General features: G+C 33.3%; 52 protein-coding genes (1 of these 52 cut by a window edge). 19 read left to right on the forward strand and 33 right to left on the reverse strand.

The features are described 5' to 3' along the window. From OZP09_RS22285 to OZP09_RS22300, 4 genes are all read left to right on the forward strand, one after another. On the forward strand, window positions 1–298 hold the 3' end of the coding sequence (locus OZP09_RS22285; protein WP_269235802.1) for a hypothetical protein. The gene continues 1,730 nt to the left of window position 1, outside the view; 298 of the gene's 2,028 nt are visible here — the last part of the coding sequence; the start codon falls outside the window, past its left edge; its stop codon occupies window positions 296–298. Between the two features lie 35 nt (window positions 299–333). Beyond that, a complete protein-coding gene (locus tag OZP09_RS22290; RefSeq protein ID WP_281310023.1) occupies window positions 334–672 on the forward strand; it encodes a hypothetical protein in 339 nt (112 codons plus the stop codon). A gap of 24 nt (window positions 673–696) precedes the next feature. Beyond that, the gene (locus OZP09_RS22295) at window positions 697–1,590 is read left to right on the forward strand and encodes a LysR family transcriptional regulator (protein ID WP_269235803.1); all 894 of its coding nucleotides are present in this window, start codon (window positions 697–699) and stop codon (window positions 1,588–1,590) included. A 74-nt stretch (window positions 1,591–1,664) separates the two neighbouring features. Then, on the forward strand, window positions 1,665–2,630 hold the full coding sequence (locus OZP09_RS22300; protein ID WP_269235804.1) for a YeiH family protein: 966 nt from the start codon (window positions 1,665–1,667) through the stop codon (window positions 2,628–2,630). 189 nt (window positions 2,631–2,819) lie between these two features. Here the strand turns inward: OZP09_RS22300 and OZP09_RS22305 are convergent, their stop codons facing one another. Continuing rightward, window positions 2,820–3,779: a hypothetical protein gene (locus OZP09_RS22305; RefSeq protein WP_269235805.1), complete on the reverse strand. Its 960-nt coding sequence runs from the start codon at window positions 3,777–3,779 to the stop codon at window positions 2,820–2,822. Window positions 3,780–3,961: 182 nt separating this feature from the next. Between OZP09_RS22305 and OZP09_RS22310 the strand changes: the two genes are divergently transcribed. After that, window positions 3,962–4,963, forward strand: coding sequence for a zinc dependent phospholipase C family protein (locus tag OZP09_RS22310; RefSeq protein ID WP_269235806.1), 1,002 nt, complete (start codon window positions 3,962–3,964; stop codon window positions 4,961–4,963). Between the two features lie 74 nt (window positions 4,964–5,037). On the opposite strand, the gene OZP09_RS22315 is transcribed toward OZP09_RS22310, so the two are convergent. From OZP09_RS22315 to glyA, 9 genes are all read right to left on the reverse strand, one after another. After that, window positions 5,038–5,940, reverse strand: a complete 903-nt coding sequence (locus OZP09_RS22315) for a right-handed parallel beta-helix repeat-containing protein (protein WP_281310024.1) — start codon at window positions 5,938–5,940, stop codon at window positions 5,038–5,040. Between the two features lie 397 nt (window positions 5,941–6,337). Next, window positions 6,338–6,970, reverse strand: a complete 633-nt coding sequence (locus OZP09_RS22320) for an MCP four helix bundle domain-containing protein (protein WP_269235807.1) — start codon at window positions 6,968–6,970, stop codon at window positions 6,338–6,340. A gap of 333 nt (window positions 6,971–7,303) precedes the next feature. Next, the gene (locus OZP09_RS22325; protein WP_269235808.1) at window positions 7,304–7,678 is read right to left on the reverse strand and encodes a DUF4258 domain-containing protein; all 375 of its coding nucleotides are present in this window, start codon (window positions 7,676–7,678) and stop codon (window positions 7,304–7,306) included. Window positions 7,679–7,713: 35 nt separating this feature from the next. Then, entirely contained in the window at window positions 7,714–8,913 is a 1,200-nt protein-coding gene (locus OZP09_RS22330; RefSeq protein WP_223683410.1) for an alanine dehydrogenase, read from the reverse strand. A gap of 81 nt (window positions 8,914–8,994) precedes the next feature. After that, a complete protein-coding gene (locus tag OZP09_RS22335) occupies window positions 8,995–9,468 on the reverse strand; it encodes a GNAT family N-acetyltransferase (RefSeq protein WP_269235809.1) in 474 nt (157 codons plus the stop codon). 22 nt (window positions 9,469–9,490) lie between these two features. Continuing rightward, the gene (tsaE, locus tag OZP09_RS22340; RefSeq protein ID WP_269235810.1) at window positions 9,491–9,898 is read right to left on the reverse strand and encodes a tRNA (adenosine(37)-N6)-threonylcarbamoyltransferase complex ATPase subunit type 1 TsaE; all 408 of its coding nucleotides are present in this window, start codon (window positions 9,896–9,898) and stop codon (window positions 9,491–9,493) included. 71 nt (window positions 9,899–9,969) lie between these two features. Further along, on the reverse strand, window positions 9,970–11,523 hold the full coding sequence (porX, locus tag OZP09_RS22345; RefSeq protein WP_281310025.1) for a T9SS response regulator signal transducer PorX: 1,554 nt from the start codon (window positions 11,521–11,523) through the stop codon (window positions 9,970–9,972). 106 nt (window positions 11,524–11,629) lie between these two features. After that, window positions 11,630–12,223, reverse strand: coding sequence for a MiaE family protein (locus OZP09_RS22350; protein WP_269235811.1), 594 nt, complete (start codon window positions 12,221–12,223; stop codon window positions 11,630–11,632). Window positions 12,224–12,355: 132 nt separating this feature from the next. Beyond that, entirely contained in the window at window positions 12,356–13,630 is a 1,275-nt protein-coding gene (gene glyA / locus OZP09_RS22355; protein ID WP_269235812.1) for a serine hydroxymethyltransferase, read from the reverse strand. 108 nt (window positions 13,631–13,738) lie between these two features. On the opposite strand from glyA, the gene fahA reads away from it, so the two are divergent. Then, the gene (fahA, locus tag OZP09_RS22360) at window positions 13,739–15,022 is read left to right on the forward strand and encodes a fumarylacetoacetase (protein ID WP_281310026.1); all 1,284 of its coding nucleotides are present in this window, start codon (window positions 13,739–13,741) and stop codon (window positions 15,020–15,022) included. Window positions 15,023–15,133: 111 nt separating this feature from the next. Here fahA and OZP09_RS22365 read toward each other — a convergent pair whose 3' ends face one another. Continuing rightward, the gene (locus OZP09_RS22365; protein ID WP_281310027.1) at window positions 15,134–16,174 is read right to left on the reverse strand and encodes an agmatine deiminase family protein; all 1,041 of its coding nucleotides are present in this window, start codon (window positions 16,172–16,174) and stop codon (window positions 15,134–15,136) included. Between the two features lie 588 nt (window positions 16,175–16,762). Between OZP09_RS22365 and OZP09_RS22370 the strand changes: the two genes are divergently transcribed. Beyond that, complete coding sequence (locus OZP09_RS22370) at window positions 16,763–18,034, forward strand: OmpA family protein (RefSeq protein WP_269235815.1); 1,272 nt, start codon at window positions 16,763–16,765, stop codon at window positions 18,032–18,034. Between the two features lie 78 nt (window positions 18,035–18,112). Here the strand turns inward: OZP09_RS22370 and OZP09_RS22375 are convergent, their stop codons facing one another. The 4 genes from OZP09_RS22375 to OZP09_RS22390 all read right to left on the reverse strand — a co-directional run bounded on the left by OZP09_RS22375 (window position 18,113) and on the right by OZP09_RS22390 (window position 21,375). Further along, complete coding sequence (locus tag OZP09_RS22375) at window positions 18,113–19,000, reverse strand: carbon-nitrogen hydrolase (RefSeq protein ID WP_223683401.1); 888 nt, start codon at window positions 18,998–19,000, stop codon at window positions 18,113–18,115. Window positions 19,001–19,159: 159 nt separating this feature from the next. Next, window positions 19,160–20,221: a DUF4097 family beta strand repeat-containing protein gene (locus OZP09_RS22380; protein WP_269235817.1), complete on the reverse strand. Its 1,062-nt coding sequence runs from the start codon at window positions 20,219–20,221 to the stop codon at window positions 19,160–19,162. Next, window positions 20,205–20,741: an anti-sigma factor gene (locus OZP09_RS22385; RefSeq protein ID WP_269235818.1), complete on the reverse strand. Its 537-nt coding sequence runs from the start codon at window positions 20,739–20,741 to the stop codon at window positions 20,205–20,207. Before OZP09_RS22385 ends, OZP09_RS22380 begins: the two co-directional genes overlap by 17 nt. 76 nt (window positions 20,742–20,817) lie before the next feature. Then, window positions 20,818–21,375, reverse strand: coding sequence for an RNA polymerase sigma factor (locus tag OZP09_RS22390; RefSeq protein ID WP_281310028.1), 558 nt, complete (start codon window positions 21,373–21,375; stop codon window positions 20,818–20,820). A 289-nt stretch (window positions 21,376–21,664) separates the two neighbouring features. Here OZP09_RS22390 and lon point away from each other — a divergent pair, with 289 nt between their 5' ends. Further along, entirely contained in the window at window positions 21,665–24,118 is a 2,454-nt protein-coding gene (gene lon / locus OZP09_RS22395) for an endopeptidase La (RefSeq protein WP_269235820.1), read from the forward strand. 94 nt (window positions 24,119–24,212) lie between these two features. On the opposite strand, the gene recQ is transcribed toward lon, so the two are convergent. From recQ to aroB, 6 genes are all read right to left on the reverse strand, one after another. After that, the gene (gene recQ, locus OZP09_RS22400; RefSeq protein WP_281310029.1) at window positions 24,213–26,330 is read right to left on the reverse strand and encodes a DNA helicase RecQ; all 2,118 of its coding nucleotides are present in this window, start codon (window positions 26,328–26,330) and stop codon (window positions 24,213–24,215) included. 134 nt (window positions 26,331–26,464) lie between these two features. Further along, window positions 26,465–26,875: a DNA primase gene (locus OZP09_RS22405; RefSeq protein WP_269235821.1), complete on the reverse strand. Its 411-nt coding sequence runs from the start codon at window positions 26,873–26,875 to the stop codon at window positions 26,465–26,467. Between the two features lie 7 nt (window positions 26,876–26,882). After that, window positions 26,883–27,851: a deoxyhypusine synthase family protein gene (locus OZP09_RS22410; protein ID WP_269235822.1), complete on the reverse strand. Its 969-nt coding sequence runs from the start codon at window positions 27,849–27,851 to the stop codon at window positions 26,883–26,885. A 108-nt stretch (window positions 27,852–27,959) separates the two neighbouring features. Next, window positions 27,960–29,363, reverse strand: a complete 1,404-nt coding sequence (locus OZP09_RS22415) for a type III PLP-dependent enzyme domain-containing protein (RefSeq protein ID WP_223682891.1) — start codon at window positions 29,361–29,363, stop codon at window positions 27,960–27,962. Between the two features lie 54 nt (window positions 29,364–29,417). Then, window positions 29,418–29,597: a hypothetical protein gene (locus OZP09_RS22420; RefSeq protein WP_223682890.1), complete on the reverse strand. Its 180-nt coding sequence runs from the start codon at window positions 29,595–29,597 to the stop codon at window positions 29,418–29,420. A 57-nt stretch (window positions 29,598–29,654) separates the two neighbouring features. Next, window positions 29,655–30,722 (reverse strand): 3-dehydroquinate synthase, encoded by a 1,068-nt coding sequence (aroB, locus tag OZP09_RS22425; RefSeq protein ID WP_269235823.1) that lies wholly within the window; start codon window positions 30,720–30,722, stop codon window positions 29,655–29,657. A gap of 288 nt (window positions 30,723–31,010) precedes the next feature. Between aroB and OZP09_RS22430 the strand changes: the two genes are divergently transcribed. Then, complete coding sequence (locus OZP09_RS22430) at window positions 31,011–32,180, forward strand: proline dehydrogenase family protein (RefSeq protein ID WP_269235824.1); 1,170 nt, start codon at window positions 31,011–31,013, stop codon at window positions 32,178–32,180. 70 nt (window positions 32,181–32,250) lie between these two features. Here the strand turns inward: OZP09_RS22430 and purU are convergent, their stop codons facing one another. The 4 genes from purU to OZP09_RS22450 all read right to left on the reverse strand — a co-directional run bounded on the left by purU (window position 32,251) and on the right by OZP09_RS22450 (window position 35,973). Then, window positions 32,251–33,105 (reverse strand): formyltetrahydrofolate deformylase, encoded by an 855-nt coding sequence (gene purU, locus OZP09_RS22435; RefSeq protein ID WP_281310030.1) that lies wholly within the window; start codon window positions 33,103–33,105, stop codon window positions 32,251–32,253. 29 nt (window positions 33,106–33,134) lie between these two features. Beyond that, window positions 33,135–33,854 (reverse strand): DUF4197 domain-containing protein, encoded by a 720-nt coding sequence (locus OZP09_RS22440; RefSeq protein ID WP_281310031.1) that lies wholly within the window; start codon window positions 33,852–33,854, stop codon window positions 33,135–33,137. 229 nt (window positions 33,855–34,083) lie between these two features. Beyond that, entirely contained in the window at window positions 34,084–34,707 is a 624-nt protein-coding gene (locus tag OZP09_RS22445; protein ID WP_281310032.1) for a hypothetical protein, read from the reverse strand. 162 nt (window positions 34,708–34,869) lie between these two features. Continuing rightward, the gene (locus OZP09_RS22450) at window positions 34,870–35,973 is read right to left on the reverse strand and encodes a pectate lyase family protein (protein ID WP_269235827.1); all 1,104 of its coding nucleotides are present in this window, start codon (window positions 35,971–35,973) and stop codon (window positions 34,870–34,872) included. A 238-nt stretch (window positions 35,974–36,211) separates the two neighbouring features. Between OZP09_RS22450 and OZP09_RS22455 the strand changes: the two genes are divergently transcribed. From OZP09_RS22455 to OZP09_RS22470, 4 genes are all read left to right on the forward strand, one after another. Beyond that, window positions 36,212–36,781 (forward strand): Crp/Fnr family transcriptional regulator, encoded by a 570-nt coding sequence (locus OZP09_RS22455; protein WP_269235828.1) that lies wholly within the window; start codon window positions 36,212–36,214, stop codon window positions 36,779–36,781. A 211-nt stretch (window positions 36,782–36,992) separates the two neighbouring features. Further along, window positions 36,993–40,433 (forward strand): methylmalonyl-CoA mutase family protein, encoded by a 3,441-nt coding sequence (locus OZP09_RS22460; RefSeq protein ID WP_269235829.1) that lies wholly within the window; start codon window positions 36,993–36,995, stop codon window positions 40,431–40,433. Between the two features lie 132 nt (window positions 40,434–40,565). After that, window positions 40,566–41,189, forward strand: a complete 624-nt coding sequence (locus OZP09_RS22465) for a hypothetical protein (protein WP_281310033.1) — start codon at window positions 40,566–40,568, stop codon at window positions 41,187–41,189. A 263-nt stretch (window positions 41,190–41,452) separates the two neighbouring features. Beyond that, window positions 41,453–42,196, forward strand: coding sequence for a hypothetical protein (locus OZP09_RS22470; RefSeq protein ID WP_269235831.1), 744 nt, complete (start codon window positions 41,453–41,455; stop codon window positions 42,194–42,196). Window positions 42,197–42,261: 65 nt separating this feature from the next. Here OZP09_RS22470 and OZP09_RS22475 read toward each other — a convergent pair whose 3' ends face one another. Further along, window positions 42,262–42,642: a flagellar motor protein MotB gene (locus tag OZP09_RS22475; protein WP_269235832.1), complete on the reverse strand. Its 381-nt coding sequence runs from the start codon at window positions 42,640–42,642 to the stop codon at window positions 42,262–42,264. Between the two features lie 166 nt (window positions 42,643–42,808). On the opposite strand from OZP09_RS22475, the gene OZP09_RS22480 reads away from it, so the two are divergent. After that, entirely contained in the window at window positions 42,809–43,285 is a 477-nt protein-coding gene (locus OZP09_RS22480; protein WP_269235833.1) for a hypothetical protein, read from the forward strand. Between the two features lie 53 nt (window positions 43,286–43,338). On the opposite strand, the gene OZP09_RS22485 is transcribed toward OZP09_RS22480, so the two are convergent. The 5 genes from OZP09_RS22485 to OZP09_RS22505 form a co-directional block, all read right to left on the reverse strand. After that, on the reverse strand, window positions 43,339–43,725 hold the full coding sequence (locus tag OZP09_RS22485; protein WP_269235834.1) for a secretion protein: 387 nt from the start codon (window positions 43,723–43,725) through the stop codon (window positions 43,339–43,341). 390 nt (window positions 43,726–44,115) lie between these two features. After that, complete coding sequence (locus OZP09_RS22490) at window positions 44,116–44,523, reverse strand: T9SS type A sorting domain-containing protein (RefSeq protein WP_269235835.1); 408 nt, start codon at window positions 44,521–44,523, stop codon at window positions 44,116–44,118. Between the two features lie 340 nt (window positions 44,524–44,863). Continuing rightward, complete coding sequence (locus OZP09_RS22495; protein ID WP_269235836.1) at window positions 44,864–45,265, reverse strand: T9SS type A sorting domain-containing protein; 402 nt, start codon at window positions 45,263–45,265, stop codon at window positions 44,864–44,866. Window positions 45,266–45,616: 351 nt separating this feature from the next. Further along, window positions 45,617–46,021, reverse strand: coding sequence for a T9SS type A sorting domain-containing protein (locus OZP09_RS22500; protein WP_269235837.1), 405 nt, complete (start codon window positions 46,019–46,021; stop codon window positions 45,617–45,619). Window positions 46,022–46,369: 348 nt separating this feature from the next. Next, window positions 46,370–46,774 (reverse strand): T9SS type A sorting domain-containing protein, encoded by a 405-nt coding sequence (locus OZP09_RS22505; protein WP_269235838.1) that lies wholly within the window; start codon window positions 46,772–46,774, stop codon window positions 46,370–46,372. Between the two features lie 776 nt (window positions 46,775–47,550). Between OZP09_RS22505 and OZP09_RS22510 the strand changes: the two genes are divergently transcribed. The 3 genes from OZP09_RS22510 to OZP09_RS22520 all read left to right on the forward strand — a co-directional run bounded on the left by OZP09_RS22510 (window position 47,551) and on the right by OZP09_RS22520 (window position 50,037). Further along, entirely contained in the window at window positions 47,551–48,423 is an 873-nt protein-coding gene (locus tag OZP09_RS22510; protein ID WP_269235839.1) for an AraC family transcriptional regulator, read from the forward strand. 121 nt (window positions 48,424–48,544) lie between these two features. Then, window positions 48,545–49,411 (forward strand): alpha/beta hydrolase, encoded by an 867-nt coding sequence (locus OZP09_RS22515; RefSeq protein WP_269235840.1) that lies wholly within the window; start codon window positions 48,545–48,547, stop codon window positions 49,409–49,411. Window positions 49,412–49,500: 89 nt separating this feature from the next. Beyond that, entirely contained in the window at window positions 49,501–50,037 is a 537-nt protein-coding gene (locus OZP09_RS22520; RefSeq protein WP_269235841.1) for a hypothetical protein, read from the forward strand. 68 nt (window positions 50,038–50,105) lie between these two features. Here the strand turns inward: OZP09_RS22520 and OZP09_RS22525 are convergent, their stop codons facing one another. After that, window positions 50,106–51,074, reverse strand: coding sequence for a TerC family protein (locus tag OZP09_RS22525; protein WP_269235842.1), 969 nt, complete (start codon window positions 51,072–51,074; stop codon window positions 50,106–50,108). A gap of 215 nt (window positions 51,075–51,289) precedes the next feature. Then, a complete protein-coding gene (locus OZP09_RS22530; RefSeq protein ID WP_071636940.1) occupies window positions 51,290–52,306 on the reverse strand; it encodes a glutamine synthetase beta-grasp domain-containing protein in 1,017 nt (338 codons plus the stop codon). 426 nt (window positions 52,307–52,732) lie between these two features. Here OZP09_RS22530 and OZP09_RS22535 point away from each other — a divergent pair, with 426 nt between their 5' ends. Then, window positions 52,733–54,922, forward strand: a complete 2,190-nt coding sequence (locus OZP09_RS22535) for a glutamine synthetase III family protein (RefSeq protein WP_281310034.1) — start codon at window positions 52,733–52,735, stop codon at window positions 54,920–54,922. A 145-nt stretch (window positions 54,923–55,067) separates the two neighbouring features. Then, window positions 55,068–57,665 (forward strand): T9SS type A sorting domain-containing protein, encoded by a 2,598-nt coding sequence (locus tag OZP09_RS22540; RefSeq protein WP_281310035.1) that lies wholly within the window; start codon window positions 55,068–55,070, stop codon window positions 57,663–57,665. Window positions 57,666–57,671: the final 6 nt, after the last annotated feature.

Raw genomic sequence — 57,671 nt, forward strand, 5'->3', positions numbered from 1 at the left:
CAGCAATACGGTTTATTCCAGCCGTTTTGAGATTTTGGATTTTGATATCGAAAAGCAATTTGTAAATCCGGATGTTCAAAAACTGAAACAACTGGCTTTGCAAACCAATGGAAAAGCTTTTTTCGAAAACCAGGCAGATGATTTAATTCACACTCTTTTAGAAAATAAGGAATATAAATCGATAGAAAAGAATATTGCTACTAAAACTCCATTAATTGATTGGGTTTGGTTGCTGGTTTTAATTGCCGCTTTATTGACTACTGAATGGTTTGTTAGGAAGTATAATGGGATGCTTTAAAAGACATAGGACTTAAAAGAAAAATAATTTTAACTATGGAAGCAAAAAAAATCATTATATTCTTTAGTCTTTTTTTTATAACTGTTTTTTCTTTTATTTACATTAATGCCATAAAGGAAAACAGAAAGAATTATCAGTTTGTAATTACCCGATTTAATGAAAGGCCAAATAGTATTACTTTCATTAATAATGATAATGAATTTACTCTTAGTAGATTCGATCCTCATGTGAAAGATATTGAAAAAGAGGATAGTTTAGTAAAGAAGTCTTTTTCAAAAAAGATTTATATTTATAGGAAGAATAAAAAGGATGGTAAATATTTTTTAATGTTTACACTAAATTATTTAGGGACGTTTCCAATAGATTGGCTATAATTTGTTAAAAAAAATTAGTAAACAATGGATTTCAGGCTAAAAGTATTTTATACCGTTGCACTCCGCCTTAATTTTACTAAAGCGGCAACGGAATTATACATTACCCAGCCGGCCGTTTCCAAACACATTCAGGAGCTCGAAGAAACCTATAAAACCAAGCTTTTTGAAAGAAACGGATCCAAAATTGCCTTAACTGCGGCAGGTGAAATTCTACTGAAGCATACCAAAAACATCTTCGAAGTCTATCGCGAAATAGACTTTGATATGAGTTCTTTCATCAATCAGCGTCAGGGATTATTGCGATTGGGTTCAAGTACCACCATTTCCCAATATATCATTTCACCGGTTTTAGCACGATTTCACCAAAAACAGCAGGATATCAAAGTCAACTTACTGAATGGAAACACGGAACAGATTGAAAATGCCCTGATCAATAAAGAAATCGAAATCGGAATTGTAGAAGGACAATCTAAAAATCAGTCGATTAAGTATGTTCCGTTTATTAAGGACGAACTGGTTTTGGTCTGCAACCGAAATCCTTTGGTAAAACAAAATGAAATTTCGCTGGAAGATTTAAAATCCATGAAATTCATTACGCGCGAACGTGGTTCCGGAACACTTGAAGTTATAGAATATGCGTTAAAACAAGTCGGTGTAAAATTAAGCGATTTACAAATCGAAATGCAGCTAGGAAATACAGAAAGTATCAAATCGTACCTGCTAAACTCAGACTGTTTTGCTTTTATGTCAATACACGCAGTAGGAAAGGAGCTTAAAAATAACGAATTAATCGTTTTAGATGTGGAAGGTTTATCTATCGAAAGATATTTTTACATTATTACATTACTAGGGAAATCCGATCCATTATCGGAGTTGTTTATTCAAAATATTTCATCTTATTATAATCTGAAGTTATAGTCGATTGTATTTTACGATTGGCGTTTTCGATATAAACGGCAGAACTTTGCAGGGTAATTATTAAGTACTCTATTTTGAAAACACAACAACATTCAGCGTCTCATTTAGTAGAAGTTAATCTTTTTCTTCAGCAGCTTATTTTTGGAGCAGTAATCGTTTTGTGTCTGCTTTCAGTTATTTCCCCGCCAATTGCTTTATTATTAGGTGTTCTGATCGTAAATGTTTTTGGGAATCCGTTTATAGCATTCAATCATAGAGCTATTACTTTTTTATTACAGTTTTCCGTAGTTGGTCTAGGTTTCGGAATGAACGCTTCATCAGCTATTTCAGCCGGTAAAGAAGGTTTTTTACTCACTATTTTGTCCATTTTCAGCACATTAATTTTTGGTACACTTTTAGGAAAATGGCTGAAAACCGATAGAAAAACATCGCACTTAATTTCGTGTGGAACGGCAATCTGCGGAGGAAGTGCCATTGCAGCCATTTCGCCAACAATCAAATCAAACGAAAATCAGACTTCAATAGCTTTGGGCGTGATTTTTATTTTGAATTCAGTTGCCTTGTTTGTGTTTCCTTTTATTGGGCATCAGCTTGATTTATCTCAGAAAGATTTTGGACTGTGGTGTGCTATTGCAATTCACGACACCAGTTCTGTAGTAGGTGCGGCTAATAAATACGGAGCCGAAGCTTTGCAGACTGCGACAACCGTAAAACTCGCAAGAGCATTATGGATTATTCCGATTTCAATTCTGACCGCTATTATTTTTAAAAATAAAAACTCAAAAATCAAGATTCCGTATTTTATAGGATTGTTTATTGTGGCCATGTTGTTGAATTCTTATGTACCTCAAATAGCTGTTTTTAGCCCAAATGTTGTAGAAATTGCCAAAATCGGTTTAACCATTACTTTGTTTCTAATTGGGGCAACTTTAAATAGTGATGCTTTAAAATCAGTAGGAGTGAAGCCTTTATTGCAGGGTGTTTTTCTTTGGGTATTTATTGCGGGGTTAGGTTTGCTATCGATTTTATATCTTAAATAATTTATTGCGTATAATTTTAAACACATAGATGAGATAGTTTTTATAAGCGTATAAAAAAGCATTTCACTTATTTAAAAACTCATAACTATGTGTGGAGAAACTTGTTTCTCTTTAATACCCTTTTGAAAATAAAAAACTATGTGATCTATGTGTTTATATTAATTTTTTTAAAACAACATTCACTAAACCTTATTTAATATTAGAGAATTTTACAACAGGTTTTCCAACGATATTATACCATTTTCCATCAAATGAAAATCGTTTTTCAATTGTAAAATTAAATTGTTTTTTCGTTTTAACCATTTCGCTTAACTCCTTTGGTATTTCTACTTCAAAGTCATCCTCAGTTCCTTTCGCTTTTTTATAGAATCCGGTCGTAGTGATGACAAAATCCCTAAAAAACTTTTTCTTACCATCATTTACAACTTTGTATGTACTGGACCATTCGGTACTGCCTTCGGCATTATTAGAAAGTCTATAATCGGCTACTTCCATTAAGGTCTGGTATTTTCCATTAAAACCAACAACAAGATAGAGGAATGCGTTATAAGGACCACCGGCACCTCCGTTGGCATGTATCAGCGAAAAAGCGAATTGATCTTCGCCAATTTCAACCAGTTTTAAAGCAGGAATGTGTGAGAAAGCACCAAATGCAGCAATTGCAGGTTGATACGACTTCATCTCCCATATATTTCCATTTTTTGCAAATTTAGCTAATCCTAAAAGTCCTCCGCTAAAACGTCCTGTTTGTGATCCATCGGCATCATAAACGGAATGATTAAAAACTAACATTTTGAATTGATTTCCTTTAGAGTCTGTATAATTAATGGTAGTGTCAAGTCGTGTTGCAACACCATCTCTATAAGGGAATAACGGGTCTTCTTCAACGCCATTAACATCGGTATAGGATGTAGGTCTACAAGTACTGCATTTCCAGCTTATAAAAGTGTTGTATGGAGATTTCTTATATAGTTTTCCGGGAAATAACTGCTGCATAGTTTTTATTCCATCTAAAGGATCAGCAACTTTTAATATTCTTTTAGGATTTAGAATCGTATCACTAATGTTTTTTAATTGAACAACATCATCTTGTGCAGTACAAACAAAAGTAAATACTAAGAACAGAAATCCGGAACAAATAAGGCGCATATATTTAAATTTTAAGGTAAAAGTAGTACAAACTTTTTGAAAATCTTTAAAAGATAAATTTTATGCATACTTGGTGCTGAATTTTATCTAAAACTGAATATAATTAAATTAACACAATATTAATTAGTATTCTTTTGAATTATCTTTAAATGAAATAAATTTGCAGTTCAAATAAACTTCAAATGAAAAACTTTAAAATGAAACCAAGACTCATTGCTTTTTTTGCAGTTATAATTGGATTTTTGACCTTATCATGGGGTATTGTAGGGCATGAACGCATCAATAAAGCTGCAGTTATGGCATTACCTCAGCCACTACAAGTCTTTTTTTACAATCATATCGATTTTATTACACAGGAAGCTTCTGTGCCGGATATTCGTAAATATGCTTTAAAGTATAAAGATGAAAACCCAAGACATTATATTGATTTGGAAAATTTCAAAACGTCTGTAGACAGTTTGCCTAAAACTTTAGAAGAAGCCAATAAAAAATACGATGCAAAATTCCTGAATGATAACGGAATTTTGCCTTGGTATATCGAAGACATGATGACCAAATTGACAAAAGCATTTAAAGAAAAAAACAGGGCCGAAATCTTATTTCTGGCAGCCGATTTAGGACATTATATTGGAGACGCCCATATGCCGTTGCATACTTCTGCTAATCATGATGGACAATTAACCGATCAAAAAGGAATCCATTCACTTTGGGAGAGCAGATTGCCTGAACTGTTCGTGAAAAATTACAAATTAAATGTTCCCGAAGCCAAATATTACGAAGATGTTCACAAAGCAACCTGGGACATGATCAGGGATACACATAGTCTGGTGCAGCCATTGCTGGCAGTTGACAAAAAATTAAGAACTTCAACTCCCGAAAATCAGGTTTTTGTTGTCGATGCTGAAGGTAAAATTGTGAAGAGTAAATACAATTCGGCTAAATTCTCAGACGAATATGCTGCCAAACTGCATACAGAATTAAACGGAATGGTAGAAAACCAGATGAAAAAAGCCATTACAGTAACAGCAAGTTTTTGGTACACGGCCTGGGTAAATGCAGGAAAGCCGGACTTAAGCGACTTAGATTCAAAGGAACTTACAAAACGCAACAGCAAAGCGTTAAAACAAGATTTGAAATTATTTCAGAAAGGACAACTTTTCGGAATGCAGAATCAAAACGATTAAGAATTTTGTATTAACAACAATAAAGGCAGCTTTTATAGAGCTGCCTTTTGTTTTTACCTAATTTACTGAATATATTAATACAGTCTTGTAAATAATCCTTTTTTGTTTCCTGATCCTCCACTTCCGGTAATTGTAATATGTCCGGTATTTCCGTTACCATCATAACCCCAGGCTAAATTATTTGTTGCCGTATTATTTGTCACTGTATGAGGTACGTTTTGCCCTGCGCTTCCTAATTTAAAGCCATTTCCATCTCCATTACTTCCAAAACCATTGTTGCTTGCTGTACAGTTTTTTATTGTAACAGTATATGGTTGGCCGTATAAATCCCATCCATCATCAGAATTATGGTTTGCAGTACATTTTTCAAACACATTATTTTTTCCTGCAGATAATTTACAGGCAAAGCCATCTGCATTTTCTCCGGCATTTGCAGCATCGTAATTATCGTTTGATTTACAGGAAAGAATATAGTTATCATGTCCGCCATTGTAAATTTGCAAGCCTGAATCGCCGTTTGATAATGTAGATACATTATAAGCATAATTATATCCGCCATTTTGAAAAACCAGTCCGCAGTCCGGGGCATTTCTAATTGTCATATTCGTGATGTTCCAATAGCTCCCATTTACTTTTACACCCCAGCTGCCAGAAGGTAGCCCGGAACAATTCAGGGTACCACCTGTAATACTGATTTTTGAATTTGCAGTACCGCTTTTAGCTAGTTCTAAAGTCTTTGTAAGGTTTATTGTTCCGCTAATTGTAATAACGTCTCCTGCAACCGCAGCAGCTACAGCAGATCGTAATGCACTTTCGTTTGTAACTGTACTGTTTTTTGCTGTCAGGGATTTGGTTTGTGTTACAGTTTCCTGAGAATCTGTCGCCGCTTCGTTTTCTTTTACAGGAGTATCATTTGTATCACAAGAAGCGAAAAGAATGATAGAACACATGATCAGTAACTTAAAATTTGTTTTCATAAAATAATTTGGTTTGGTTAAAATGAGGTTAAAACTGGATTTGTCCAGATAAGTTAAATCATTGATTTTCAATTGTTGTTTATTTTGTAAACTTAAATAAAATTTTAATACAAAATTAAATTATATTTAAAAAATATTCTATTTAATTACGAATAATAAAATATTTTGTAAAAAAAGTTGAATTAGTTCAATGTTTTGCTTTTTTTTTGAATATTGAGTAAAATATTTTGAAGTTTAAGTTTAGAAAAATGCATGCACATCATTCTAATACCATTTTGAGATGGTATGTATTTAGAGTAGATAAATAATGTTTGAATTGTAAAACAGAATATCTTAAGATATTAAATAGCCGGTTTAAAATTTAGACCTTATAAAAAAAGGTGTAAAATAGAAGTAGTTAATTAAGGCTTGGCGATCCCGGAATTTTAATATTTCTTTTATGCTTTTTTATAATAAGTAAATAGAAAGTAATACCGCCCAGAACAATCAGCAAACCTATCTCCAATTGCCCAAGACTATTGTTACCGCTATGCATCGCATTAGCGCTTGCCAGTTTTGCTTTTCCTTCTTTTACCTGAATTTCAGAAAGCTGATCCAGTGTCTTCAAAGCCTTGTCACACAACGGGACAATATGTTTCCAGTTTTTATTCTGTACATCTTTATTAATCGCAGAGCAGGAAGCCAGAAAACTGTCAAAATGTATCTTTTCCTTTGGTGTCAGCACTGTTTTAAAATACAAATCATCAATGGTGTGTATTATTTTCAAAGCATTTTTAATTTCGTCATTTTTGGTGACATCATTCAGGTTCTCTTTCTGAGCTTCTGCTTTTATATAATGAAGTTCATTTGCATACTGAAAAATATAATAGGCCACAACCAGCCTGTCATTATAAATCGTATTAATGTTTTCGTTGACATTTTTAGAATTTCGAAGCGTATTAAAGTTGCTAAGCAGGATGATCAGCATAACAATCAGTAAAATAAAAGCGGCTTTTGTTTTGTTACTGTATTTTTTTAAAATGTCTTTCATCCTGTAGATTTATAATTGGCTTCTTCTCAAAGATACATAAATCTAACGTTTTAGAATAGAGTGATTTAAAATGTGAAGTAGAATTTTTTTAAGGAGCATTTTCGCGCTGTCCGCTATATCTTTACTGCCGAACCCCGGCAGCAAAGGATGCCGCTTCCATCACGGCTAGGACTTCAGGTTTCATAATATTATGCCTTGGTGGAAATGAAAATATTTGTCAGCTTAAGTCCATAGGTTTTTATTAGGAGTTTTATCAAAAAGGTTAAATCTATATTTACATATAAAAAAAGGATAGCATAAAGCTATCCTTCTAAACTATAATAAAGTAATTATTTATTTTTTCATAATTTCCTCTAAAACGGCTTTGTTTTCGTAATTGGTTACTTTAAGGATAATTTCCTGATTTTTTATTGTTTTTCCTTCTATAACATATAATTTTCCTTTTTTATAAGGAATATTGCTCTGGTCAAAATCAACATCACCAAATTGCAGTGTGTTCTTTATATCAGCTGTATCAATCCATTTTTCATTCAGGGTCTGAATAGCTTTTTGTGAATATTGAAATGGTTTGGTTCTCAGACTATTTAAAACCCTGGCATTCGGAAAATAATTGCAGCGGGTATCTTTTCCACTGAAAACGAGCGCTACAAAAAAGCATCCCATAACTAAACCAACCAAATAATAAGCAAAACGATGTACGAACTTCATGAATTATTTTTTTGCAAAGGTACGTTAAAGTTGCTTTAGAAAACAAGTAAATTGATATCGTTATCAGGTAAATCAAACCATTCCCCAATAGCTTTATTAGTCAGTATTCCGTGGTATAAATAGATTCCGTTTTTTAACCCTTTATTGCATCTGATAGCACTTTCCAAACCACCATCTTCAGCTATCTGAAGAAGATAAGGAGTAATTATATTGCTTATAGAAAGAGAAGCAGTTTTAGAATATCTTGAAGGAATATTAGGTACGCAATAATGTAAAACATTACTTTTTATAAAAGTTGGCTTTTCGTGGGTTGTTACTTCAGAGGTTTCGAAACAGCCTCCCATATCAATACTTACATCCACAATTACGGCACCCTTTTTCATGTGTTCGACCATAGTTTCAGTAACTATAATCGGACAGCGTTCTTTTCCCCGCATGGCACCAATAGCTACATCACAACGTCTCAAGGCTTTTAATAATGCTTTCTGTTGGATAGTAGAGGTGAAAATTCGCTGGTTCAGATTATTTTGTAAACGACGTAATTTGGTAATCGAATTATCAAATACTTTTACATTGGCACCTAACCCAATAGCTGTTTTTGCAGCAAATTCGCCTACTGTTCCGGCACCTAAAATAACAACATCAGTAGGAGGAACACCTGTGATGTTTCCAAATAAAAGTCCTTTTCCGAATTCATTTGTAATCATCAGTTCGGCAGCAACCAGAATAGAAGCTGTACCGGCAATTTCGCTTAATGATTTTACGGCAGGATAGGAACCGTCTTCATCTTTAATATATTCAAAAGCAAGTGCAGTGATTTTTTTTTGAGCTAAAGCTTCAAAATAAGCTTTCTTTTTAGTTTTTAACTGGATAGCAGATATGATTGTCGTTTCAGGATTAATCATTTTGATTTCTGCCAAAGTAGGTGGTTCAACTTTCAGTAATAACGGACAACCAAAAACTTTTTTAGTATCATTAGTAACTTCTGCACCCGCATCACTGTATTCTTTATCCGAATAGCTGGAACTCTCACCTGCACCTGATTCAATCATAACACGATGTCCTGCATATGTCAATGAATTTACAGCATCGGGTGTTAAGCAAATACGACGTTCCTGATAACTTGTTTCTTTTGGTATACCTATAAAAAGTTCTCTTTTTTGGCGGCCAATTTCAAGTTTTTCTTCTTGTGGCAACAATTGCTGTTTGGTAAACGGGGTTAAGGTTATCGACATGTGTAATGCAAGAATTAAGAGTACAAATTACGTAAAAAGTTTTAAAATTAGTAAAATATTCTGCGAATACTGAATTAGCAGTTAAAGTATCATTTTTTCCATTTTAATATTGGCTCTTTCGTAAAGTCCTTCTTCAAGGACAACTTCAACAAAACCAAACTTTTTATATAAGTGAATTGCGGGTGTTAAAATTAGATTTGAATATAAAATTAACTTTTTGATGTTATTTTCTTTTGCTATGGCAAATGCATAAAGAAGCAATTTATTACCAATTCCAAGTCCCTGGGCTTTATCTGAAACCGCCATTTTGCTCAACTCAAAAGTTTCAGCATCAATTTTCATTAAGGAAACCGTGCCAAGGATTTTATTATTAAGTTTAGCATAAAAAATCATTCCGCCTTTGTCTATAATTTCTTCATGCGGATTGGAAAGTACTAATTCGTCTTTTTCTTCTACTCTGAAATATTTTGTCAGCCATTCAAGATTCAACGTTTTAATGTGATTTTTCAATTCAGGTGAAAAAGGAATTATTTCTACGGTATTTTGGTGATTCATTGTTAAAATAGCATTTGTTGGATTAAATTAACTCTAAGTTTCTTCTACCATCTGCCTGTAATTGAATATTAACTATAGAATGCTCCTCCGGAATCAAACTAGCAATTTTTTCAGACCATTCGATAAAACACCAGTTTCCGGAATATAAATAATCATCCACACCCATATCAAGTGCTTCAGTTTCTTTATTAAGCCGGTAAAAATCAAAATGATAAACAATTTGATTGTTAGAAGTGTAATACTCATTAACTAAAGAAAAAGTGGGACTGCTGGTTGCGTCTTTAACTCCCAAAGTTTTGCATAATTCTTTAATCAAAGTAGTTTTTCCAACACCCATTTCTCCATTAAAAAGAATGATTTTTTTGGGATTTTGGGCAATAATTTTTTCGGCTACTTCCTGAATCTGATCTAATGAAAAAACGATATTCATTGGTTTGTATTTCTTTAATTTAAATCAGTCCCGGAATTATGTAATTATAAAACCGGGACTGAAATTGTTTTTTATTTTGGATTAAAAACCAAAAACGGAATAATCATTTCTTCAAGCGAAATTCCGCCATGCTGGTAGGTGTTTTTATAATAACTCACATAATGGTTGTAATTGTTTACATAGGCCAAAAACAGATCATTTTTTGCAAAAATAAAAGAACTGCTCATGTTTATAGCTGGCAAGCCGATAGTTTTTGGTTCTTTTACTACATAAACATCTTTTTGTTCGTAAGTTAAACTGCGCCCGGTTTTGTAACGTAAATTAAGACTGGTATTTTTGTCTCCAACTACTTTTGAAGGGTTTTTTACGTTTATGGTTCCGTGATCTGTTGTCAGGATTAATTTAAAACCTAAAAGTTGTGCCTGTTGAATAATTTCAAGTAAAGGTGAGTTTTTAAACCAGCTTAAAGTGAGGGAACGATAGGCCTTATCGTCTGAAGCAAGCTCTTTTACAACTTCCATTTCAGTTTTGGCATGCGACAACATGTCTACAAAATTGTAAACAACAGTTACCAAATCATTTCCTTTTAAAGCTTTGAAGTTCTCAGCCAGCTTTTTACCGCCTGAATAATTGGTGATTTTGAAATAATCTTCCTTTATATTGAGTCCCAAACGTTTTAACTGAGCGCTAAGAAACTCGGCTTCATAAAGATTTTTTCCGCCTTCTTCTACATCATTTTTCCAATATTCCGGAAATTGTTTTTCCATTTCAACTGGCAGTAAACCTGAGAAAATGGCATTTCTGGCATATTGTGTAGCGGTTGGAAGTATAGAGAAATAAGGAACTTCTTTTTCTAACTTGTAATAATTGGATATTACGGTTTCAAAAGATTTCCACTGATCGTAACGCAGATTATCAATAACAACAAACAAGACAGGTTTGTCTTTCTTTTTTAGTTCCGGAACCACTAATTCCTTAAATAAGTTGTGTGACTGAATTGGTTTGTCTGCTTTGGGAGCAAACCAGTCTTCGTAATTTCGTTCGATATATTTGCCAAATTGCGAATTGGCTTCAACTTTTTGCGATTCCAGGATTTCAATCATCGCCTGATCGTTGATGTTTTCAAGCTCTAATTCCCAGAACAGCAATTTTTTATATAATTCAACCCAGTCTTCATAAGAATTTACCATCGCCAATTCCATAGAAATTTTTCTGAATTCTTTTTGGTAATCCAAAGTCGTTTTTTCAGAAATTAATCTGGAATGATCCAGGTTTTTCTTTAAGCTTAGAAGAATCTGATTCGGATTTACTGGTTTTATCAGGTAATCGGCAATTTTAGATCCAATTGCTTCTTCCATGATGTACTCTTCCTCACTTTTGGTAATCATAATCATAGGAATAGCAGACTTTTTTTCTTTCATTTCAGAAAGCGTTTCCAACCCACTCATTCCGGGCATATTTTCATCCAAAAAGACAATGTCAAAATTTTCTTCTTCGAAAAGACCTATAGCATCGAGTCCGTTATTACAGGTAGTGACTGCATAGTTTTTTTTCTCCAGAAATAATATATGAGGCTTTAAAAGATCGATTTCATCATCGACCCAAAGTATTTTTATTTTATCCATAACCATAATTGACTTTAATTTTACTGCAATTTAAAAGTCTAGAACTTAAAAAGTATTAAAAATAGTATAAAATTAAAGGATCAGTTGTAATTATTTATGTAAAGTATCATCCGTGAATGGTTTCACCTTTGCCATAATTTGTAATGATGGATTCTTCAAAAGCAAGCCATTCCCTCCAGCGTTTTTCAACGTCAATTCCGGTGCCATATTTACGCGCATAAGTAATAAAAGTGGTGTAATGTCCAGCTTCACTTTCCATTAATTCTCTGTAAAAAACGGCCAGTTCTTCGTCCTGAATATTTTCAGAAAGCACTTTAAAGCGTTCACAGCTTCTGGCTTCAATCATTGCTGAAAACAATAATCTTTCAACAAGACCCGAAACACGGCTTCCGTCTCCGCTTTTCTTCATATACTGATACAATTCATTTACATAATCGTCTTTACGTTCACGTCCTAATTTTAATCCTCTTTTAATAATAATGTTGTGAACCTGTTCGAAATGGTCAATTTCTTCTTTGGCTAAAGCCAATAAATCCTGTACTAAATCCTGGTGTTCAGAATTATTAGTAATAATTGTAATTGCATTTGTAGCTGCTTTTTGCTCGCACCAGGCGTGATCCGTCAGAATTTCTTCTATGTTTTTCTTAACAATATTAACCCATCTTGGGTCGGTTGGCAATTGTAATCTAAGTACGCCCATGTGTTTTTTGTTTTATTTGTTTCAGGTTTGAGGTTTCAGGTTCTTTTAGGAACGAAAAAAGTTTAAAGTTTTGTTTTACGTTTTCTTACGCGTTACAAAACTTTAAACTTTAAACTTTAAACCTGAAACTGATTAGTATACGAAAATTGGTCTTTCGCTCATCATTTCATTTACTTCATTAGCTACTTCTTCGATAAGTGCTTCGTTTGTATGATCTGCAAGTACTTTATCTATTAAAGCTACAATAGTTTCCATGTCTTTTTCTACTAAGCCACGAGTAGTGATTGCAGCTGTTCCAACACGTATTCCGGAAGTTACAAATGGTGATTTATCATCAAATGGAACCATGTTTTTATTTACTGTAATTTCAGCTTTTACCAATGCGTTTTCAGCATCTTTTCCTGAAATATTTTTATTTCTTAGGTCAATCAGCATCATATGGTTGTCGGTTCCGCCAGAGATAATGTTGTAGCCTCTTTTCACAAAAGCATCTGCCATAGCATTCGCATTTTTTTGCAATTGCATAGCATAAGTAAAGAACTCATCTTTTAAAGCTTCACCAAAAGCAACAGCTTTAGCAGCGATAATGTGCATTAAAGGTCCACCTTGGTTTCCTGGGAAAACAGCTAAATCCAATAAAGCAGACATCATTCTGATTTCACCTTTTGGAGTTTTTAATCCCCAAGGATTTTCAAAATCTTTCCCCATTAAAATCAAACCACCTCTTGGTCCGCGCAATGTTTTGTGGGTTGTAGTAGTTACAATATGGCAATGTGGAATAGGGTCATTCAATAATCCTTTTGCAATTAAACCTGCAGGATGAGAAATATCAGCCATCAAAATTGCGCCAACGCTGTCAGCGATTACTCTGAAACGTTCAAAATCCATATCACGAGAGTAAGCAGAAGCTCCAGCTATGATTAACTTTGGCTGTTCTTTAGTCGCAATTTCCTGAATTTTATCATAATCTAATCTTCCTGTTTCTTTGTCTACTCCATAAAATACAGGATTGTAAACACGGCCTGAAAAATTTACAGGAGAACCGTGGGTAAGGTGACCACCATGTGATAAGTCGAATCCTAAAATTTTATCTCCGGGCTGCAAACAAGCGTGAAAAACAGAAGCATTTGCCTGAGAACCAGAGTGAGGCTGAACGTTGGCATATTCAGTACCAAATAATTCTTTAGCTCTGTCAATAGCAATCTGCTCAATAACGTCAACTACTTCGCAACCGCCGTAGTATCTTTTGCCAGGATATCCTTCAGCATATTTATTTGTTAAAACTGAACCAGCAGCTTCCATTACTTCATCACTTACGAAGTTTTCAGAAGCAATAAGTTCTAATCCGTGAATTTGTCTGTCTTGTTCCTCTAGTATAAGGTCAAAAATTTGTTCGTCGCGTTGCATTTTTTCGTTTTTCGTTAATTTCCTGCAAAAATACAAAAAAACGTTTGTGAAACTGTTAGATTATGATATATTTGACATAGATTTTTTCAACAAATAATTAACATTCACATGCCAATAACCGCCAACGATACCAAAAGAAAATCATGGTTGGATGTACCAGAGAATAGTGATTTTCCTATTCAGAATATTCCATTCGGTGTATTTCTTACCAAAGAAAATGTCGTTACTGTAGGAACGAGAATTGGCGATTACGCTATAGATTTAGGTGCTTTACAACAATTAAACTATTTTGAAGGAATAGATTTAACAGATGATATGTTCATGCAGGATACGCTAAATGATTTTATTTCTGACGGAAAAAAAACATGGCGACTAGTCCGAAACCGTATTGCAGATATTTTTGATGAAACAAATCCTCAGCTTAGAGATTCAGAAAAAGACCGTGATGTTGTTATTTTTAAGATTGAAGATGTAGAGATGCAATTGCCAGTTTTAATTGGCGATTACACTGATTTTTATTCCAGTAAGGAGCATGCTACAAATGTAGGCAAAATGTTTCGCGATCCTGAAAATGCTTTATTGCCAAACTGGCTGCATATTCCGGTTGGATACCACGGAAGAAGTTCTACTATTGTTCCGTCCGGAATTCCTGTTCACAGGCCAATGGGGCAGATTTTGCCAGCGGGAGAAAAATACCCGGTTTTTGGTCCGTCGCGTCTGGTCGATTTTGAATTAGAAACTGCTTTTATTACTACTGATGTAAATGTAATGGGTGAAAATATTTCGACTTATGAAGCAGAAGATTATATTTTCGGAATGGTTTTATTGAATGACTGGAGTGCGCGAGATATACAAAAATGGGAGTATGTACCACTTGGTCCTTTTCTGGCAAAGAGTTTCGCAACATCAATTTCTCCGTGGATTGTAACTATGGATGCCTTAGAACCTTTCAGGACTAAAGGGCCTAAACAGGATCCGACACCACTTCCTTATTTACAAACAAAAGGAAAGAAAGCGTTTGATATTCATCTGGAAGTTTTACTTAAACCGGAACATCAGGAAGAAACAGTCGTTTCCAAATCCAACTTTAAATATTTATACTGGTCTATGAGTCAGCAGTTGGCACATCATACTTCTAATGGATGTCGCGTAAACTCTGGTGATATGATGGGATCAGGAACCATTTCGGGACCAACGCCTGATAGTTTTGGTTCAATGTTAGAATTAACATGGGGAGGTAAAAATCCAATCAAATTAAAAGATGGAAGCGAACGTAAATTTATCGAAGATAATGATACAGTAATAATAAGAGGTTTCTGTGAAAATGCAGAAGTTAGAATTGGTTTTGGAGAAGTTTGCAGCCAGTTGTTACCACCTTTTGTAAGGCCATGAAGAGAAATAAAAAATTATCTTAAATAGGGATAATACTAAAAAAATTGCCTCAAAGAAGTTATTCTTCTTTAGAGGCAATTTTTTTAATAAATTAAAAATATATATTATATGTTAAGCAGGAATCTGTTGGCTCAAACAATGTAAAGTCCCAAATCCCCAGATAAAATCGATACAGCTTATTCCAATTACTTCGCGATCAGGAAAGCATTCTGCTAAAATATTCAAAGCGATACGATCGTTACTGTCATTAAATGTTGGTACTAAAACACAATTATTCAAAATTAGGAAATTAGCATAACTTGCCGGTAAACGCAAATCTTCAAAATCTACTCGTTTTGGCATTGGAAGAGCAACAATAGTTGGTGATTTTCCATCTTCTAATTTTGCATTCTGAAGTCTTTTCAAATTATCCTGTAAAGGCTTATAATTTGAATCGTTTTTGTCAGTCTCTACAATCGTTACAATAGTATCTTCATTTACAAATCGGCATAAATCGTCAATGTGACCGTGTGTGTCATCACCTTCAATTCCGTCTCCAAGCCATATAACATTTGTAACGCCAAGATATTCTTTAAAAACGGCTTCGTAATCTTGTTTGGTAAAACCTGGATTTCGAACCTGAACTGTAGGGTGCATCAGGCATTCTTCAGAAGTTAGTAAGGTTCCTTTTCCATTTACATCAATTGCGCCTCCTTCAACAATTACTGGTTTCCCTTTATAAATTACCTGAGTCAACGGAACATCAATAAAATTAGCTACTTTCCCCGGGACAAATTTGTCTAACTGATAATTTTTATATTTTGCCCATCCATTAAAATTGAAATTTAAAGCTTCTCTTTTAGAACCATTTTTTACAATAATCGGTCCTGAATCACGCATCCAGCTTCTGTTTGTTTTATGAATAATAAAAGAAATATTTACAATATTAACCCGTGCTCTTTCTAGCATTTCGATCACTTTTCCTTTTAATTTTTCATCAGCTACAACTAAAAATACAGTTTCAAAAATTGCCACTTTTTTAATAAATTCAACAAATGCCCATTGAACTGCTTCATATTTCCCAGGCCAATCGTTTCCATTATGAGGAAAACATAGTAAAATGCCCTGTTGCTTCTCCCATTCTGCCGGAAATCGTCTATTATCTAATTTCATAAAAGTTTTCTAAATTAAAAGAGTACAAAGATAAGCATTCATTAGGATTATGAAGCATTATAGAATTTTGAATTTAGATTTACACGTAAGTTTCTGTAATTCAATGAATAATTCAAAAAAAAGTGTTTTAGAAAACAAATTTTTGTAAATAATAATCAATTATGCTTTTTTTATTAATCTTTTTTTAAAGATACATAGTTGATAATTTTTACTAAAAAAACATTTTATTTAAAAAAAAATATTAATTTTACCCTTGATAATTTAACAAATTTCGATTTAATTTTAATGATTTTTATGTTAAAGTTGTGCCGAAATAGATATTTTTAGAGAATTTATTACTTTTCTTGTATCTATAAGCTAAAAAGCCGAAATGAGTTTGTTATTTGAAATATCCCGCCCCAAGTTGTTTTAAAAAAAGCTAAACCTTCAATAATTCCCCGCATAGCCTAATGTATGGGAATTATATAAAAATTCTGAAAAGGAATAGAAAGCTTTTTTATATGGTTAACATAATTTTGCTTTGAGTTTTTAACAACTCATAAGTTAAAATTCACCGTTAGAATGTAAAATTTAAAACACTTAAATATCATGAAAAAAAAATTAGCTTCCTTAACTTTTTTGTTTCTTTCATTCTTTGCAAATGCACAAAATGAAACTACAGCAACTTCAATTGAACCTTCCTCTATTGGTAATTCCGAATATAATAAATGGTCTATAGAATTAAATGGCGGAGTGAATAAACCAACCAGAGCAATGACACCTGGTTATTATACTGCGGGTATTAATCCATTTCATGTTGATCTTGGAGTAAGATATATGTTTAGTCCAAAGTTTGGTCTGAAATTGGATTTTGGATATGATCAATTTAGAGAGAAAAATGATTCTCCAGAATTCGAAAGCAGATATTTGAGAACTAGTTTACAAGGTGTTGTGAATCTTGGTAGAGCCTTAAATTTTGAGACTTGGACAAATACTGTTGGTTTATTAGTTCACGGTGGATTTGGTGCGTCTCAGATCACCAGCAAAAATGGTTTAGACGGTGAAGATTACATGGCAAATGCAATTCTTGGTTTGACAGGGCAAATAAAATTAAGTGACCGTGTAGCATTAACAGGAGATCTTACTGGTATAATCAATGCCCAACAAAACTTTGCTTTTGATGGAATGAGTGCATCAGGAACAGGAGGCGCTTTTGATGGTATTTTGATTAATGCTTCTGTAGGATTAACTTTTTATTTAGGTAAAAATCAAAAACATGCTGACTGGGTTGGAGAAGAAGACAGATATGATGATTTAGAAAAAAGAGTAGCATTACTGGAAACAGGTGTATTAGATACAGATAAAGACGGAGTGGCTGATTTGTATGATTTAGAACCAAATTCAATTGCAGGTGTTGCTGTCAATACAAAAGGACAATCTATTGATAATAATCAAAACGGTGTTCCTGACGAATTAGAAAGTTACTTAGAAAAAACTTATGGTCAAAAAAGTGGTGGTGTTCAGACAAACAGCACAGTAGAACAATTGATCAACGATGGATATGTAAATGTATATTTTGACTTCAATTCTACTAAACCAACTACAGCATCTTTATCCGGTATTGATTTCTTAGTAAAATATTTGAAAAATAATCCAAATAAAACAGCAGACGTAGTAGGTTATGCTGATGAAATTGGAAGTTCAAGTTATAATGTTGAATTGTCAAGAAAAAGAGCAGAGGCAGTTAAGCAAATTGCTATAAATGCAGGAATTGATGCTTCAAGGCTAAATGTAATTGCTAATGGTGAAGACACTTCTGTAAATAAAAAATCAAAAGAGGCTCGTCAAATCGTAAGAAGAGTTTCTTTCCAAGTGAAATAAATAAGATACTATTAATAACAAAAGGCTGTTTCAAATATTTTGAAACAGCCTTTTGTATTTTAAAAAATATAGAGTTGATTAATCAATCGCTCTTTTAGTGATATCCCCAAAAGCATCAATTCTTCTGTCTCTGAAAAACGGCCAGTTTTGACGAACGTTTTCCTGTAGATCCAAGTCAACTTCAGCAATTAAAATTTCTTCCTGATCGTGGGATGCCTGTGCTAAAATTTCCCCTTGAGGACCAGCAATGAATGAAGCACCCCAAAACTGAATTCCATCAGTTCCATCAATATATTGTTCAAGACCAATTCGGTTAGCGGCAGCAACAAAAACCCCATTTGCAACAGCATGACCTTTCATAACATTCATCCATGCACCATATTGGTTTTCTCCGTATTGCTCTTTTTCTTTTGGATGCCATCCAATTGCAGTAGGATAAAATAAAACTTCGGCACCTTTTAAGGCTGTTATACGTGCTGCCTCAGGATACCATTGGTCCCAGCAAATTAATGTGCCCACAGTTCCCTTTTTAGTTTCGATAGCCTGAAAACCTAAATCACCAGGAGTGAAATAAAATTTTTCATAAAAATGCGGATCATCCGGGATATGCATTTTACGGTATAAACCAGCTTCGGTTCCGTCAGTATCAATAATATAGGCACTATTATGGTAAATTCCTGCCATTCTTTTTTCGAAGAAAGGAACTATAATAACAACTCCTAGTTCTTTTGCTAATTCGCTAAACGCGATAAATGAAGTGCTGTAAAGAGGCTCTGCTAATGCAAAATTATCAACATCTTCACTCTGGCAGAAATAATGGCTACTGTATAGCTCAGGCAGAAGTATAACTTCGGCACCTTTATTAGCGGCATCTTTTACCCAGCTTATACATTTTTTCAGATTATTTTCGGCTACGTCGTTAAGGTTTAACTGAACGACGGCTATTTTATATTTTCTTTTCGGCATGACATAAAATTTAGAGTGCAAAAATAGTAATTTTTTAAGCGAATGGCAAAGGCTGTCCTGAGTTCCTAAAAACTCAATTTTACTATCCTGCATATAATAGAAAAAACACCAGCACTTATATACTGGTGTTTTATTGATTGAAAAACTGTTCTGAAAATATTATTGTTTTTTGATTAAGCTTACATTTCCGTAATTCGAATTAACATTGACTTTATTTTGACCTTTTCTTTTGTTATAGCCACTTATTTTTTTTGAAGCAGATTTGTTTTCCGTTGATGAAATATCTAAAGAATTATCCTTTTTAATATTTCCATATTTGGTATTTATATTAAAATCAAATGTATAATTGGTGTCGTATCCCAGAGAAACATCAGAATAGCCCGAATTGATATTGACATTATTAGCTTTTTCTGTAATTATTCCAACGTTTATTTTGCTGTAATTGGCATCGATATTTATAGTATTTGAAATTTCTGCCACATTGATTGTGAGGTAATTACCAGATCCTGAAAGCGAATTTATTTTTTGAAATTTAAAATTTCCGTAATTGCAGTCGTATTTAATGGTTTGACCATCAGAAATAACTAAATCTGTATAATTTGTATCTAAAATTAAATTTCCGGAATCACTTATTTTTAAACCTGAATAACGTGCTTCGATTGTTCCGTTTTTGATATAATCAATAGCAGAGTTTTGACAATATTCAATCTGAACACGATTGTTTGGGCCGTTTAACTTTCCAAGAGTGATTTTTCCGTACTTACAGGAAATATCCGTTGTTGATTCTAAAGAAAGCGCTGTAATATTCCCATATTTATTATTTAGTTTTACTGTGCCGTTTCTTGGGATTTTAATTATGTAATTGATTTCAAAGCTGTTGCTGCTTCCTTTGACTTTTAAAGTTGAACTTCCAATTTTTGTAATTGCTGTAACCATAGATTTTAGCGCATTTATGTCAACGTCAATGCTATTTAATTTTTCGTTTACCCAATTTTCGTTTCCACCGGTAACTTTTATAGTAATGTCAAAGTCAATTTTATCTTCATCCCAGGTTGATACAGTGATGTTTCCGTACTTATTATCAATATCAATTCCTGCATTTGGATTAACAATAAAGGTTTTTTTAATGTTTTTTTGCTTTGAAATAAAAGTATCATCATTTGAAAATCCTGTAAGAGGAATTAAAATGAATAAAATTAATATGTTAAAATGTTTCGTCATGAGTAGTGTTTTTTAAATTTTCATTTTCTTCTATACGCTTCAAAACCGTTTGTAAAAAAGATATTCGGGTTTGCAGGTTGCTGATCATTGCATAAATGATTTGCTTATTTTCACCATTTTTTTGAAGTTCTTTTATAATTTTTTCATAATCGGCGTCAAAAACTTTCATTTGTTTTAAAGCATCATTTATAATTTGCTCATTCTCCGGTGAGCTTTTTTCTTTTAGTTTAACTAGTTCTTTTTCAATTAAAACACTAAAAATAGAATCGGTCTGTTTGGTTTCTTTTGATGCAAATTTAAATTCCTTTGGCTTTTCACTATTATTGTAAAAAACAGACACACCTAATAAAATCACTATTGAAGCAGCAATCGCCCAAACCGAATAATTATTTCTCTTAGGTTTCTTTTTATTGAGTTTATTTAAAAAATCCATCTGATGGCCAGAATTTATTTCCTGTATATCCCATTGATTTTCAAATTTTTTAAATAATTTGTCTAAGTCGTCATTTTCCTTTTTCATATATCCAAATTTTATTTTTTATAGGTAATATATGGTATCGCCTTTTTCTGTTCGAAAATCTTTTTTACTGGCGATTTCATATATCTTCTTCTAATTTTTTTCGTAAACTTTCTTTAGCTCTGCTCAATGTAGTTCTGCAATTTGCATAACTGATATTTAAAATTTCGCTAATTTCCTCCTGATCATAACCTTCAATATAAAAGAGTGTCAAAATCATTCGGTAATTATCCTTTAAAGCCGCAATGGCATCCAGGACTTGTTTTACTTTAAGTACATTCAAATCAATACTTTCAGAGAAAAGTGTGTCGTTTTCTTCTATTTTATAAAGCGTTTTGTTCAGGTCTTCCATCTGAAAAGCATTGTTTTTTTTGTAAAAATCGATGCTGTGATTTACAATGATTTTTTTGAGCCATGCTCCAAATGCAACTTCCTGTTTATAGTCGTTAATTTTGGTAAAAGCTCTCAAAAAACCTTCCTGCATGACGTCTTGTGCAAAATGTTCGTCTTTTACAATCCTGTAAGCCACATTAAACATAGCCTTGCAATAGCGATTGTAAATTTCAAATTGTGCTTTTTGATTATTCTCTTTACAAAGCGTGATTAATTCTTCGATATTTTGGTTGGTTATCTTCAATTAATAATTACTGGTTTATTATAATGACTTCATCTTTTTAGATTTGTTACAGTTTTTATAAAATTAATTTTATTTTTTTGAAAATGCTTATCATGCTGAATTCAAATAGTTTTTTAGGATTTAAAATTCAAATAAAAATGTCTTTGTTTTTGGCATAATGATTGTCTATTTTTATCACCTGATTTTCAAAGGCAATCTGAGGCATGTTTTTTTACTTAAATACTGCTTTCTTAACTTGTATTTGAGATTACAACAAACCTTTTAATGACAAAACGACTTATATATTATTATGTCAAATCATAAAATACTAACTATTGACAATCTGTCACTTCAGGAATTTGACTCGGAGGCAGAATTAATTCCATTATTAACTCCGGAAGACGAGGAGGAAATGAACAATGAAGAGCTTCCTGTTTCGCTTCCAATTTTACCTTTAAGAAATACAGTTTTATTTCCTGGTGTTGTTATTCCCATTTCTGCAGGAAGGGACAAATCGATAAAATTAATCAACGATGCCAATGCCGGTGAAAAAATTATTGGTGTTGTTTCTCAGATTAATGAAGAAGATGAAGATCCGTCTAAAGATGATATTCATAAAATAGGTACTGTTGCCAGAATCCTGCGTGTTTTAAAAATGCCTGACGGGAATGTTACCGTTATTTTGCAAGGAAAAAAACGTTTCGAGATTAATGAAGTTGTTTCAGAAGAGCCTTATCTGACTGCCACAATTCAAGAAGTTTCTGAAGAACGTCCTGATGATAATGATACAGAATTTACAGCTATTTTAGATTCTGTAAAAGAGTTAGCCATTCAGATTATTAAAGAAAGTCCAAACATTCCGTCTGAAGCTACATTTGCAATTAAAAATATTGAAAGTCAGTCGTTTTTAATCAATTTTGTTTCTTCTAACATGAATTTGACTGTAAAAGAGAAACAAGATCTTTTATCAATAAATGGATTGAAAGAACGTGCATTGGAAACGCTGCGTTATATGAATATTGAACTTCAGAAATTAGAACTGAAAAACGATATCCAGTCAAAAGTCCGTTTTGATTTGGATCAGCAGCAGCGTGAATATTTTCTTCATCAGCAAATGAAAACCATTCAGGAAGAATTGGGAGGTGTTTCGCAGGAAGAAGAAATGGATGAAATGGGACTGAAAGCGAAAACCAAAAAATGGGACGAAAAGACGCAGAAACATTTCGAAAAAGAATTATCAAAAATGCGAAGAATGAATCCGCAGTCGCCTGACTTTGGAATTCAGCGTAATTATCTGGAATTGTTTTTAGAGTTGCCATGGGGCGAATATTCTAAAGATAAATTTGATTTAAAACATGCTCAAAAAATATTAGACAAAGATCATTTCGGTCTTGATGAAGTTAAGAAAAGAATGATTGAACATTTGGCTGTTTTGAAGCTTCGCAATGATATGAAGTCACCAATTATATGTTTAACAGGACCTCCGGGTGTTGGAAAAACGTCTATTGGACGTTCTGTTGCAGAGGCTTTAGGACGTGAGTATGTTCGTATTTCACTAGGCGGTTTACGTGACGAAGCAGAAATTCGCGGACATAGAAAAACGTACATTGGAGCGATGCCGGGCCGAATTATTCAAAGTTTGAAAAAGGCGGGAACTTCAAATCCTGTTTTTATTCTGGATGAAATCGATAAATTATCGAGTGGGAACAGTGGTGATCCGTCTTCAGCTTTATTAGAAGTTTTAGATCCGGAGCAAAACAATGCCTTTTATGATAATTTTCTTGAAATGGGTTATGACTTGTCTAAGGTGATGTTTATTGCAACTTCAAATAATATGGGGGCTATTCAGCCAGCGTTACGTGACAGAATGGAAGTGATTAAAATGTCCGGTTATACGATTGAAGAAAAAGTAGAAATAGCCAAAAGACACCTGTTCCCAAAACAATTAGAAGCACATGGATTAACAGCCAAAGATTTGACAATTGGTAAAAAGCAATTGGAGAAAATTGTTGAGGGTTATACACGTGAGTCTGGTGTTCGTAACTTGGAAACCAAAATTGCTCAGGTAATTCGTAACGCCGCAAAAGCAGTTGCGATGGAAGAAGAATATAACAAAAAAGTTACTGATGAAGATATTGTAAAGGTTTTGGGCGTACCAAGACTGGAACGTGACAAATATGAAAACAATGATATTGCGGGAGTAGTTACTGGACTTGCCTGGACAAGTGTAGGAGGAGATATTTTGTTTATAGAGTCTTTGATTTCTGAAGGAAAAGGTTCCTTAAGTATTACAGGGAATTTAGGGACTGTGATGAAAGAATCTGCTACAATTTCTTTGGAATATATTAAAGCGAATGCTAAAAAGTTAGGACTAGATATTGCTTTGTTTCAAAAATATAATATTCACTTACACGTACCTGAAGGGGCAACGCCTAAAGACGGACCAAGTGCAGGTATAGCTATGCTGACCTCCCTTGTTTCTTTATTAACCCAAAAGAAGGTAAAGAAAAGTTTAGCGATGACAGGCGAAATTACGCTACGTGGAAAAGTTTTACCTGTTGGAGGAATTAAAGAGAAAATTTTAGCAGCTAAAAGAGCTGGCATTAAGGAAATTATCTTGTGTCACGAAAATAAATCTGATATTGACGAAATTAAAGCAGAATATTTAGAAGGGCTTACTTTTCATTATGTGAAAGAAATGAGTGAAGTATTGACGCTTGCTTTGACCGATCAGAATGTAAAGAATGCCAAGACATTGAAATAAAATTTCATAGTTAAATTCCAAAATTTAAAATCCAAATTCCTAATTGAAACATTCAGATTGGAATTTGGATTTTTTTATTGTTACTTTTTAATCTTTATTGATTGTTTTTCTCCAGAACAGCGAGGCCAAACCGAATTTTATCATATCCCATTTTTTCTTCAAAATGATCGTAATAAGGTTTTAAAGCATTTGGATTTTCAAGTTCAACCCGTGCTTTTTGTAATTGTTCAACTTCTTTATCAGAAATAAACTGGCTCGCATCAATAGCAGCGCCATCCAAATATAGTTTTGCCAAATGTGAAATTATAGTAGAAATTCCTAAACTTCTTGTTTCAGCAATTTCTTCAACACTAACTCCTTTTTGAAATAATTCTAAGGTTGTTTTATAAGTACTGTTTTCTTTTTTAGACTTCGTATTTATTTTTTTATTTTTTTGAAATTCTATGATGGCATTTATAAAATCAGAGCCGTATTTTTCAAGTTTTGCTTTTCCAACCCCATCAATGGCCAGGAATTCTTCATCACTCATTGGGCGTAAAGTTTCCATTTGTCTCAATGCGGCATCACTAAAAATGACATATGCAGGGACTTCATCTTTTTGAGCAATTTCGTAACGTAATTTTCTAAGGATTTCAAAAAGAGAGCCTTCAACTGTTTTAGTTTTGCTTTTTGCTTCTTTAATTTCTTTTTTATCAATTACTTTTTTAATAACCGTTGTCAGTTTTACTTTTTCACCTTCAAATAAAACCTTTTTAGCAAAAGGAGTAAGTAAAATTCTATTGTGCTGATGAAAAGCAATTTCACAATAACCTAAGTTTATCAACTGTATCAAATATTGATTCCAGTCATACCAGGATATATCTGCTCCGATCCCGTAGGTTTTTAATTCCTGATAGTTTTTTTCGTAAATGTAAGCGTTTTTTGAACCTCTTAAAAAATCTACAATTACTGCTAAAGGCTCAGATTCCTTTAAACGGGTAATGGCTGATAACGCTTTTTGCGCCAAAATTGTACCGTCGAAAAACGTTGGTGGATTTTTGCAAATATCACAATTACCACAATCCTCAGTCACTAATTCACCAAAATAAGAGAGCAGGATTTTTCTTCTACAGCTCAATGCATCGGCATACTGCTTCATTCGGTCTAGTTTTGCCAGCTGCACATCAGAATTCAAACCTTCTGAAGCAAATTTCTGAAGTTGAATCACATCAGCATAGCTTTCGAACAAAACCGTTTCAGCGGGTAATCCATCACGGCCGGCACGTCCAATTTCCTGATAATAGCCTTCAATGTTTTTTGGTAAATTGTAATGAATAACCCAACGAACATTCGATTTGTCAATTCCCATACCGAAGGCAATTGTTGCACAAACTACCTGACAATCATCATTTATAAATTCATCCTGCGTTTTAGCCCGGACAGTATTATCCAGTCCGGCATGGTAGGCTTTTGCTGTAATGCCATTTTTTTTTAGTTTTTCAGCTAATTCTTCAGTAGTTTTTCTGCTTAGGCAATAAATAATACCGGACTCATTCGGTTTGTTTTCTATAAAATCTATGATTTGTTTCACACGGTCAAGTGCCGGACGAACTTCAAGACTTAAATTTTTTCTATCAAATGAAGCTATAAAAGTTTTGGAGTTTTTTAAATTTAATTGTTTTGTAATATCAGTACGTGTTGCTTTGTCTGCTGTAGCGGTCAAAGCAAGTATTGGAGTAGAAGGGAAGCGGTTTTTTAAATAGCCTAAATTGGTGTAAGCCGGCCGGAAATCATGTCCCCATGAAGAAATACAATGTGCTTCGTCAATAGCGATAAGGCTGATTGTTAATTCGTTAAATATTACATCAAGATAGGATAAACTTTCTGGAGCAATATAAACTAATTTGAAAGTATTTGATTTTAAATTATCGATATAAAATTGCTGCTCTTCGGATGATTGGCTGCTATTGATGTAACATGCTGAAATTCCGTTGGTCTTTAAACTATCCACCTGGTCTTTCATCAGCGCAATCAATGGAGAAATAACAATTGTGATTCCGGGAAAAATCAAAGCTGGAAGCTGAAAACATATTGACTTACCTCCTCCGGTAGGCATAATAGCCAGCGTGTCCTGACCAGACAATATTGTATTTATGATGTTTTTCTGGTTTGGTCTGAATTTTTCAAAACCAAAATTTTCTTTTAATCTGGCGTGTAATATTTCTGAATTCATTTGGCTTATATTTTTTTCAAATATAAATTAAAAATAATATTTTTCTTATATTTTTTTTAAACTTATCGTTAGTTATGAAAGAATAAAAAAAGGAACCCGAATAGAGTTCCTTTAAATTATTTTAAATAAATGAATTAATCTTCATCATCCTCGTCGTCATCGTCATCTGAAACATCATCTTTGTCTTCATCGTCATCTTCATCATCGTCACCACCATCTGTATCAGGTTTATCAATATTGTCGTCATCATCGTCATCGTCACTATCGTCATCAAGATCAATTCCTTTTACAGGTTCGATTGTATCAACATCAAGATCGATATCATCATCTTCGTCATAATTTTCGATTCTGTCTGCAAGTTTAGTACTAATTTTTACTAAATAAATAGTGTCTTCAGTGCGAACTTCAACAGCTTCGACTAATTCGTTTTTAGCATTTCTGAAACGAATAACATCCGAATCATCATAACCGTCAGGAAATTTTTCAACCAAAAGGTTTAAAATTTCGTTGGTAAGTTTGGCGTAGTCTACTATAACTCTTTTCATAAATATCCTATAAATCTAATAAATAAGCAAAAATTAACGGAGCAACAATTGTGGCATCCGACTCAATAATAAATTTAGGGGTTTTAATATCTAATTTACCCCAAGTAATTTTTTCGTTTGGAACTGCCCCCGAATACGAACCATAACTGGTTGTAGAATCAGAAATCTGGCAGAAATAGCTCCAGAAAGGAATATCGTGCATTTCCATATCCTGATATAACATTGGAACTACACAAATTGGAAAATCTCCAGCAATACCACCGCCGATTTGGAAGAAACCAATTCCATTTTCACTATTTTTAGTATACCAGTCAGCAAGGAATGTCATGTATTCAATACCGGATTTCATTGTTGACACTTTTAAATCTCCTTTTATCACGTATGATGCGAAAATATTACCCATTGTACTATCTTCCCATCCCGGAACAATAATAGGTAAATTTTTCTCGGCAGCAGCATACATCCAGCTGTCTTTTAAATCAATTTCGTAGTATTCTTCTAAAACGCCGGATAATAACATTTTATACATGAACTCATGCGGAAAATAGCGTTCTCCTTTGTCATCTGCATCTTTCCAGATTTTATAAATGTGTTTTTGTAAACGACGGAATGCTTCATGTTCGGGAATACAGGTGTCAGTAACACGATTCAATCCTCTTTCAAGTAAGGCCCATTCGTCTTCAGGTGTTAAATCACGATAGTTTGGCACTCTTTCGTAATGAGAGTGTGCTACTAAGTTCATGATGTCTTCTTCTAAGTTAGCTCCGGTACATGAAATAATCTGAACTTTGTCCTGTCTGATTATTTCGGCAAAAATTTTACCAATTTCTGCAGTACTCATTGCGCCAGCCATACTTACCAGCATCTTTGCTCCGTTTGCCAATTGCTGTTCGTAGGCCTTTGCAGCATCAACCAGGGCAGCAGAGTTAAAGTGCAAGTAATGTTTTTCAATAAACTGACTGATTGGTCCTTTCATTTTTTTTGTTTTTTTGTTTTTTTTGTTTTTGAATTAAAAGTTTAACCTTTTGGGGATACTGCAAATTAATAATTTTATAGCGATTAACTTTTAATTTGCAGATTTTTTTTATGCTTTTTTAGTATAACCTAAAATTTTTAAAACGTCGTCAGAAGTTTGCTGTTCAGAGAAAACTTCAGTTGCTAAAATTCCGTTTTCGTCACGATCAATTAAAATATGTTTAGGCTGTGGAATCAGACAGTGGTGTAAACCTCCATATCCTCCAATAGTTTCCTGATATGCGCCTGTATTAAAGAAACCAATATACAACGGTTTTTCTTTGTTGTATTTTGGAAGATAAATGGCGTTCATATTTTGTTCAGAGTTGTAATAGTCATCGCTGTCACAAGTTAGGCCTCCCAGTAAAACCCGCTCATAAGTATCATTCCAACGGTTCACCGCCAGCATAATAAAACGTTTGTTTATGGCCCATGTGTCAGGTAAAGTAGTAATGAATGACGAGTCAATCATATTCCATTTTTCCCTGTCATTTTGTTGTTTCTGATATAAAATCTGATAAATAGCACCGCCGCTTTCGCCTACTGTGAATGATCCGAATTCTGTAAAAATATTAGGAACATCTACTTCAGCTTCGTCACAGGCAATTTTAATCTGATTGATAATTTCATCAATCATATATTGGTAATCGTATTCGAATGCAAGTGAATTTTTAATAGGGAATCCGCCTCCGATATTCAGGCCATCAAGGGTCGGGCACTCTTTCTTAAGTGCAATATATACTTTGATACATTTTACAAGCTCGTTCCAATAATAGGCTGTATCGTTTATTCCGGTATTAATGAAAAAGTGAAGCATTTTAAGCTCTAACTTGTCATTTTCCTGAATTTGTTTTTTATAAAAAGAAACGATGTTTTTATATCCAATACCTAATCTTGACGTATAAAACTCAAATTTTGGTTCTTCTTCAGCCGCAATACGGATTCCGATTTTGAATTTTCCTTTTATTTCTCCCTGAAGTAGATCAAGCTCTTCGTAGTTGTCAATAATCGGAATAGTATTTTTATGTCCGTTATTAATTAGTCTTGCAATATTACTAATATATTCATCCCTCTTAAATCCATTGCAAATTACATAAGTACTTTTATTGATTTTACCATTTTCGAGTAAATTTTCTACAATATTAATGTCAAAAGCAGATGATGTTTCTACGTGAATATTGTTTTTGAAAGCTTCATTCATAATGTATTCAAAATGAGAGCTTTTTGTACAATAGCAATAGTAATATTTTGCATCGTATTTGTTCTTTTCCATTGATTTTCTGAACCATGCTTTTGCTTTGTTGATATTTTCAGAAATCTGTGGCAAATAGGTGAATTTTAAAGGAGTTCCGTACTGTTCAACTAATTTCATCAAATCGATATTGTGAAATAATAAGTTGTCTTTGTTCAGTTTGAACTCTTCCTGAGGAAAATAGTATGTTTGATTGATTAAGTCAGAATATTTTGTATTCATTTAGTCCAATATTTAGAATGTATTTTAATTTAGTAAACGTCTCTAAATCTTAATTCAAACCCTGATATTGGCAAATACAATTTCCAGTTTTTCGTGCTCTGCCTTTGAACATAAAAAAACGTCCAGACAAAACGGACTTTTGCTATTGTAAAAACGGTTCAACATCCTTAGTAAAGAACTGTTGAGGCGGTTTCGGTAAGAGCTGAAATGTCTTTGTCTGTTGTTTGTTTTCATTGTGGCAAATGTAAAAAATAATATATACCTAATGCAACGCTTTTACTTAAAAAAAGTTTAAGACTTATAATCCTGAAACGCATCCAGAATTAATTTATTTTCAACAGATTGATTAATTTTTATCTTTCCGATGCCTTCAATAAGTGCAAACTGAATTAAACCATACTCATTTTTTTTGTCGTGGATAAGTAATTCTAGTATCGGCTCGATGTCTTCTTCTTCAAATTTTACATCATCATAAATACCTTTAATTGCTGTTTTGATTTCGGCATATTCTTCGGCTGAAATGAGGTTTTTATGTAATGAAATATAACTTTCCAGAATCATTCCCACAGCAATGGCTTCACCATGAAGCAATGTTGTTTTATGTTCGCTTTCTAAAAAGTAGCCTTCGATAGCATGCCCTAAAGTATGTCCGAAATTCAATGCTTTGCGTATGTTTTTCTCAGTTGGATCCTGAATTACGATTTCATTTTTGATTTCAACAGAACGATAAATCAGTTCATCAAAATCTGCGTAGTCAATGGATTGTAAATCTAAAAATTGTTGCCAATACGCAGCATCATAGATGAGACCGTGTTTGAGCATTTCTGCCAGACCGGAACGCATTTCGCTTTGTGGTAAAGTTTCAAGATACTGCGTGTCAATCAAAACCATTTGAGGCACATTAATTACGCCAATCTGATTTTTAAGATTTCCTAAATCAACTCCGGTTTTTCCTCCAACAGATGCATCTACCATCGATAATAAAGTGGTTGGAATATTGATGAAATTTACTCCGCGTTTAAATGTAGAAGCCACAAAACCTCCTAAATCTGTGACAACACCTCCGCCAAGATTAATGACAAGTGATTTTCTGTCTGCACCTAATTCGGTGAGTACATTCCATACTTCAATACAGGTTTCTATATTTTTATTGGCTTCTCCAGATTCAAATTCTATAATTTCAATTGTCAAATCAGTTTCCAGTAAAGGCAAAAATTTAGGCAAACAATGCTCATTTGTTTTATCATCAACAATAATAAAAATAGTAGAGTATTTATTCTCTTTTAAATGATTGTTTAAAGCTTCGTATGCATTTTGGTTAAAATGGACTAAATAATTATTTGCTTGAATAGATTGCATAATTCTTTGGTTAATTGAATCCGCAAAATAAGGCATTTTAAACTAAATAATATTCAAAACCTGAGTCTAATTTGTTTAAAAAATGAGCTTTCATATTAATTCAGACAAAATTTCTTATTGGCGATACGGCAAAATATTTAGTTGATTTTTTGCTTATTCCTTTATAATAGATTAATAAGGACATTATATTTATAACCGCAGCTGTTATGTTATAATTTTTTAAAAATATAGTTGTTTTGTTAAATAATATTCAAAACACTCTTTATCTTTGCCTCAAAACTAAACTTAATGGAAAAAATATTCGATAATACTCAGGTTGCCTTTTCGTTAAAAAGCGATACAGAACTTGACAGGTCTTACTTTCTTTTTAAAATGATTGACAGCGAACCTTTGGTTAGGATAGGAACAGCAGTTACTAATTTTGCTATTAAAGCGCATCTTCCGGTAGAAGGTTTGATCCGTGCCACTGTATTCGATCATTTTTGCGGCGGTGTAAACGAACACGACTGTTTAACTGTAGTGGATAAAATGTTTACCAAAGGGGTTTCATCTGTATTAGATTATTCAGTTGAAGGAAAAGAAGAAGAAGCACAATTTGATGCTGCTTTAGAAATGACATTAAAAACTATTGAATTTGCAAAAGAACGCCTTGCGATTCCGTTTGCAGTATTTAAGCCAACAGGTTTAGGACGTTTTGAATTGTATGAGAAATTAGGTGAAAAACAAACTTTAAATGCTGCTGAACAAGAAGAGTGGAATAGAGTTGTAGCTCGTTTTGACCAGGTGTGCAGTGAAGCACATAAAAAAGATGTAGCATTATTAATTGATGGGGAAGAAAGCTGGATGCAGGATGCAGCTGATGATTTAGTTACCGAAATGATGCGTAAATACAATAAAGAAAAAGCAATTGTATTTAATACGTTACAAATGTACCGTTGGGATCGTTTGGATTATTTAAAAAAACTGCATGAAGTTGCTAAAAATGAAGGCTTTTTTATTGGAATGAAACTTGTCCGTGGTGCTTATATGGAAAAAGAAAACAAAAGGGCAGAAGAAAAAGGCTATGTTTCGCCAATTTGTGTTTCTAAAGAAGCTACGGATGAGAATTATGATGCAGCAGTACTTTATATGTTGGAACATCTTGATAAAATGTCAATTTTTGCTGGAACCCACAATGAATTGAGTTCCTATAAACTAATGGAATTGATGCAACAAAAAGGAATTTCAAAAAGTGATAACAGAATTTGGTTTGGACAATTATACGGAATGAGTGATAACATCAGTTATAATCTTGCAGAGAATGGATATAATGTTGCAAAATATTTGCCTTTTGGACCTGTGAAAGACGTCATGCCGTACCTGATTCGACGTGCTGAAGAAAATACTTCAGTGGCTGGGCAAACGAGTCGCGAATTGTCGATGATTAAAGCAGAACGTAAAAGAAGAAAAGGGAAGTAAAAATTTAATACTATCTTAAGTTAAAAGCCATTTCATTTTATTTGAAATGGCTTTGATTTTTATAAGTCTTTTAAGAAAAAACAACAGTTTTATTACTATAAACCATTGTTTTGCGTTCAGCATGCAGTTTTATGGCTCGTGCCAGAACAATTCGTTCCAAATCACGTCCTTTCATAATAAAGTCCTCAACAGAATGAATATGAGAAACACGTGCAATATCCTGCTCAATAATTGGTCCTTCGTCTAATTCTTCCGTCACATAATGACTTGTGGCGCCAATAATTTTTACTCCTCTTTTAAAAGCAGAATGATAAGGTTTTGCACCCGGGAATGCAGGTAAAAACGAATGATGGATATTAATAATTTTATTTTCGTAAAGCGAAATCAAACCAGGCGTAATAATCTGCATATAACGCGCTAGTACGATAAAGTTTATCTGGTATCTTTTTAATAGTTCAACTTGTTTAGCTTCGCCTTCTTCCTTATTGTCTTTTGTAAAAGGAACACAGTGAAACGGGATATCAAAGCGTTCTGCAATGGAACGCAAATCGTTGTGATTACTGATAATAACCGGAATTTCAACATTTAACTCACCGGCACTGTAACGTCCCAAAATATCAAACAAACAATGATCATACTTAGATACAAACAAGGCCATTTTAGGTTTCTGCTCCTGATTGTACAAATCCCAGGACATATCAAAATCTGCCGCAATGGTTTGGTTAAAATCGTCTTTTATGGCTTCAATACTGATATTGTGGTTTGTTAAGTCACATTCCAATCGCATAAAAAAAACATTTTGTTCTGTATCCACATGCTGATCGATGTAGGTAATATTCCCTTCTACTTTTGCAATAAAAGCTGTTACTGCAGCAATAATTCCTTTTTGATCCTTACAGTGAATCAGAATAGTTATTTTTTGCATTATAATTTTTTGGTTAATCGGTTAAAGACTTATTTTTTGTCCTGCATGGCAAAAACACTTTTTAACAACGGAGTAGTTCTTGCACTTATGTTGTTGCGAATTTCCTTTTCTTCCACGGCAATCATTTTAAAAACGCCTGCTAAAGCCTGATTCGTAGTGTAATCAGTAAGATCCGGATTTACTTTTTTTACCAGCGGAATAGTATTGTATTTATTGATGATTTTTGTCCATACAGCATCGGCGCCTACTTTCTCAAAAGAGCTTTTAATTACCGGATTAAATTTGGCATACAAAGCAGTTGTGGTACTTCCTTGTAAATAACTCGTAGCAGCACTGTCATTGCCTAATAAAATATTTTTGGCATCAGTAAAAGTCATGTTTTTTACTGCCGAAACAAAGATAGGAGTAGCTTCTTTTACTGCGTCTTCTGCAGCCCGGTTCAGCATTTTGATACCTTCATCAGCCAATGAGCTAAGGCCTACTTTGCGTAAAGTAGCATCTACTTTTTGTAATTCTGCAGGCATAAGAATTTTTACGGCTTCATTCTTATAAAAACCATCAACAGCTGTTAGTTTGCTCACCTGCTGTGTAATTCCTTTGTTTAAAGCTTCTTTTAAGCCCGAAGCGATATCTACACCGCCAACTCCCGGGATTTGCGAAGATATTTGTGGCAACTGATTTAAAGTTTGTTGTACCTGTGCACAGGAATTAAGAGAAAATGCTACGGCAAGAAGTAATATCTTTTTCATTAAATGGGGTTTTATTAAGTTTCAAAAATACTACTTATTCAAAAACAAAGCCACAATTTTATTTCAGGAGCACAAACATTTTGTTTCATAATTAACTTTTGTCCCGCTGTCCACTAAATTCCGCGCAGAAAAAAGCGCGGGATATCGTTCCCATCGGGGCTAGGTTACAAATTTTAGTTTCATAAGACGTGAATTATTTCAGTAAAAACAAGTTACTGTTTATGTAAAACTACTGGAAACTACCGTAGATATTTTCTCTGTGAGTTTGTTTGATTTCATTTTTTGTAAATGAATAAGTTGATTCTTCAGCCCATTTCCAGTTTTTAGAATGTATCATATCTATACCAATTGCTTTATAAATAATTTTAATGGTATTTTGATTGGTGGCCATTTTTAATTCAATAAGCTGGTCTCTAATTTTTGCTGAAGATTCTTTTTTTTCGCAATCCTGTATATCTTCAAGGACTTTTTTATCTTCTTTAAACCATTCTTTCAAAAAAGATATGTGCGTCTCAGAACATTGATAACCAAGATTAAGAGCAGTAAGAAGTCTACATTTTAAATTACTTTCATCATTTTTTTTATTTCCATCCCAATAGCACTCACTACCAATAAAAGTCACAATATAGCCCAAGGCTGCACGTTGTTGATTGGTTAATGTTTTAATATAATTCTCATTCAACTGAATAGTATTGTTGTTGTCTGTCCAAAGTATTTTAATGTACGTGTTTTGTATTGCGTTACTTTGATTTTCATTATTTATGGATGTAGTTTCTTGATTATTTAAAGTCTGCGAGAAAAATGGAATACTCTGACTTAGAAAAATTAATAGAAAAAGGAATCGTAAATTCATGAATAGGATATGTGAAATTATAAAGATAAAAGTACTGGTTATATTTTATTTTTCTGCATGGTTAATTTATTTGTTGCGTAATTAAGCATTATTTACAAATAGCGATAACAAAAAAGCTACCCAGTGTGGATAGCTTTTATAAAACAATTTTTTTATACTCACTTAGAATGAACCGCAAATGTTACCTGAAAATGTAGCTCCCGCATTGGCAGAAACATCAGATTTAACAGCAGACGCAGCAATTTTCACAATGGTATAAGGAGGTGTAAAAGCGGTGTTTTGTCCTGTTTTATTACCAGTTGTATTAGTGAAAACATTTCCGGACGTTACACTTACAGCAGTAAAACCAGTCATTAGGTCAATTGGGTTTTTTACATTTTCAAACACATTGTCTTCAACTTTTATATTGGCTTCAAAACCTGCGGCAATACATTTATTGCTAACAGAACTGTTGAAATAACTGTTCACGATATGTACTTTTCCAAATCGAACTCTAGGCATTCTTTCTTTACATCCGCTAGCCCACCAGCAGCGTGCAAATGTGATTCTTAATTTGCCGCGATCTGCAGTTGCCCCATCGCTTGAACCAATTAAGTTAGAATATCTGTGGTCATCTGAACCACCTGGACCACCTGCTTTTGGAGCTTTAAGGTAGGTGAATTTTGAATATGAAACCGTTATGTAATCAGATTGGTTTTTAATATCAAAGTTTCCGTCAACACCGTCTCTGAATTCACAATGATCAACCCATACATTCTGACAGTTGTCAAGAATTGCATTATCCCAGCCATCAGTATCATAAGCACCCGGACCTTCAAAAATTAGGTTTCTGATAATCAGGTTTTTACATCTCTTAATATTGATTATTCCTGAGCCATCTTTAGTTTGGTTTGTTGATACCAGTTTTGCACCGCTGGTACCGTAAATAGTTTTACCAGTCTGGTCTTGTAATGATAATCGGGCAGAAACAGTGATGGTACCGGAAACTTTGATCACTTTTACAGAACTGTTTTCAATAGCCGATTTCAATTGTGCATAATTGGTTACAGTTGTCTCTGCAGATGTGCCTCCGCCGGTTGTGCTTCCGTTTTGAGAAGCCCATCCCGGTACTTCAGAGCAAACCCCAACTTTTGAAGTTGAAGCAGAAACTGTCTCCTGGGTACTTAGGACAGCGTTGTCAGCATTTTGATCATCATCTGTGTTACAGGCTGCAAAACTCAAGGTAATCGCAAATAGCGAAATCGCAAATTTGGTTTTAAAATTCATAATGGTTTTTTGTTTGGTTATTACTACATTTTATAGTAATGCAAAGATGTTGATTAAATCCTACACAAATATTGAACTTGTTCAATTATTTTGTAATTAATTTGAATATTTGATTTTTTTTGTATAATTATTCTGAGTATAATATAATTTTTATATTTTTGCGTAATCGATTACATTATTTAAATTCACTCCCAAATTTTAGAATTTTAGAAATTTTAATTAAGAAATAATTAAAAGTATGTACGAAGAACTAAGACAGAATATCGAAAGAAAAATTACTCTTACAGACGAAGAGTGGAAATTAATATTGGATAAAACAGAATTTATTAAATTAAAAAAAAATGAGTTTTTGCAAATCCAGGACTCTAATAATTCTTACGAAGGTTTTATTCTGAGCGGGGCACTTAAGACTTATATTTTGAATGAAAACGGAACAGAAACTGTCATTTTCTTTTCATTTGAAAACGAATGGATATGTGACCTGGAAAGTTTTTATTATCATAAATTGACTAAATATAACATAAAAGCGATTGAAGATAGTGAGATATTAGTAATTAATAAATCCAATAAAATGCTTTTATTTAAAGAGGTTCCAAAATTGATTCAATTTCATATTTTAATGGTTGAAAGGGCAAATATCGCCATACAGGAAAGATTGGTTGATGTTTTAAATAAAACCTCAAAACAACGTTATATTGAGTTTGTAAAGAAATATCCTCAAAAGACCCAAAAAATAAACAATAAAAATTTGTCTTCTTATTTGGGAGTAACACATGAATTTTTATCAAAAATCAAAAAGAGTTTTTAATCTTAAACAAATAAGCCAAAAACCTAATTTAGCTTACTAATGAATTAATTGTCTTAAAATCAATGTTTTATTTGTTGTTTAAAATGTATTTTGGATGATGGGGATTTTGTATGCCTGAAAAGTAATTGTTTTTTGTTAACATAAAACTATCATTTCGTTGAATTGATGAAATATTTTGTAAATTGCACTATAAAATTATCATATTCGCAAAATGGAACAACAAAAAACATATATTCCTAAAAATAAAGTAAGAATTGTAACAGCCGCTTCGCTTTTTGACGGTCATGATGCAGCCATCAATATTATGCGCCGTATTATTCAGTCAACTGGTGTTGAAGTAATCCATTTAGGGCATGACCGCAGTGTTGAAGAAGTGGTAAACACAGCAATCCAGGAAGATGCGAATGCAATCGCCATGACATCTTATCAAGGCGGACACAACGAGTACTTTAAATATATGTATAATCTGCTTCGCGAAAAAGGAGCAGGACACATCAAAATCTTCGGAGGTGGAGGCGGCGTTATTCTGCCAGGCGAAATCGAAGAATTGCATGAATATGGTATTACCAGAATTTATTCTCCGGATGACGGTCGTTCTTTAGGATTACAGGGGATGATTAATGATTTGGTTGAAAGAGCTGATTTTCCGATTGGAGATAAATTAAACGGAGAAATCGATCATATTGAAAGCAAAATGCCAACTGCAATTGCACGTTTAATTTCAGCTGCAGAGAATTTCCCTGAAATTGCAAAACCCGTTTTTGATCAAATTCACGAAAGTAATACAACTTCTAAAATTCCGGTTTTGGGAATTACAGGAACGGGAGGAGCGGGAAAATCTTCTTTGGTTGACGAATTGGTTCGCCGTTTCTTAATTGATTTCCCGGAAAAAACAATCGGATTAATTTCTGTAGATCCTTCGAAAAGAAAAACCGGAGGAGCTTTGTTAGGAGACAGAATCCGAATGAATGCGATAAATAATCCTCGCGTATATATGCGTTCGCTGGCGACACGTCAGTCGAATTTGGCTTTGTCGAAATATGTAGCCGAAGCGATTCAGGTTCTAAAAGCAGCTAAATACGATTTGATTATTTTGGAAACTTCAGGAATTGGTCAGTCGGATACCGAGATTATGGATCATTCTGACGTTTCTCTTTATGTAATGACACCGGAATTTGGTGCAGCAACACAATTGGAGAAAATCGACATGCTTGATTTTGCTGATTTAGTGGCTTTAAATAAATTTGATAAAAGAGGCGCTCTTGACGCTTTACGCGATGTTAAAAAACAATATCAAAGAAACCATAGTCTTTGGGATAAAAATCCGGACGAAATGCCGGTTTTCGGAACGATTGCTTCGCAGTTTAACGATCCGGGAATGAACACGCTGTACAAAGCGATCATGGATAAAGTGGCACAAAAAACGAATTCTGACTTGAAATCGACTTTTGAAATCACTAAAGAAATGAGCGAAAAGATATTTGTAATTCCGCCGGGAAGAACACGTTATTTATCTGAAATTGCTGAGACTAATAGAAATTATGATGAGACTGCAATTTCGCAACAAAAAGTAGCGCAGAAATTATACGGAATCTTTAAAACCATAGAATCTGTTTCTGGAAAAATTCCGCAGATTACAAAAGCAGGAATCGATGATTCAACTGTTTTGCCAAGCGGAATCGCAGAACACGACGAAAACAGAATCTTTTTAAACCTTTTACTAAATCAATTTGATAAAGTAAAAATGGACTTAGATCCGTATAATTGGGAAATTATTGTCAATTGGGCTGATAAAGTAGCGAAATATAAAAATCCGGTTTATTCGTTTAAAGTTCGCGATAAAGAAATCAAGATTGCAACACATTCTGAAAGTTTATCGCATTTACAAATCCCGAAAATTGCTTTGCCAAAGTACGAAGCTTGGGGCGATATTTTGCGTTGGAATTTACAGGAAAATGTCCCTGGTGAATTTCCGTTTGCTTCTGGATTATATCCGTTTAAACGTGAAGGCGAAGATCCGTCAAGAATGTTTGCGGGCGAGGGCGGACCAGAAAGAACCAACAAGCGTTTTCATTATGTAAGTGCGGGAATGCCGGCAAAACGTCTTTCAACGGCTTTTGACAGTGTAACTTTATACGGAAACGATCCCGATTTACGTCCGGATATTTACGGAAAAATTGGAAATGCCGGAGTTTCAATCTGCTGTTTAGACGATGCTAAAAAGCTATATTCAGGTTTCGGTTTGGTTCATGCGTTGACTTCGGTAAGTATGACGATCAACGGGCCTGCGCCAATGCTTTTAGGTTTCTTTATGAATGCTGCAATCGATCAGCAATGTGAGATTTACATTAAAGAAAATGGCTTAGAAAAAGAAGTTGAAGCAAAAATCAACAAACTATATGCAGCCAAAGGAATCGAAAGGCCGAAATACCAAGGTGAACTTCCAGCAGGAAACAATGGTTTGGGATTAATGCTTTTGGGTGTTACAGGAGATCAGGTTTTACCTTTGGACGTTTATAACGAAATAAAAGTAAAAACGTTAGCTCAGGTTCGTGGAACGGTTCAGGCCGATATTTTAAAAGAAGATCAGGCGCAAAATACTTGTATTTTTTCAACAGAATTTGCGCTTCGATTAATGGGCGACGTTCAGGAATATTTTATTACCAAAAATGTTCGTAATTTCTATTCGGTTTCGATTTCGGGATATCATATTGCCGAGGCGGGAGCGAACCCGATTACACAATTGGCATTTACGCTTTCAAATGGTTTCACTTACGTGGAATATTATTTGAGCCGTGGCATGAACATCAACGATTTTGGACCAAATTTATCGTTCTTCTTCTCAAACGGAGTAGATCCGGAATATTCAGTAATTGGTCGCGTGGCGCGTAAAATTTGGGCAAAAGCCATGAAATTGAAATACGGAGCCAACGAAAGAGCGCAAATGCTGAAATATCATATTCAGACTTCAGGACGTTCTTTACACGCACAGGAAATTGATTTCAACGATATCAGAACCACTTTACAAGCCTTGTATGCGATTTATGATAACTGTAATTCATTGCACACCAACGCTTACGACGAAGCAATTACAACACCAACAGAAGAATCGGTTCGTAGAGCTATGGCAATTCAGTTGATTATTAATAAAGAATTAGGTTTGGCGAAAAACGAAAATCCAATTCAGGGTTCCTTCATCATCGAAGAATTAACCGATTTGGTGGAAGAAGCCGTTTTACAGGAATTCGACCGAATTACAGAAAGAGGCGGAGTCCTTGGCGCAATGGAAACGATGTACCAAAGATCTAAAATTCAGGAGGAAAGTTTGTATTACGAGACCTTAAAACACAACGGAGATTTCCCAATTGTGGGTGTAAATACGTTCCTGAGTTCTAAAGGTTCGCCAACGGTAATTCCGGCTGAGGTAATTCGTGCCACAGAAGAAGAAAAACAATACCAGATTACGATGCTGGATAACCTGCATAATTTCCACGAAGCAAAAGTAAATGAGCATTTAAGCCAGTTACAGGAAGCAGCCATTAAAAACGAAAACTTATTCGATTATTTAATGGAAGCTACAAAGGTTTGTTCGTTAGGTCAGATTACTTCGACGTTGTTTGAGGTTGGTGGGCAGTATAGAAGGAATATGTAAAATTTTATTTTTTTTTGTAGATTTTAAGGAAAAACCTCTCAAAGATATTTGGGAGGTTTTTTGTTTTGTAAAGAGAAAATTTATGTTATTAATCATTTAAAGAAAAATACTATATTTAAATTAAAAAAACGGATGGATATTCTAATACTATTTGTTTCTGGTCTAGTTCCAATTTTAATTACACTTTGGTTGAATGAAAGAGTAAAAGGAAGTGTTCAAAATACTTTTAATAAACAACTTGAAGAAATAAAAAAAGAACATTCAAAAGAACTTTCTCAATTCCAATCGGAACTTAATTATTTAAAATCAAAAGAGAGCTTTAAGTTTACTAAACTTCATGAAAAGAGATTTGAAGTGATGGCAGAAACTTATAAGTATTTGACTGATGTTTTGATTAAGTTAAGACTTTATGTAGCTCCATTAAAAAGTAGTCTTAATGATGAAACGGCTGAAGAAATTAATCATAAACAATCTTGTGATTATCATGACGCTCATAATAAATTTCATGAGTATTATAGTTTCAACAAAATTTATTTCAATGATGAAATTGAAGAATTATTAGAAAAATATTTGGCTTCTTCATTAGAAATTTCTAACCAACATTTTAAAAAAGAGTATCTAGGTAGAGAAGGGAGGTTTTATAACACTAAAGTCTATATTTCGGATGGAAGTGCATATGAAAAAGTTCGAGAATTAATAGAGCCAATTCAGTTTGAAATAAAAAATAAATTTAGGGAAGTTTTAGGTGAATCATAACTAAAAAAATATAAATGGAAGTTATAACAGAATTTACGATTTTGAAAGTTGGCAACATTATTTATGCAGCTAAGCTTGAAAAAGATTACATATTAACTGGTTATAATTACAGCGAAATATATAAGATATGTTAGCATATTTGGAGCCAACAGATAAAAGTGAAAAAGGATTTCAAATAACCTTAAGCAGCATAGTAAATCTTGAATATCAGGTTTATTAGAAATTATTTTACAAAATAATCATATTAACACTAAGAATAAAAGATGAGTAATAAACATGATATTGAAACTTATTCTAGATTAGAAAGAGCAGCTGATTACTTTCTGCATTGTTCATTCACTAGTTTACAAAATGCAATGCGAGATGAATTAAAAGGATTAATTTATCTTGAAGAAATAATGAAAATAGACGTCTCTGAAAAAGATAAGATGAATTTTAAAAAAGCAAAATTGCCAACGAATCCAGTTGAACTACTTCAATCTGGAAATCTTAATATTTCAGGAGACTTAATGAACAAATTTTTACATGCCGGATATGTTACAGAGAAACGCCTTCTAGAAGAACATGTTAAGTTTAATAAAGAACATAAAATAGGTTCAATAGAAATATTGGGACATTTAAATAATTTTGGTTTTTTTATAGAAACTGTTATTAATCGTCATTTGCTTTTTTTATTACATATCGAAGAAATAGATTCTATTAGTTATAATAGAATTTCTATAGCTAAAATTATGGAAAGAATAATTTATCTATTTAAAGATGAACTCAAAAAAAATAAAATTCAATTGAATGAGATTATAAATTTATTTTCCTTGAGAAATAAAACCGTTCATTTTACACCAGATAATGCAATAGCTTTAAATGTTAAGTTGATCGAACTATATAGAATTTGGAATCAAACAATAAAGCTTCTAAAAGTCTTAGAGAAAAAAGAGAAATTTAAAGGTATAAAATTATCAGAAAAACTTGGTAATTCTAGCAATGATTTTCAGCAGCATTGGAATTAAAATCAAGAATTCCAGCTAGTCGCGAGCGTGACGCTCGCGTTAGCACATAAAGACTTAAAAAAATATTAAACTCTCTTTTTTACAGTAACTTTTGTCTTCAACTTTTCAATAACAGCATCAGTTTTTGCATTTTCACAAATAAACCGTAAAGATTCAGCATAACGGTAATAATATTCAGGAGCTAAGTCTAAAGTAAGAGAAAAAAGTTTACCATACCATTCGGCAGCATTTTCCAGTTTAAAATGCGAATAAGAGGAATCTCCTAACTTTTGAAATAAATCTACAGACTTGTAGCCTTTTGCAGCAATTCTTTCATAGGTTTTCATTACATCAACATAAGCATAAGTGTTGCTTACTTTATCAGTAATAAAGACTTTTTCATTTTGGTCAGCGGCACTGAATGAAAGAATAGTCCCTGTTACTAAAATAACAAGTCGTTTTTGCATAAGCATCGGATTAACAGAATGGTTTTGAGTTTTTGTTTCGCAAATATATCTAAATCAATAAATCAATAGTATAAGTTATTTTTTGAGTGTTTTTTTTTAGAAAATTTAGCGATTTTGAGCTATTCCCTAAAAGTTTTCAGATATTTTTAATCGAGAAAAATGTTTCATGAAAATTAATAGCATAATTTTATATTCAAACGACATCGTTATGACTATCCGGGAGTATTCTAAAAAAATAAATAATTTGCTAGCAGGGGAGGATGTACCCCAGTCTTCTGATGATACTGATTTAGAAACTACAGTTTCCAAAATTTTGGATAAACCAAATATTTATTTTACGCTTCAGGATCTTTCTGAGGGATCGGTTGAATCGATTATGCTAAATAACAAAATAGTAAAGTTGTTTTCAGATCATGTAGACTTGTTGTTTTTAAGTGAAAAAGAAGCCGGAAATGTTTGCTTTGCTAATAATACTGAGCTACGTCCGGAATTCAGGCAAAACTTCACAGCTGTAGAACTTGCGGATTATGTTTATGCTTTTGCACATTCTTCTTTTTATAAAGAATCCCGAAAAGTAGCGATTACATCAGAGACTGATCTTTTTTGTAAACTGGTAAAAATTGGATCTTGTTTTAGAAAATAGAATAAAAAAAACAGCCCTTGGGGATGGGCTGTTTTCTACAGGGCAAAATAAAATTAACGACGAAAGGCAGGACTTTCGTTTACTGATTGGTCTAACGCAATTGCTTTTGATTTTTTTGCAGAAACCGTAATTTTATGATTCACCACTCTGTTATTTTCTAAAACTTTTAAATAATAAGTTCCGGCAGGATACGTTTCAAGGCTTAAGGTTTTTGAAACTTCTAATTCGTTGGCAGAAAATTCTCCCGTGTAAAGTAAATTTTGTTTTTCGTCACGGATGGAAAAATTTGATTTTTCGGCAGCGTTTAATGTAAAGCTAACTACTTTTCCATTTCCGGTTTTTATATACAAGATATAATCTCCTTTTTCATTACCTGCATACGTACTTAATGTTGTTAAAAATACAGCTACAACGAAGCTCAGTCTTAAAATTTGTTTCATCTTTTTTTTAATTTTTAATCTTAATTTTCTTTTTCGTGGTATTGACAAAACTACAAATACTTCTTTTATATCAAAATTTTTTATGTGTTTTTTATTAACACTAAGTTGTTGATTTAAAAGTATTTCTGTTTTTTATTGTTGTACTTATGAATAAATTGAGCTTTTGGTTTTGTTTTTTTAGATTTTCTCTAATCTTTTAACATTTAGTGCTTTAGGTGTTATAGGTATTATTTTGTTAAATTGTCCTGACTTTTTTGGTTTCGAAAGTAAAATCTTAAAATAAAAAAAAACAGCTCGAGAACCACCAAGAGCTGTTTTAAAAACCGTTAAGTTTTAAACTTTACTAACTATCTAACCTCATTTTTATACTTATATGAAAGCATAAACTTTTTATCGTATTGCTACGCTTGTATTTTTATCAGAAGATTTCTCTTTGTAAACTGTTGAAAGTGCTTTTGCTGATAATACAGTTGCATTATCTTTAATCGTAATTTCATGTTTTATTGTTTTTACACCATCTTCAACTTCTAAAAAATAAGTCCCTTCAGGAAATTCTTCAAAGCTGAAAGTTTTTAAGATTCCGTTTTTACCTGTAGCTTTTTCAGAATAAATCAGGTTGCCGTCCTGGTCATAAATAGATAAATTGGCTTTTGTAACGTTGTTTAATCCAAAAGTCACTTCTTTACCATTTCCTTTAATTACATAAAGGGCAAAATCATCATTACAGCCAATTGCATAAGTATTGATACCCACAAAAAGTAAGGCTGCTACTAAAGTTAATTTTAAGATATTTTTCATGATTATATTTTTTAAATTGTTTGTTCAAATTTTATACTGCTAAATTACTTTAACAGATCAGTAAAATACACAACTGTATTTTCTTATATATGTGCTATATTCTCATTTACGAAACCGTTATAGGTTAAAATTTGAATTATTATTGCTGTTAATGTTAATTTGGTTGCTATTTTTTAATGTTTTGATCATGTTTAAAATATCTTTGATGCAGCAATTGCCTTATTGATGTATCGTAATTTTCTTCATAAATTAGGAAAGGATGGGAATAGGTTTATTTGGAAAATAGTAACAAAAAAAACAGCCCGTCCGGAGCTGTTTTTTTTAAAACTGTTAAGTTTAATTATTTAGCTGCTACATCGCTTTTAGCAGATCCTGTTTTGTAAACTGATGAAACCGGTTTTGGTGATAAAACGGCAATATTGCCTTTAATGATAATTTCGTGTGTTGTCGTTTTTACATTGTCTTCAACTTTTAGAAAATAGGTTCCTGAAGGGAATTCCTCGAAGCTGAAAGTTTTTAATATACCTTCTTTACCTGTAGCTCTTTCAGAATAGATAAGATTTCCTTCATCGTCATAAATAGATAAGTTTGCTTTTGTGATATTATTTAATCCAAAAGTAACTTTATTACCATTTCCTTTAATCACGTGAAGAGTTCCACCTTCACTTCCGTCAATTGCATATGTACTGATTCCTGAAAAAAGTACTGCTGCGATTACACTTAATTTTAATGTCTTTTTCATGGCCTTATTTTTTTTAATTATTGTTCTAATTTGATACTGCTAAATTACTTCAACAAATCAATTAAATGTATTACTGTGTTTTCTGATATATATGCTGTATTCTCATTTACGAAACCGTTATAGGTTAAAATATAAATTATTTATTACGTTAATGTTAATTTGATGATTATTTAATAAAATTTAGGAATAGGTTACAGATGCAGAAATCAGTCGGGTTCTTTAAATTATCACTTAAAAAAAATAAAAAAAACAGCTCAAGAACCACCAAGAGCTGTTTTAAAAACCGTTAAGTTTTAAACTTTACTAACTATCTAACCTCATTTTTATACTCTATGAAAAGTATAAACTTTTTTAGCGTACTGCTACGCTTGTATTTTTAACAGAAGAGTTGTCTTTATAAACTGTTGAAATCGCTTTTGATGATAAAGCTACTTTATTATAAGAAACAATGATTTCATGTTTTGTTGTTTTTACACTATCTTCTATTTTTAAGATATAAGTTCCTTCTGGAAAACCTTCAAAAGTTATTCTTTTTAAGATTCCATCTTTACCTGAAGCATTTTCAGAATAAAGTACAGTTCCGTCCTGGTCATAGATTACTAATTTTGCTTCAGTTACCCTGTTTAATCCAAAGGTGATTTCATTACCATTTTCTTTGATAACATGAAGGATGTAATCATTTCCATCAATTGCATAACTACTTATTCCTGAGAAAAGTACCGCTACTACTAAGCTTAATTTTAAGATGTTTTTCATGATTTATGTTTTTTAATTATTGTTCTGATTTTATACTGCTAAATTACTTCAACAATGTAATTAAGTGCACAACTGTATTTTCTGATATGTGTGCTGTATTCTCATTTACGAAACCGTTATAGGTTAAAATTTGAATTATTTATATCTATAATGTTAATTTGATATTTATTTAACAAATTATAAAAAGTAATTACAGGAGTAGAAATAATTGCTATTAGATGTTCTTATTATTTATTAGAATAAAAAAAAACAGCTCAAGAACCACCAAGAGCTGTTTCAAAAACCGTTAAGTTTTAAACTTTACTAACTATCTAACCTCATTTTTATACTGTGAAAGTATAAACTTTTCTAGCGTACTGCTACGCTTGTATTTTCTGCAGAAAATCCTGCTTTATAAACTGAAGAAACTGCTTTTGCTGATAATACTGTAGTATTATTAGTAATCGTAATTTCGTGTTTTGTTGTTTTTACATTATCTTGTATTTCTAAGAAATAAGTTCCTTCCGGAAATTCTTCAAAGCTGAATGTTCTTAAGATCCCGTGTTTTCCGGAAGCTTTTTCAGAATAGATCAAATTCCCACTTGCATCATAAATTGATAAGTATGCTTTTGTAGTGTTGTTCAATCCAAAAGTAATTTCTTTACCGTTTTCTTTAATTACATGAAGAACGTAATCTTTACCATCAATTGCATAAGTACTTGTTCCTGCGAAAAGTAATGCTGCTACTACACTTAATTTAACTATCTTTTTCATGATATATAATTTTAAATTATTGTTCTGATTTCTATACTGCTAAATTACTTCAACAGTGTAGCAAAATGCACAACTGTATTTTCTGATATATATGCTATATTCTCATTTACGAAACCGTTATATGTTAAAATTTGAATTATTCTTGGTATTTTGGCTAATATGGCTATTATTTTTTAATTTTTTTTGATTAACTGCGAATATGAAATATAAATAGGTTTAATTATTGGTATATCGCAAATTTTGTAAGAAAAAAATAAGGTTGTGATAATTTCCGTCTCTTCTTTTATTTCAAAAAATGAAATTAGATACCGTTTTAAGAGTGTTTTATTAAGGAAAACTATTGAAAAAGTAGAAAATGAGGATAATTTGAGAATAAAATCTTTCTGCGCGTATTACCAATATTCAATTGAAAACTGATAAAATGTTCGATTATATGGGCTTATTTATTTTTGACTTTTGTTTTCAAAAAAAATTAAATCTTCAATTATTATTGTGTCATTATTTATTCAATTGTTTCTCACTGAAAACTAATTTAGTTTTTCATTTTCTTTTGCTATATAAAGGTCAAGGTATTTTAAAATCTTTTTTTGTATTTTAGTTTTTTAATTAATACTCTAATTATTTGATGCTGAAATACTTTACGTGTAAAATATTCTGCTTAATAAGGTCTGGAGATTTCAATGCAATATTCTTATTTACGAAAGCGTTGTAGGTTAAAATTTGAATTATTTTAGGTATTTTTGTTAATTTTGTTTTTATTATTTAATCTTTGATACATGAAACCAATTGCCCCAGCTCTTGAGATAATATCAAACTCCTACGGAAGTTCTTTTACCTATACTAAACATGCGCATAAGACAAATAGTAAATCGCACCTACTGCATTACCATCCCGAAATTGAAATTGTCTTTGTGAACGGCGGTGCAGGGAAGAGGCAGATAGGAAGTCATATTTCTTATTATACCAATGGTTCCCTGATTCTAATAGGTTCAAACTTGCCACATTGTGGATTTACAAACGAACAAACGGGTAACAAAGATGAAACCGTGATTCATTTCAAACCGGATTTTTTAGGAAATGAATTTTTTGGCATTCCTGAAATGAAAAAGATTCAAAAACTGCTCGAGCAGGCTAAAGCCGGAATTGCATTTGGGGGAGAAACAAAAAAGTTAATCGGGATCAGGATGGAACTGATGGAAAACAAATCTCCATTTGAGCGTTTCCTGACTCTTTTGAGTATTTTGAAAGATCTTGCCTCTTCTGAAGAATATACTATTCTAAACGCAGACGGATTCCTGATGGAAATGCAGGTACCAGACAATGACAGGATGAATGTAGTTTTTAGTTATGTAAAAGATCATTTTCAGGAGCCTATTTCTGTAGATGAGATTTCGAAACTGGTAAGTATGACAACACCGTCTTTCTGTCGTTATTTCAAAAAAATATCCAATAAAACCTTTACCGAATTCGTAAATGAATACCGTTTGGTTCATGCTTCGAAACTTTTGGCAGAGAAACCGATCAGTATAAATGAAGTTTGTTATGAAAGCGGATTTAATAACTTCAGTCATTTCAGTAAGTCGTTTAAGCAATATACGGGTAAAAGCGCATCAGAATACAGACAGGAGCACAGGGCTACGATTATGTAAAGCCTTATTTTATAGTGCATAAAACTTAACCATCATGTAGCTGATGGTTTTTTTATGTATTTTTTTGAACATAAACATTTATATTTATGATTCTTAAAAAACTTAAAACTATAAAAAAACTATGAGACATTTTAAAATACTGCTTTTTGTCTGCATACTCGGTATTGGAAGTTCTTATGCTGCTAAAGTAGATACGCTCGAAGTTGCCAGTACGGCAATGAACAAAACCTATAAAGCTGCTGCTGTACTGCCTAATTCGTATGCAAAAAGCAAAACAACATTCCCTGTTATGTATTTATTGCATGGTGCTTACGGACATTTTGGTGACTGGCTGAAGAATACGCCAAATAAAGACCTTGTAAAAAATCTGGCAGACCAATATAATATGATTATTGTAATGCCCGAAGGCGAAACGTTTAGTTTTTATATCGACAGTCCCGTAAATACAGGAAGCCAGTTTGAAACCTTTGTAACTAAAGAAGTGATCCAGAAAGTAGATAAAACATACAGAACCATCGCCAATAAAAACGGGCGTGTCATTACCGGACTTTCTATGGGAGGTCATGGGGCATTGTACCTTTCTGCCAGAAATCCTGATTTATTTTGTGCTGCCGGAAGCATGAGTGGTGCAGTTGATATGAGTGGAATGCTAAATCGTGATTCTGCTGCTCAGGTTCTTAAATTGATTGAACCTGTTTTTGGTGATAAGAGTAATGATGTAAAAATGTACGAGCAGCATGCGGTTTTAAATATGATTGATAAAATAAAAGCCAATAAACTGCCACTGATTATTGACTGTGGCATAGATGACTTTTTGATTGAGCCGAATAAAGAATTACACAGAAGGCTGGTATATAATAAGGTAGAACACGATTATACCGAAAGACCCGGTGCACATACCTGGGAATATTGGGAAAATGCACTGCCTTATCATGTTTTATTTTTTAATAAAATACTGCTTAAAAATCAGGAGATTATAAAAAAGTAAGTAAAAATATTCCGAAAGAATGCGTTAAAAGTTTTTTTTGGTTTGATTTTTGGAATACCTTTAAGTATAAACTTTAAAATTTTAAAAATATGAAAAAGATATTGACACTTTTCGCAGTTGTTGGATTAATAGTGTTTTCGAGCTGTGAAGGACCAGAAGGACCAGAAGGGCCTCCGGGGTTGGATGGGTTAAAAGGAGAACCTGGTTATGTTAGTGAAGTATTTGAACTTCAAAATGTAAATTTTAGTTTTAATGCTAATGAATATAAAATTTATCGACAATTGAATCCAGTAATAGCTAGTTCAGATGTAGTTTTGATATATAGATTAGCAGGAACAATTAATTCTAATACTCCTATTTGGCAATTGATTCCAAGAACTATTTATTTATCAAATAATCGTGAATTAGATTATGATTTTGATTTCAGTAGACAGGATTTTACAATTTATGCTGGAGGGAACTATGATGAATCTACAACGCCAGATTTATTAAATAATCAAACGTTTAGAATTGTTATAGTACCTGGAAGTTTTTCTGATAAGTCTGTTAACAAACCTGATTATTCAGATTATAATGCCGTTATCAAAAAATATAATATTGACGACAGTAATGTTCAAAAATTATAATAACAACCTGTTCATAAAAAAAGGAAATCGAAAGATTTCCTTTTTTTATGAATTTACTTTTTCAAAATTTATTCCGGATCTAAATCACTCAATTCTTTTTCCTCTCCAAATTTCAAGGAAACCAAAATCCCAACTAAAAGCGAAAGTGCAATAAATCCTAATGAAGCCCATTCCGGAACGTGGATATAATCGTGCAGCAGCATTTTTAATCCAACGAAAGCTAAAATAGCAACCAGACTGTATTCGAGATAACTGAATTTTGCCAGCATATTGGCTAAAAAGAAGTACATAGAACGCAATCCTAAAATGGCAAAAATATTAGAGCTGAATACCAAAAACGGATCTGATGTAATGGCCAGAATTGCCGGAACGCTGTCAACGGCAAACAAAACGTCCATAACTTCAATCACAATCAAGGCAACAAATAATGGGGTAGCGGCTTTTTTTGCCGTTTTAGTGGAAATGAAAAATTTCTCCCCATCTGTTTCTGAAGTAATTGGTATTACTTTTCCCAATGCTTTGTATATAAATGAATCTTTAGGCTGAAAATCTTCGTCTTCACCTGAAAACAGCATTTTTATAGCAGTAAAAATCAGGAAAATTCCAAATACATACGTAGTCCAGGTAAATTTATTGATTAGCATAACGCCAAAGAAAATCATTAACCCTCTGAAAACAATGGCACCCAGAATTCCCCAGAATAATACACGATGCTGGTATTTTTGAGGTATTTTGAAAGAAGCGAAAATGATAGCGATTACAAAAATGTTATCGACGCTCAAAGAAAGTTCAATCAGATACCCTGTAATAAACTTCATTGAAGCAACAGCAGGCTTTAGATTATCGGGATTTGCAATATAATCTGTGGTGTAAACCCAATAAATCACTCCTGAAAAGAGAAAAGATAATGTAACCCAGATCAGCGTCCATTTGCTTGCTTCTTTGGTACTGATAATATGTGGTGTTTTATTGAAGACTCCTAAATCTAAGGCAAGAATAAAAACTACGGCCAGTAAAAAAATGATCCAGACTATCATAAATTGTTGTTTTTTTAAGGGTTTTCACAAAGATAAGTGTTGAAGTTTAACTTAAGAAAGGAATTAGGTTAAACTTAACTTCAGGATTTTTAACTAAAAACCTTCATTCAACGGAGATTGTTAAAGCTTAGCTATTGTAAATCATTCGATTTTATAAATAAAAAAAGTGCCATCGATTAAGATGGCACTTTTGTGAATATAAATTAAGCTTTGAATTATAGCGCTGAGTTAACAGTTTTGATAATTCTAGCAGCAATTTTGTATGGATCTCCGTTTGAAGCTGGTCTTCTGTCTTCCAGCCATCCTTTCCATCCTTTTTGAACAGTCATCAAAGGAATTCTGATAGAACATCCTCTATCTGAAACTCCGTAAGAGAAATCGTGGATAGAAGCAGTTTCGTGCTTACCAGTTAAACGTTGGTCGTTGTAAGCTCCGTAAACAGCGATATGCTCAGCAGTTACAGGACGGAAAGCTTCACAGATTCTTTCGTAAGTTGCCTGGTCTCCACACGTTCTTAATACATTGTTAGAGAAGTTAGCATGCATACCTGAACCATTCCAGTCTGTATCTCCTAGTGGTTTTGGGTGGTACTCAATATAGTAACCATATTTTTCAGTCAAACGATCTAATAAGTAACGTGCAACCCAGATTTCATCACCTGCTTTTTTAGCACCTTTAGCGAATAATTGGAATTCCCATTGTCCACAAGCAACCTCCTGGTTAATTCCTTCAAAGTTGATTCCTGCAGCGATACACAAATCAGCATGCTCTTCTACTAATTTTCTTCCGTGAGTGTTTTTTCCACCAACAGAACAGTAGTACATACCTTGTGGAGCAGGATATCCTCCAACAGGGAAACCTAATGGCAATAAAGTTTTAGTGTCCATAATGAAATATTCTTGTTCGAAACCAAACCAGAAATCATCATTATCATCATCAATAGTAGCTCTTCCGTTAGAAGGGTGTGGTGTTCCGTCAGCGTACATAACTTCACACATTACTAACCATCCGTTGATACGGGTTGGATCAGGATAAATTGCAACAGGAACTAATAAACAGTCAGAAGATCCACCTTCAGCTTGTCTTGTTGATGAACCATCAAATGACCAGTTTCCAAGTTCTTCTAATGTTCCTTTGAAATTTTCGTGCTCTTCAACTTTAGTTTTACTTCTAAGATTTTGAGTTGGTTCATATCCATCTAACCAAATGTACTCTAACTTAATTTTAGCCATAATAATATAAATTTATTTTTTTGTTTTTTTCGCTGGGTCAAATATAGATTTATTTTTCAAGCCGTAAAAATTAGGGGGTGTATTTTGTTTCGATAGATATAATTTTTTACATAAGCGCAATTTTGTATGGGGTATATTTAAAAAATAGCAATTTTTTAATGTTTTAAAAATAAATTCGTAATAAACATGAGCGTTTTTTGAATTAATTTCTGTTCTGATTACGAAATATTGTTTGTTTCCTTAGTAATATTCGTATGTTTTGTTATATTTTTTTAAAACCATTTCGAAATTCTTTGCAAAACGTACCTTTTGTTGCTAAAATGCTTTTCAAAAATCTAAAAGCTATAGTTAAAAAGGCTTTTTTATTCTTTATATTTGTCCCTTGTATTTTTAATCAAATTATTACGAATTTTTAAAATTATATACATGTCAACATTACGTTTTCAGGCCTTGCAGGAAGCTTCATCAAGAAAGCCTGTACATTTTGAGGAAATTGACAGAAAGTCAACTATTTTCGGGGCAAATGTTTTTAATGAGAAAGCAATGAAGCAGTATTTGACTTCAGATGCATTTAAAGGAGTTAGGGATGCTATTCAGCACGGAACCAAAATAGACCGAAAACTGGCCGATTATATTGCCATGGGGATGAAAGAATGGGCTTTGGCTAAGGGTGTTACACATTATACACACTGGTTTCAGCCGCTTACCGGAACTACTGCAGAAAAACATGATGCCTTTTTTGACGTATCATACGATGGAAGTGATCCTGTAGAAAAATTTGGCGGTGCACAATTGGTACAGCAGGAACCGGATGCATCAAGTTTCCCGAACGGCGGAATCAGAAATACATTTGAAGCCAGAGGATACACAGCATGGGACCCGACTTCTCCGGCATTTATCTATGGAACAACTTTATGTATTCCTACTGTATTTATAGCTTATACAGGAGAAGCTTTAGATAATAAAATTCCGTTGTTAAGAGCTTTATCAGCTATGGATGAAGCAGCGACAGAGGTTTGTAAATATTTTGACAAAAACGTAAAAAAAGTAACGGCTACTTTAGGCTGGGAGCAGGAATATTTCTTAATTGACAGAGCTTTGGCCAATTCCCGCCCTGATTTAATGATGACAGGAAGAACTTTATTAGGGCATACTTCTGCAAAAGGACAGCAGTTAGACGATCATTATTTCGGATCTATTCCAACTCGTGCCTTAACGTACATGAGAGATTTAGAGCAGGAATGTATGTTGTTAGGAATTCCGGTAAAAACCCGTCATAATGAGGTAGCGCCGAATCAGTTTGAGCTGGCTCCAATATTTGAAGAAACCAATCTGGCTGTAGATCATAACTCTTTATTGATGGATGTGATGCAAAAGGTAGCAGAGCGTCATGACTTTAAAGTACTTTTTCATGAAAAGCCTTTTAAAGGTGTAAACGGTTCTGGTAAACATAATAACTGGTCACTGGCGACTGATACAGGAGTTAACTTATTAAGTCCGAGTAAGACGCCAATGAGCAATTTACAGTTTTTAACGTTCTTTATTAATACTATAAAAGCAGTTAACGATTATGAAACTTTATTAAGAGCTTCTATCGCAACAGCGAGTAATGATCACAGGTTAGGGGCAAATGAAGCGCCGCCGGCTATTATTTCGGTATTTATTGGGGAGCAGTTAACGAAAGTTCTAACCGAACTGGAAAGTGTAACTACAGGAAAATTATCGCCTGAAGAGAAAACCGATTTAAAACTGAATGTGGTGGGTAAAATTCCGGATGTTCTTTTGGATAATACAGATAGAAACAGAACGTCTCCTTTTGCCTTTACAGGAAATAAATTCGAATTCAGGGCAGTAGGTTCAAATTCAAACTGTTCGAATGCAATGACTACTCTGAATGCGATTGTAGCAAAACAATTAAAGGACTTTAAAATTGAAGTAGATACTTTGATTGATACGAAAGGTTTGAAAAAAGACGAAGCAATCTTCAATGTTTTGAGGGAATATATAAAGGAGTCCAAAAAAATCCTTTTTGAAGGAGACGGTTACAGCGATGCCTGGGAAAAAGAAGCTTCGAAAAGAGGTTTAAGTAATTTTAAAACTACACCTGAAGCCATTAAAGCAAAAGTTTCTAAACAGGCTTTAGACTTATTTGCTGAATTAGGCATTTTAAATCATGTTGAAGCTGAGGCACGCTATGAAATTGAATTGGAGGAATATACTAAGAAAATTCAGATTGAAGGCAGGGTTTTAGGTGATATTGCCAGAAATCATGTGATTCCGACTGCCATTCGTTATCAAAATACTTTAATTGAAAACGTAAAAGGACTGAAAGAAATTTTTGGTAAAGAATTCGAAACTATTGCCAAAGAACAAATCATTCTGATTAAAGAAATTTCAGGTCATATAGAAGGAATCAATTCAAAAGTAGAAGCGATGACGAATGAAAGAAAAACAGCAAATAATTTAACAGATGCGCAAAAAATGGCTGAGGCTTATTGCAATAAAGTGAAGCCATATTTTGAAGATATCCGTAATCATTGCGATAAGCTGGAATTACTAGTAGATGATGAAAGCTGGACGCTGACAAAATACAGAGAACTTCTGCTTACGAAATAAAAAATAATTGATTGTATTATTGAAATGCCTTTCCGGTTTTCGGAAAGGCATTTTTTTTATTTCTGATTTTAGAGGGGTAACAATTGTAAGTTTAATTTGATATAGAGTTGTGTTTACAACTTTATTAACCTCAAAATATTTTACTATGAAAACAATTGTACGTCTCATTACAGCAGTACTCGTTTTAATGTCAGGATCTGTTTTTGCACAGAAATATCAGGACACCTTAATAACGGTCAGAAATGTCAGATTGCATTATGAATATGATGTAAGCTGGACAAAAGAAGTTAAAGCCAGGAATATTAATGAATTTATTAAAAACCAATCTGAACCTTCCATTAAATCTTCCACACAAATTCAGTCTATTTTACAGAAGATAAAATTATCTAAAGAGCCTTGTGTTAATTCGGGATTTGAAAGTGGTTACAGCGGATGGACCGGATTGAGCCTCAAACACGGACTTACAACACTTCCTATTGAAAACGGCTTAACACTTAATCCGGGCGTTTCAGCATTGCCTTTTACGGGTACAGCATCCGGACAAAATTTTACTTCAATCGAAACAACAGGAACAGATGTCCTTTTATTAGCATCGACTCCTTCATTTTCAATGTCTAAAACAGCACCGGGTTCCACTGGAACACAATCAATTCGTTTAGGAAATGATCAGCCGGGTTATAGTGCAGAAGGGATTGCCAAGCGTTTTGTAGTAACAGCAGCAAATGCTAAATACTATTTTCAATATGCCATGGTAATGGATAAAAGCCATTCAAATCCAGATGGAAGTGTAAATGGTTCTGAAGTCTTTTTTATTGCAGAAGCAGTAGATATGACCGGAGTAACGGTTGATAAAATGGTAGATATTGCTGCTCCTTCAAATCCATTTATCAGTGCTACTAATACTCCTGGTGAAGGAATCAAGTACTACAGAGACTGGCGTTGCGCTTATCTCGATTTGTCAGGTCATATCGGGAAGGAAGTGGTAATTATGTTTATAAACTCAGATTGTTCTGCCGGAGGTCATAACGGATATACCTATATTGATGATACTTGTACAGCATGTAAAAATACTTCAGAAGGAGTTATTGATTTAGATTTAAAAGGACATGATTGTATAAATCCGAAGCAAACTTTTAATGGGACATTTACTGTTCCCAGAGCAGCAACCAATGTACAGATTAGTTTTGAGATTTATCAAAACGGAACAATGCTGAACAGCATACCTGCCAGCACATTTTCAGGCTCCAATTATACAGTTGATGTTGCCGCAACTGATTTTCCAAACCAGACCCCAGGAACTTGTTATGATGTAGTAGCAAAACTGACTTTTAATTTAATAGACTTAAACGGAAATGTACAAACAGTTGTCCAGTACTCTGCAAATCCTGTTTTGGGTGTGCAATATGGGCAAACGTCAGGTTTTGACAATGATATCTGTTTTTGTATCAATAATTTAGGGGCCTATTGCTGTGATTCTGAAAATCTGGTTGTAAACGGTAACTTTGAAGCTGGAAATTCAGGTTTCACAAGTTCATATACTCTTGACCCAACTACTTATCCGGGACAATACTACGTAACAAATACTGCGGCGGCTTTTGGAGCAACAGTAACTGATCATTCGTTTTGTGCTGATCCTGTAGTATATGTATCAAACAGCAAATATTTGACAGTGAACGGAAAAACACAGCAAACAGGTTCTTCAGTAATTTGGGAACAAACAATAACAGGATTAAGACGAGGAGAAAAATACCGTTTTTGTGCTAATTTCAAAAACATGAAACAATGCACTTTTGATATTCTTCCGAAAGTCAGATTAGAAGCAGGCAGTACAACTTCAGCTGTGTTTACAGTAAATATGGCAACTGCTAATGCTTGCGACTGGCAAAACGCAGATGTAGTTTTCACAGCAACAGGAAGCAGCGAAACGGTTCGAATTTATCTTGATGAAACTGGTAATGGTGACGGAAATGACTTAGCAATTGATGATATTTACATAGGTGCTTTAGGCGATCCGGGGCTTGCAATTACAGTGCAGCACAATGGAACCAATAATGCAATTATTGCATCGGTTAATAGTATTGCAACGTCAGATGACAGTATTAAAGGTGATTGTAGAAAATACCACTGGTATGTAGCCGAGGTTACTTCATATCCTTCTATAGTGATTGACTGGAGTACATTTGCCCACGGAAACAACTCTGGAAGTAATCTGCCTCCTTTTGCAGGAACTTCATCGCCAGCAATATGGGATCTGACGACTACTTTCCCTGGTTATACTTTTGCAAATAACAAATTGTATATCATTGGAATGTACACACCCGAATGCGATTGTTATGACAGTGGTTTTACCTATCAGTTAACATTTAATACCACGTCTAAATCTGCCAATGCTGCCGGAATTACAGACGAACAAAAAGCAGAAATTATTGATGCTATTTTAAATGGTTTAAAACCGGGCAAAACAGATAATTCGTCAACTACTAATGAGCCGGAAACAAAAATAAAAGAGAATGTTCAGCTTTATCCTAATCCTGTAGCAAATGAATTAACCGTTTCTGCTTTGAATGAGGCAATTTCTGAAGTTATTATTTCAGATTCAACAGGAAAAACAGTTAAAAAACAATCTTTTGCCTCTCAGAACAGTATTGAAAGAATGAATGTGTCTAGTTTACCGCAGGGACTTTATTTTGTGAAAGTAATCAGTGATAAAAATACCTACGTGTCGAAACTGATTAAAGATTAAAATATT

Origin of the sequence: Flavobacterium flavigenum, assembly GCF_027111255.2 — a bacterium.
GTDB classification, from domain to species: domain Bacteria; phylum Bacteroidota; class Bacteroidia; order Flavobacteriales; family Flavobacteriaceae; genus Flavobacterium; species Flavobacterium flavigenum.

What these genes read in the sequence shown, in the direction of transcription:
- OZP09_RS22520 (WP_269235841.1), top strand. Translation starts at nt 49,501, where the DNA reads ATGAAAAAGATATTGACACTTTTCGCAGTTGTTGGATTAATAGTGTTT.
- lon (WP_269235820.1), top strand. Translation starts at nt 21,665, where the DNA reads ATGTCAAATCATAAAATACTAACTATTGACAATCTGTCACTTCAGGAA.
- OZP09_RS22515 (WP_269235840.1), top strand. Translation starts at nt 48,545, where the DNA reads ATGAGACATTTTAAAATACTGCTTTTTGTCTGCATACTCGGTATTGGA.
- OZP09_RS22475 (WP_269235832.1), bottom strand. Translation starts at nt 42,642, where the DNA reads ATGCAAAAACGACTTGTTATTTTAGTAACAGGGACTATTCTTTCATTC.
- OZP09_RS22465 (WP_281310033.1), top strand. Translation starts at nt 40,566, where the DNA reads ATGGATATTCTAATACTATTTGTTTCTGGTCTAGTTCCAATTTTAATT.
- tsaE (WP_269235810.1), bottom strand. Translation starts at nt 9,898, where the DNA reads ATGAATATCGTTTTTTCATTAGATCAGATTCAGGAAGTAGCCGAAAAA.
- OZP09_RS22450 (WP_269235827.1), bottom strand. Translation starts at nt 35,973, where the DNA reads ATGAATTTTAAAACCAAATTTGCGATTTCGCTATTTGCGATTACCTTG.
- OZP09_RS22305 (WP_269235805.1), bottom strand. Translation starts at nt 3,779, where the DNA reads ATGCGCCTTATTTGTTCCGGATTTCTGTTCTTAGTATTTACTTTTGTT.
- porX (WP_281310025.1), bottom strand. Translation starts at nt 11,523, where the DNA reads ATGGATAAAATAAAAATACTTTGGGTCGATGATGAAATCGATCTTTTA.
- OZP09_RS22295 (WP_269235803.1), top strand. Translation starts at nt 697, where the DNA reads ATGGATTTCAGGCTAAAAGTATTTTATACCGTTGCACTCCGCCTTAAT.
- OZP09_RS22405 (WP_269235821.1), bottom strand. Translation starts at nt 26,875, where the DNA reads ATGAAAAGAGTTATAGTAGACTACGCCAAACTTACCAACGAAATTTTA.
- recQ (WP_281310029.1), bottom strand. Translation starts at nt 26,330, where the DNA reads ATGAATTCAGAAATATTACACGCCAGATTAAAAGAAAATTTTGGTTTT.
- OZP09_RS22380 (WP_269235817.1), bottom strand. Translation starts at nt 20,221, where the DNA reads ATGACGAAACATTTTAACATATTAATTTTATTCATTTTAATTCCTCTT.
- OZP09_RS22420 (WP_223682890.1), bottom strand. Translation starts at nt 29,597, where the DNA reads ATGAAAACAAACAACAGACAAAGACATTTCAGCTCTTACCGAAACCGC.
- OZP09_RS22370 (WP_269235815.1), top strand. Translation starts at nt 16,763, where the DNA reads ATGAAAAAAAAATTAGCTTCCTTAACTTTTTTGTTTCTTTCATTCTTT.
- fahA (WP_281310026.1), top strand. Translation starts at nt 13,739, where the DNA reads ATGCCAATAACCGCCAACGATACCAAAAGAAAATCATGGTTGGATGTA.
- OZP09_RS22530 (WP_071636940.1), bottom strand. Translation starts at nt 52,306, where the DNA reads ATGGCTAAAATTAAGTTAGAGTACATTTGGTTAGATGGATATGAACCA.
- OZP09_RS22500 (WP_269235837.1), bottom strand. Translation starts at nt 46,021, where the DNA reads ATGAAAAACATCTTAAAATTAAGCTTAGTAGTAGCGGTACTTTTCTCA.
- OZP09_RS22330 (WP_223683410.1), bottom strand. Translation starts at nt 8,913, where the DNA reads ATGTCGATAACCTTAACCCCGTTTACCAAACAGCAATTGTTGCCACAA.
- glyA (WP_269235812.1), bottom strand. Translation starts at nt 13,630, where the DNA reads ATGCAACGCGACGAACAAATTTTTGACCTTATACTAGAGGAACAAGAC.
- OZP09_RS22540 (WP_281310035.1), top strand. Translation starts at nt 55,068, where the DNA reads ATGAAAACAATTGTACGTCTCATTACAGCAGTACTCGTTTTAATGTCA.
- OZP09_RS22375 (WP_223683401.1), bottom strand. Translation starts at nt 19,000, where the DNA reads ATGCCGAAAAGAAAATATAAAATAGCCGTCGTTCAGTTAAACCTTAAC.
- OZP09_RS22490 (WP_269235835.1), bottom strand. Translation starts at nt 44,523, where the DNA reads ATGAAAAATATCTTAAAATTAACTTTAGTAGCAGCCTTACTTTTTGTG.
- OZP09_RS22350 (WP_269235811.1), bottom strand. Translation starts at nt 12,223, where the DNA reads ATGGGCGTACTTAGATTACAATTGCCAACCGACCCAAGATGGGTTAAT.
- OZP09_RS22430 (WP_269235824.1), top strand. Translation starts at nt 31,011, where the DNA reads ATGGAAAAAATATTCGATAATACTCAGGTTGCCTTTTCGTTAAAAAGC.
- OZP09_RS22310 (WP_269235806.1), top strand. Translation starts at nt 3,962, where the DNA reads ATGAAAAACTTTAAAATGAAACCAAGACTCATTGCTTTTTTTGCAGTT.
- OZP09_RS22510 (WP_269235839.1), top strand. Translation starts at nt 47,551, where the DNA reads ATGAAACCAATTGCCCCAGCTCTTGAGATAATATCAAACTCCTACGGA.
- OZP09_RS22315 (WP_281310024.1), bottom strand. Translation starts at nt 5,940, where the DNA reads ATGAAAACAAATTTTAAGTTACTGATCATGTGTTCTATCATTCTTTTC.
- OZP09_RS22415 (WP_223682891.1), bottom strand. Translation starts at nt 29,363, where the DNA reads ATGAATACAAAATATTCTGACTTAATCAATCAAACATACTATTTTCCT.
- OZP09_RS22525 (WP_269235842.1), bottom strand. Translation starts at nt 51,074, where the DNA reads ATGATAGTCTGGATCATTTTTTTACTGGCCGTAGTTTTTATTCTTGCC.
- OZP09_RS22325 (WP_269235808.1), bottom strand. Translation starts at nt 7,678, where the DNA reads ATGAAGTTCGTACATCGTTTTGCTTATTATTTGGTTGGTTTAGTTATG.
- OZP09_RS22440 (WP_281310031.1), bottom strand. Translation starts at nt 33,854, where the DNA reads ATGAAAAAGATATTACTTCTTGCCGTAGCATTTTCTCTTAATTCCTGT.
- OZP09_RS22290 (WP_281310023.1), top strand. Translation starts at nt 334, where the DNA reads ATGGAAGCAAAAAAAATCATTATATTCTTTAGTCTTTTTTTTATAACT.
- OZP09_RS22365 (WP_281310027.1), bottom strand. Translation starts at nt 16,174, where the DNA reads ATGAAATTAGATAATAGACGATTTCCGGCAGAATGGGAGAAGCAACAG.
- OZP09_RS22480 (WP_269235833.1), top strand. Translation starts at nt 42,809, where the DNA reads ATGAAAATTAATAGCATAATTTTATATTCAAACGACATCGTTATGACT.
- OZP09_RS22495 (WP_269235836.1), bottom strand. Translation starts at nt 45,265, where the DNA reads ATGAAAAAGACATTAAAATTAAGTGTAATCGCAGCAGTACTTTTTTCA.
- OZP09_RS22485 (WP_269235834.1), bottom strand. Translation starts at nt 43,725, where the DNA reads ATGAAACAAATTTTAAGACTGAGCTTCGTTGTAGCTGTATTTTTAACA.
- OZP09_RS22320 (WP_269235807.1), bottom strand. Translation starts at nt 6,970, where the DNA reads ATGAAAGACATTTTAAAAAAATACAGTAACAAAACAAAAGCCGCTTTT.
- OZP09_RS22505 (WP_269235838.1), bottom strand. Translation starts at nt 46,774, where the DNA reads ATGAAAAAGATAGTTAAATTAAGTGTAGTAGCAGCATTACTTTTCGCA.
- OZP09_RS22535 (WP_281310034.1), top strand. Translation starts at nt 52,733, where the DNA reads ATGTCAACATTACGTTTTCAGGCCTTGCAGGAAGCTTCATCAAGAAAG.
- OZP09_RS22335 (WP_269235809.1), bottom strand. Translation starts at nt 9,468, where the DNA reads ATGAATCACCAAAATACCGTAGAAATAATTCCTTTTTCACCTGAATTG.
- OZP09_RS22445 (WP_281310032.1), bottom strand. Translation starts at nt 34,707, where the DNA reads ATGAATTTACGATTCCTTTTTCTATTAATTTTTCTAAGTCAGAGTATT.
- OZP09_RS22455 (WP_269235828.1), top strand. Translation starts at nt 36,212, where the DNA reads ATGTACGAAGAACTAAGACAGAATATCGAAAGAAAAATTACTCTTACA.
- OZP09_RS22410 (WP_269235822.1), bottom strand. Translation starts at nt 27,851, where the DNA reads ATGAAAGGACCAATCAGTCAGTTTATTGAAAAACATTACTTGCACTTT.
- OZP09_RS22385 (WP_269235818.1), bottom strand. Translation starts at nt 20,741, where the DNA reads ATGAAAAAGGAAAATGACGACTTAGACAAATTATTTAAAAAATTTGAA.
- aroB (WP_269235823.1), bottom strand. Translation starts at nt 30,722, where the DNA reads ATGCAATCTATTCAAGCAAATAATTATTTAGTCCATTTTAACCAAAAT.
- purU (WP_281310030.1), bottom strand. Translation starts at nt 33,105, where the DNA reads ATGCAAAAAATAACTATTCTGATTCACTGTAAGGATCAAAAAGGAATT.
- OZP09_RS22470 (WP_269235831.1), top strand. Translation starts at nt 41,453, where the DNA reads ATGAGTAATAAACATGATATTGAAACTTATTCTAGATTAGAAAGAGCA.
- OZP09_RS22460 (WP_269235829.1), top strand. Translation starts at nt 36,993, where the DNA reads ATGGAACAACAAAAAACATATATTCCTAAAAATAAAGTAAGAATTGTA.